This is a genomic window from Phenylobacterium sp., assembly GCF_036821595.1.
In the GTDB taxonomy this organism is placed as follows: domain Bacteria; phylum Pseudomonadota; class Alphaproteobacteria; order Caulobacterales; family Caulobacteraceae; genus Phenylobacterium.
The window spans coordinates 1-45,614 of the sequence record NZ_DAISJG010000022.1 but is presented as its reverse complement, the minus strand read 5'-3'; the positions used below and the strand labels follow the sequence as shown (position 1 = coordinate 45,614).

Annotated in this window: 49 protein-coding genes; 35 read left to right on the top strand and 14 right to left on the bottom strand. The window is 71.7% G+C overall.

Annotated elements, in window-relative coordinates; all coding sequences use genetic code 11:
* Positions 1-67 precede the first annotated feature (67 nt).
* A complete protein-coding gene (gene murG, locus V7Z97_RS11960; RefSeq protein WP_334163653.1) occupies positions 68-1,162 on the top strand; it encodes an undecaprenyldiphospho-muramoylpentapeptide beta-N-acetylglucosaminyltransferase in 1,095 nt (364 codons plus the stop codon).
* Between the two features lie 78 nt (positions 1,163-1,240).
* Positions 1,241-1,675 carry a response regulator gene (locus tag V7Z97_RS11955; protein WP_334163652.1) on the top strand — a complete coding sequence of 145 codons (435 nt, stop codon included), beginning with the start codon at positions 1,241-1,243 and terminating at the stop codon, positions 1,673-1,675.
* Between the two features lie 15 nt (positions 1,676-1,690).
* Here V7Z97_RS11955 and V7Z97_RS11950 read toward each other — a convergent pair whose 3' ends face one another.
* Both V7Z97_RS11950 and V7Z97_RS11945 read right to left on the bottom strand, forming a co-directional pair.
* Complete coding sequence (locus V7Z97_RS11950; RefSeq protein WP_334163651.1) at positions 1,691-2,014, bottom strand: cupredoxin domain-containing protein; 324 nt, start codon at positions 2,012-2,014, stop codon at positions 1,691-1,693.
* Entirely contained in the window at positions 2,011-2,529 is a 519-nt protein-coding gene (locus tag V7Z97_RS11945) for a DUF4142 domain-containing protein (protein ID WP_334163650.1), read from the bottom strand. Before V7Z97_RS11945 ends, V7Z97_RS11950 begins: the two co-directional genes overlap by 4 nt.
* 124 nt (positions 2,530-2,653) lie before the next feature.
* On the opposite strand from V7Z97_RS11945, the gene murC reads away from it, so the two are divergent.
* Both murC and murB read left to right on the top strand, forming a co-directional pair.
* The gene (murC, locus tag V7Z97_RS11940; protein ID WP_334163649.1) at positions 2,654-4,075 is read left to right on the top strand and encodes a UDP-N-acetylmuramate--L-alanine ligase; all 1,422 of its coding nucleotides are present in this window, start codon (positions 2,654-2,656) and stop codon (positions 4,073-4,075) included.
* Positions 4,072-4,974, top strand: coding sequence for a UDP-N-acetylmuramate dehydrogenase (gene murB / locus V7Z97_RS11935; RefSeq protein ID WP_334163648.1), 903 nt, complete (start codon positions 4,072-4,074; stop codon positions 4,972-4,974). Before murC ends, murB begins: the two co-directional genes overlap by 4 nt.
* Positions 4,975-5,009: 35 nt before the next feature.
* Here murB and V7Z97_RS11930 read toward each other — a convergent pair whose 3' ends face one another.
* Positions 5,010-5,453, bottom strand: a complete 444-nt coding sequence (locus V7Z97_RS11930; protein ID WP_334163647.1) for a PaaI family thioesterase — start codon at positions 5,451-5,453, stop codon at positions 5,010-5,012.
* A 102-nt stretch (positions 5,454-5,555) separates the two neighbouring features.
* Between V7Z97_RS11930 and V7Z97_RS11925 the strand changes: the two genes are divergently transcribed.
* The 11 genes from V7Z97_RS11925 to ligA all read left to right on the top strand — a co-directional run bounded on the left by V7Z97_RS11925 (position 5,556) and on the right by ligA (position 18,840).
* A complete protein-coding gene (locus tag V7Z97_RS11925) occupies positions 5,556-6,968 on the top strand; it encodes a M20/M25/M40 family metallo-hydrolase (RefSeq protein ID WP_334163646.1) in 1,413 nt (470 codons plus the stop codon).
* A complete protein-coding gene (locus V7Z97_RS11920; RefSeq protein ID WP_334163645.1) occupies positions 6,965-7,942 on the top strand; it encodes a D-alanine--D-alanine ligase in 978 nt (325 codons plus the stop codon). Before V7Z97_RS11925 ends, V7Z97_RS11920 begins: the two co-directional genes overlap by 4 nt.
* Positions 7,878-8,777, top strand: coding sequence for a cell division protein FtsQ/DivIB (locus V7Z97_RS11915; RefSeq protein WP_442958031.1), 900 nt, complete (start codon positions 7,878-7,880; stop codon positions 8,775-8,777). Before V7Z97_RS11920 ends, V7Z97_RS11915 begins: the two co-directional genes overlap by 65 nt.
* Before the next feature lie 7 nt (positions 8,778-8,784).
* Positions 8,785-10,125 carry a cell division protein FtsA gene (gene ftsA, locus V7Z97_RS11910; protein WP_334163643.1) on the top strand — a complete coding sequence of 447 codons (1,341 nt, stop codon included), beginning with the start codon at positions 8,785-8,787 and terminating at the stop codon, positions 10,123-10,125.
* 273 nt (positions 10,126-10,398) lie between these two features.
* Positions 10,399-11,868: a cell division protein FtsZ gene (gene ftsZ / locus V7Z97_RS11905; protein ID WP_334163642.1), complete on the top strand. Its 1,470-nt coding sequence runs from the start codon at positions 10,399-10,401 to the stop codon at positions 11,866-11,868.
* 82 nt (positions 11,869-11,950) lie between these two features.
* Positions 11,951-12,184, top strand: coding sequence for a hypothetical protein (locus V7Z97_RS11900; RefSeq protein WP_334163641.1), 234 nt, complete (start codon positions 11,951-11,953; stop codon positions 12,182-12,184).
* Between the two features lie 158 nt (positions 12,185-12,342).
* Positions 12,343-13,251: a UDP-3-O-acyl-N-acetylglucosamine deacetylase gene (lpxC, locus tag V7Z97_RS11895; protein ID WP_334163640.1), complete on the top strand. Its 909-nt coding sequence runs from the start codon at positions 12,343-12,345 to the stop codon at positions 13,249-13,251.
* 64 nt (positions 13,252-13,315) lie between these two features.
* The gene (locus V7Z97_RS11890) at positions 13,316-13,921 is read left to right on the top strand and encodes an MSMEG_1061 family FMN-dependent PPOX-type flavoprotein (RefSeq protein ID WP_334163639.1); all 606 of its coding nucleotides are present in this window, start codon (positions 13,316-13,318) and stop codon (positions 13,919-13,921) included.
* Positions 13,922-14,054: 133 nt separating this feature from the next.
* Complete coding sequence (locus V7Z97_RS11885) at positions 14,055-14,975, top strand: outer membrane protein assembly factor BamD (RefSeq protein WP_442958030.1); 921 nt, start codon at positions 14,055-14,057, stop codon at positions 14,973-14,975.
* Positions 14,976-15,015: 40 nt separating this feature from the next.
* Complete coding sequence (gene recN, locus V7Z97_RS11880; protein WP_334163637.1) at positions 15,016-16,713, top strand: DNA repair protein RecN; 1,698 nt, start codon at positions 15,016-15,018, stop codon at positions 16,711-16,713.
* A 33-nt stretch (positions 16,714-16,746) separates the two neighbouring features.
* A complete protein-coding gene (ligA, locus tag V7Z97_RS11875; RefSeq protein WP_334163636.1) occupies positions 16,747-18,840 on the top strand; it encodes an NAD-dependent DNA ligase LigA in 2,094 nt (697 codons plus the stop codon).
* Here ligA and V7Z97_RS11870 read toward each other — a convergent pair.
* Together V7Z97_RS11870 and V7Z97_RS11865 are read right to left on the bottom strand one after the other, a co-directional pair.
* Entirely contained in the window at positions 18,837-19,670 is an 834-nt protein-coding gene (locus V7Z97_RS11870; protein WP_334163635.1) for a class I SAM-dependent methyltransferase, read from the bottom strand. The genes ligA and V7Z97_RS11870 overlap by 4 nt on opposite strands.
* A gap of 4 nt (positions 19,671-19,674) precedes the next feature.
* On the bottom strand, positions 19,675-21,486 hold the full coding sequence (locus V7Z97_RS11865; protein ID WP_334163634.1) for an aminopeptidase P family protein: 1,812 nt from the start codon (positions 21,484-21,486) through the stop codon (positions 19,675-19,677).
* Between the two features lie 104 nt (positions 21,487-21,590).
* Here V7Z97_RS11865 and V7Z97_RS11860 point away from each other — a divergent pair, with 104 nt between their 5' ends.
* On the top strand, positions 21,591-21,941 hold the full coding sequence (locus tag V7Z97_RS11860; protein ID WP_334163633.1) for a GIY-YIG nuclease family protein: 351 nt from the start codon (positions 21,591-21,593) through the stop codon (positions 21,939-21,941).
* A 58-nt stretch (positions 21,942-21,999) separates the two neighbouring features.
* Here the strand turns inward: V7Z97_RS11860 and V7Z97_RS11855 are convergent, their stop codons facing one another.
* From V7Z97_RS11855 to V7Z97_RS11845, 3 genes are all read right to left on the bottom strand, one after another.
* Positions 22,000-22,401: a hypothetical protein gene (locus V7Z97_RS11855; protein WP_334163632.1), complete on the bottom strand. Its 402-nt coding sequence runs from the start codon at positions 22,399-22,401 to the stop codon at positions 22,000-22,002.
* Between the two features lie 75 nt (positions 22,402-22,476).
* The gene (locus V7Z97_RS11850) at positions 22,477-23,343 is read right to left on the bottom strand and encodes a 50S ribosomal protein L11 methyltransferase (protein ID WP_334163631.1); all 867 of its coding nucleotides are present in this window, start codon (positions 23,341-23,343) and stop codon (positions 22,477-22,479) included.
* A gap of 43 nt (positions 23,344-23,386) precedes the next feature.
* Positions 23,387-23,884 (bottom strand): hypothetical protein, encoded by a 498-nt coding sequence (locus tag V7Z97_RS11845; protein ID WP_334163630.1) that lies wholly within the window; start codon positions 23,882-23,884, stop codon positions 23,387-23,389.
* 119 nt (positions 23,885-24,003) lie between these two features.
* On the opposite strand from V7Z97_RS11845, the gene V7Z97_RS11840 reads away from it, so the two are divergent.
* Positions 24,004-24,465, top strand: a complete 462-nt coding sequence (locus V7Z97_RS11840; RefSeq protein WP_334163629.1) for a DUF7662 domain-containing protein — start codon at positions 24,004-24,006, stop codon at positions 24,463-24,465.
* Positions 24,466-24,468: 3 nt separating this feature from the next.
* Here V7Z97_RS11840 and V7Z97_RS11835 read toward each other — a convergent pair whose 3' ends face one another.
* On the bottom strand, positions 24,469-26,799 hold the full coding sequence (locus V7Z97_RS11835; RefSeq protein WP_334163628.1) for an ATP-dependent helicase: 2,331 nt from the start codon (positions 26,797-26,799) through the stop codon (positions 24,469-24,471).
* A gap of 97 nt (positions 26,800-26,896) precedes the next feature.
* On the opposite strand from V7Z97_RS11835, the gene V7Z97_RS11830 reads away from it, so the two are divergent.
* Together V7Z97_RS11830 and V7Z97_RS11825 are read left to right on the top strand one after the other, a co-directional pair.
* Entirely contained in the window at positions 26,897-27,118 is a 222-nt protein-coding gene (locus V7Z97_RS11830) for a hypothetical protein (RefSeq protein WP_334163627.1), read from the top strand.
* 14 nt (positions 27,119-27,132) lie between these two features.
* The gene (locus tag V7Z97_RS11825; RefSeq protein WP_334163626.1) at positions 27,133-27,429 is read left to right on the top strand and encodes a hypothetical protein; all 297 of its coding nucleotides are present in this window, start codon (positions 27,133-27,135) and stop codon (positions 27,427-27,429) included.
* 3 nt (positions 27,430-27,432) lie between these two features.
* Here the strand turns inward: V7Z97_RS11825 and V7Z97_RS11820 are convergent, their stop codons facing one another.
* Positions 27,433-27,645, bottom strand: a complete 213-nt coding sequence (locus V7Z97_RS11820) for a ribbon-helix-helix domain-containing protein (protein ID WP_334163625.1) — start codon at positions 27,643-27,645, stop codon at positions 27,433-27,435.
* 103 nt (positions 27,646-27,748) lie between these two features.
* On the opposite strand from V7Z97_RS11820, the gene V7Z97_RS11815 reads away from it, so the two are divergent.
* Complete coding sequence (locus V7Z97_RS11815) at positions 27,749-28,507, top strand: Coq4 family protein (RefSeq protein WP_334163624.1); 759 nt, start codon at positions 27,749-27,751, stop codon at positions 28,505-28,507.
* A 94-nt stretch (positions 28,508-28,601) separates the two neighbouring features.
* The gene (locus V7Z97_RS11810; protein ID WP_334163623.1) at positions 28,602-30,278 is read left to right on the top strand and encodes a CHASE domain-containing protein; all 1,677 of its coding nucleotides are present in this window, start codon (positions 28,602-28,604) and stop codon (positions 30,276-30,278) included.
* On the opposite strand, the gene V7Z97_RS11805 is transcribed toward V7Z97_RS11810, so the two are convergent.
* Both V7Z97_RS11805 and V7Z97_RS11800 read right to left on the bottom strand, forming a co-directional pair.
* A complete protein-coding gene (locus V7Z97_RS11805; RefSeq protein ID WP_334163622.1) occupies positions 30,275-30,451 on the bottom strand; it encodes a DUF4169 family protein in 177 nt (58 codons plus the stop codon). The two genes, V7Z97_RS11810 and V7Z97_RS11805, sit on opposite strands and share 4 nt — an antisense overlap.
* Positions 30,448-30,906: a DUF2214 family protein gene (locus V7Z97_RS11800; protein WP_334163621.1), complete on the bottom strand. Its 459-nt coding sequence runs from the start codon at positions 30,904-30,906 to the stop codon at positions 30,448-30,450. Before V7Z97_RS11800 ends, V7Z97_RS11805 begins: the two co-directional genes overlap by 4 nt.
* 88 nt (positions 30,907-30,994) lie before the next feature.
* Here V7Z97_RS11800 and V7Z97_RS11795 point away from each other — a divergent pair, with 88 nt between their 5' ends.
* Complete coding sequence (locus V7Z97_RS11795; protein ID WP_334163620.1) at positions 30,995-31,231, top strand: DUF2171 domain-containing protein; 237 nt, start codon at positions 30,995-30,997, stop codon at positions 31,229-31,231.
* A 3-nt stretch (positions 31,232-31,234) separates the two neighbouring features.
* Here V7Z97_RS11795 and V7Z97_RS11790 read toward each other — a convergent pair whose 3' ends face one another.
* Complete coding sequence (locus tag V7Z97_RS11790) at positions 31,235-32,437, bottom strand: pyridoxal phosphate-dependent aminotransferase (RefSeq protein ID WP_334163619.1); 1,203 nt, start codon at positions 32,435-32,437, stop codon at positions 31,235-31,237.
* A gap of 135 nt (positions 32,438-32,572) precedes the next feature.
* On the opposite strand from V7Z97_RS11790, the gene V7Z97_RS11785 reads away from it, so the two are divergent.
* Entirely contained in the window at positions 32,573-33,037 is a 465-nt protein-coding gene (locus tag V7Z97_RS11785; RefSeq protein WP_334163618.1) for a hypothetical protein, read from the top strand.
* Here the strand turns inward: V7Z97_RS11785 and V7Z97_RS11780 are convergent.
* Positions 33,015-34,184 carry a calcium-binding protein gene (locus V7Z97_RS11780; RefSeq protein ID WP_334163617.1) on the bottom strand — a complete coding sequence of 390 codons (1,170 nt, stop codon included), beginning with the start codon at positions 34,182-34,184 and terminating at the stop codon, positions 33,015-33,017. The genes V7Z97_RS11785 and V7Z97_RS11780 overlap by 23 nt on opposite strands.
* A 149-nt stretch (positions 34,185-34,333) precedes the next feature.
* Between V7Z97_RS11780 and V7Z97_RS11775 the strand changes: the two genes are divergently transcribed.
* The 12 genes from V7Z97_RS11775 to mreC form a co-directional block, all read left to right on the top strand.
* A complete protein-coding gene (locus V7Z97_RS11775; protein ID WP_334163616.1) occupies positions 34,334-35,053 on the top strand; it encodes a TVP38/TMEM64 family protein in 720 nt (239 codons plus the stop codon).
* Entirely contained in the window at positions 35,053-35,676 is a 624-nt protein-coding gene (locus V7Z97_RS11770; RefSeq protein ID WP_334163615.1) for a glutathione S-transferase family protein, read from the top strand. Before V7Z97_RS11775 ends, V7Z97_RS11770 begins: the two co-directional genes overlap by 1 nt.
* A gap of 253 nt (positions 35,677-35,929) precedes the next feature.
* Positions 35,930-37,525 carry a 2-isopropylmalate synthase gene (locus tag V7Z97_RS11765; protein WP_334163614.1) on the top strand — a complete coding sequence of 532 codons (1,596 nt, stop codon included), beginning with the start codon at positions 35,930-35,932 and terminating at the stop codon, positions 37,523-37,525.
* 36 nt (positions 37,526-37,561) lie between these two features.
* On the top strand, positions 37,562-38,443 hold the full coding sequence (locus V7Z97_RS11760; protein ID WP_334163613.1) for a DMT family transporter: 882 nt from the start codon (positions 37,562-37,564) through the stop codon (positions 38,441-38,443).
* Positions 38,444-38,460: 17 nt separating this feature from the next.
* Positions 38,461-39,450, top strand: coding sequence for a Kelch repeat-containing protein (locus V7Z97_RS11755; RefSeq protein WP_334163612.1), 990 nt, complete (start codon positions 38,461-38,463; stop codon positions 39,448-39,450).
* A 43-nt stretch (positions 39,451-39,493) separates the two neighbouring features.
* Positions 39,494-40,285 carry a molybdate ABC transporter substrate-binding protein gene (gene modA / locus V7Z97_RS11750; protein ID WP_334163611.1) on the top strand — a complete coding sequence of 264 codons (792 nt, stop codon included), beginning with the start codon at positions 39,494-39,496 and terminating at the stop codon, positions 40,283-40,285.
* 31 nt (positions 40,286-40,316) lie between these two features.
* Entirely contained in the window at positions 40,317-41,096 is a 780-nt protein-coding gene (locus tag V7Z97_RS11745) for a TOBE domain-containing protein (RefSeq protein WP_334163610.1), read from the top strand.
* Between the two features lie 3 nt (positions 41,097-41,099).
* Positions 41,100-41,873: a molybdate ABC transporter substrate-binding protein gene (gene modA / locus V7Z97_RS11740; protein WP_334163609.1), complete on the top strand. Its 774-nt coding sequence runs from the start codon at positions 41,100-41,102 to the stop codon at positions 41,871-41,873.
* Positions 41,874-41,876: 3 nt separating this feature from the next.
* Positions 41,877-42,545, top strand: coding sequence for a molybdate ABC transporter permease subunit (gene modB / locus V7Z97_RS11735; RefSeq protein ID WP_334163608.1), 669 nt, complete (start codon positions 41,877-41,879; stop codon positions 42,543-42,545).
* Positions 42,538-43,275, top strand: a complete 738-nt coding sequence (locus tag V7Z97_RS11730) for an ABC transporter ATP-binding protein (RefSeq protein WP_334163607.1) — start codon at positions 42,538-42,540, stop codon at positions 43,273-43,275. Before modB ends, V7Z97_RS11730 begins: the two co-directional genes overlap by 8 nt.
* A gap of 201 nt (positions 43,276-43,476) precedes the next feature.
* Positions 43,477-44,520, top strand: coding sequence for a rod shape-determining protein (locus tag V7Z97_RS11725; RefSeq protein WP_257818622.1), 1,044 nt, complete (start codon positions 43,477-43,479; stop codon positions 44,518-44,520).
* A 57-nt stretch (positions 44,521-44,577) separates the two neighbouring features.
* On the top strand, positions 44,578-45,614 hold a 1,037-nt coding region (gene mreC, locus V7Z97_RS11720; RefSeq protein ID WP_334163606.1), incomplete at its 3' end, for a rod shape-determining protein MreC.

The following is a 45,614-nucleotide window of genomic DNA, read 5'->3' as shown; positions in this document are numbered from 1 at the left end:
CCCGGCGCCTACCTGCCCTCGGAAGGGCTCGCCAAGGCCGGCGCGTTCGCTTAGTGGCGGGCCGGTCATGAACAAGATCGCGGTCGTCGCCGCCGGGGGCACCGGCGGACACCTGTTTCCCGCCCAGGCCCTGGCGGAGGCGCTGATCGCCCGCGGCTGGCGCATCGTGCTGGCCTCCGACGAGCGGGTGGCGGGCCTGGCCCAGGACTTCCCGGCCGAGCGCCGCATCGGTCTGTCGGCGGCGACCTACAGGCCCGGCGACCCGATCGGCATGGCCCGCGCCGGCTTCGCCGTGATGGCCGGGGCGATGAAGGCCCGCCGCGAGTTCCGCGACATCGGCCCCAACGTGGTGGTCGGCTTCGGCGGCTATCCGTCGGCGCCCGCCCTGGTCGCCGCCATCCTCGACCGCCGCCCGACCGTGATCCACGAGCAGAACGCGGTGATGGGCCGGACCAACCGGATGCTGGCCAGCCACGTGAAGACCGTCGCCTGCGCCTTCCCGACCCTGCAGAAGGCCCCGCCCAAGGTGGCCGGCCGGGCGGTCGTGGTCGGCAACCCGGTCCGCCCGGCGATCCGGGCGCTCGCCGAGCTCGCCTACACGCCGCCGGAGCCGGGCGGCCAGGTGCGCCTGCTGGTCACCGGCGGCAGCCAGGGCGCGCGCCTGCTGTCCGAACTGGTGCCCGAGGCGATCAAGGTCCTGCCCGAGGAGTTGCGCCAGCGCCTGGTGGTGCAGCAGCAGACCCGCGCGGAGTCCATGAACGTGGCACGGCGGGTCTACCGCGACGCCCTGGTGAACGCCGAGATCGCCCCCTTCTTCCGCGACCTGGCCGGCCGGCTGGCCGCCGCCCACCTGGTCGTCGGGCGCTCCGGCGCGGGCACGGTCTGCGAACTGGCGGTGGCCGGCAAGCCGTCGATCCTCGTGCCGCTGGCCATCGCCATCGACGACGACCAGGGCCAGAACGCCCGCCTGCTCGCCGAGGCCGGCGGGGCGGAGGTGGCGCGCGAGCACCAGCTCACCGTCGACAGCCTGGCGAGCGCGCTGGAGAAGCTGCTGAACAATCCCGCGAGGCTCGCGCGGATGGCCGCCGCCGCCCGCTCCGTCGCCATCCCCGACGCCGCCGAGCGCCTGGCCGACGTGGTCGAGAAGACCGCCCGCGGCTGAGCCACACGTGTCCGCGCGTTAGCGGCGCATTATCCATTCTATGCAACCTTGGGGCGCAGGGCGTTCAGGGTAACAGTGATGCGTAGAGTTCCGGCGGATCCGGGTCAGCCAGGGCGGCTGGAGGTCCTCCACGTCGACGACGACCCGATGAATCTCAGGGTGGTCGGCGAGATCCTCTCGGCCTTCGGCTTCGACGGCGTGCAGGCGCAGAGCGGAGCGGCGGCGCTCGACGAACTCAGCCGCCGCCGGTTCGACATCGTGCTGATGGACATCCACATGCCGCAGATGTCGGGGCTGGAGGTGGTCGCCCGCATCCGCGCCTCGCTGGGTCCAGAGCGGCACACCCCGGTCATCGCGCTCACCGCCGACAGCCTGTCCCGCACCCGGGCGCAGTACCTGGAGCTCGGCTTCGACGAGTTCGTGACCAAGCCGATCCTGGTCTCGCGCCTGCTCGAGGCGATCCTGCGGTGCGTTTCGCCGCCCGACGCGGCGGACGAGCGCAAGTCCGCCTGACGGCGCCGCCCGCATCTACTTCGCCACCGTCAGCCGGCCGGTCATCCCCGGATGGAAGCGGCAGTAGAAGGGGATGGCGCCCGCCTTCGTCAGCGTCATCCGCTTGCGGGCCTTCGGCGCCAGGTCGACGTCGAAGGAGCCGTCCCGCGCCGTCGCCGTGTGGCGGAAGATGTCGTCGTTGGCCCAGATCACCACGTCGCCGACCTTGAGGTCCGCCGGAACCGGCCCGAACACCATGTCCTTCATGGTGAGGGTCCGGACCCGCGGCGCCGGCGCGGCGGAAGCCGCCCCGCCGAACGCGGCGGCCGCCAGCGCGATGACGACCTCCCGCCGTCTCATCGCGCGGCCTGCGCCACCTGCTCGGCGTGCGCCTGGTGCTCGCTGAACAGCTTCAGCCCGGTCTGCAGCAGGCTCTTGAGCTCGCCGTTCTTGGCGTTCGGGATCAGGGTGGACTGGAGCGCCCCGTTCACCGTCCGGTGGAAGGCGACCTCGTTGGCCAGGTAGGCGCGGTCGAACGCGGTCCCGTCGAGCGCGGCCATGGACTTCAGCTTGGCGGCCGCGTCGGCCGACAGCGCCTGGCTGGTCGGATTGTCCTGCGGCGTGACGCCCAGCGTCTTCACCAGCGCCAGCGCCTGGTCGTTCACCGCCGTGTGGTCGCGCACCATCGACTGGGCGAACTCGCGCACCGCCCTGTCCTTCGACTTGGCCAGCGCCTGCTTCCCGGCGGCGATGTCGATCTGGCCGGCGGTGTAGGCGATGTGGGCGATCTGGGCGTCGTTCGGCGCCGCGGCCTGGGCGTGGACGGCGAACGGGGCGGCCGCGAGCGCCGCGGCGAGGAGGGTGGACTTGAACATGGATATCTCCGCAGGATTGGAGCGCGGCCTTGAGGGCTGCGCGCTGTCCGTTGGATGGCAGGGCGCCGCAAAGGTTCCCGCGGCCGCGGTTCCCCCCGGCGCGATGTTGGGCTAGCAGGACTCCATGACTCGCCGCCCCGTCCCCTTCGAAATCGGCCCCGTGCACTTCATCGGCATCGGGGGGATCGGCATGAGCGGCATCGCCGAGATCATGATGCGCACCGGCTACCAGGTGCAGGGCTCGGATGCGAAGGCCAGCGCCAACACCGAGCGGCTGGAGAAGCTGGGCGCGAAGATCTTCATCGGCCACGACGCGGCCAATGTCGAAGGCGCCTACGCCATCGTCTATTCCACCGCCGTGAAGCCCGACAATCCGGAGATGGTCGCCGGCCGCGAGCGGCGCCTGCCCCTGGTCCGCCGGGCCGAGATGCTGGCCGAGCTGATGCGCCTGCAGTTCTCGGTGGCGGTGGGTGGCACTCACGGCAAGACCACCACCACCTCCATGGTCGCAGCCCTGCTGGACGCCGGCGGCCTCGACCCCACCGTGGTCAACGGCGGCATCATCAACGCCTACGGCACCAATGCGAAGGTCGGGGCGGGCGACTGGATCGTCGTCGAGGCCGACGAGAGCGACGGCACCTTCCTGAAGCTGAAGACCACGGTCGCCGTGGTCACCAACATCGATCCCGAGCACCTGGACCACTACGGCGACTTCGAGGCCGTGAAGAAGGCGTTCCGCGACTTCGTGGAGAACATCCCCTTCTACGGCTTCGCCGCCGTCTGCATCGACCATCCGGAGGTCCAGGCCATGGCCAGCCGCGTGGAGAACCGCCGGCTCGTCACCTACGGCGTGAACCCCCAGGCGGAGGTGAGGGCGCACAACGTCAGCATGGGGCCGGACGGCGCGCGCTTCAGCGTGGTCATCCAGCCACGGGAGGGCGGCATGCTCTCCATCGACGACCTGCACCTGCCGATGGCCGGTCTGCACAACGTCCAGAATGCCCTGGCCGCCATCGCCGTGGCCCGCGAGCTGGGCGTTCCGCCCGACGCCATCCGCACGGGCCTGGCCGGCTTCGGCGGGGTGAAGCGGCGGTTCACCACCACCGGGGTCGCCAACGGCGTGCGCGTGGTCGACGACTACGGCCACCATCCGGTGGAGATCGCCTCGGTGCTCAAGGCCGCCCGCGCGGTCACCGAGGGCAAGGTGATCGCCGTCGTCCAGCCGCACCGCTACACCCGCCTGCGCGACCTGTTCGACGACTTCTGCCAGTGCTTCAACGACGCCGACACCGTGCTGGTGGCCGACGTCTACGCCGCCGGCGAGTCGCCGATCGAGGGCGTCGACCGCGACGCCCTGGTGGCCGGCCTCAAGCGCTTCGGGCACCGCCGCGCCCTGCCGCTGGAGAGCCCCGCCGCACTCGCCGCCCTGGTGCGCGAGGAGGCCAGGGCGGGCGACGTGGTCGTCCTCCTGGGCGCCGGCGACATCACCAGCTGGTCCTACGCCCTGCCGGGCGAGCTCACCGCGCTCGGCGAAGCCGCCGAATGAGCTGGGCCGACGATCTGCCCGCCGTCCGCGGCAAGCTGCTCCGCGACGAGCCGCTCGGCCCCTTCACCTGGTTCCGCGTCGGCGGCCCGGCCGAGGTGATCTTCCTGCCCGAGGACGAGGACGACCTGGCGGCCTTCCTGAAGAGCCTGCCGGCCGAGGTCCCGCTCACCGTGCTCGGCGTCGGCTCCAACACCCTGGTCCGCGACGGCGGCGTCGACGGCGTGGTGGTCCGCCTGGGCAAGGCTTTCGCCCGCGTCGAGCCGCGCGGCGACAGCCGCATCTTCGCCGGCGCGGCGGTGCTGGACGCGACGCTCGCCCGCGAGGCCGGCAAGGCGGGGATCGCGGGGCTGGAGTTCTATCGCGGCGTGCCGGGCTCCATCGGCGGTGCGCTGGTCATGAACGCCGGCTGCTACGGCGCCGAGACCAGGGACGTGCTGGTCGAGGCCTATGCGCTGACCCGCGCGGGCGAGCGGCTGACGCTCTCCAACGCCGACCTGGAGTACAGCTACCGCAAGTCCGCCCGCGCGGCGAAGGAGCCCTTGATCTTCACGGGCGCCCTGTTCGAGGGCCGGCCGGACGACCCGGCCGCCATCCAGCAGCGCATGGACGAGATCACCGAGCGGCGGGAGAAGACCCAGCCGATCCGCGAGAAGACCGGGGGCTCCACCTTCAAGAACCCGCCGGGCCACTCCTCCTGGAAGCTGGTCGACGAGGCCGGCTGGCGCGGCAGGCTGTTCGGCGGGGCGATGTTCTCGCCGCTGCATTCGAACTTCCTGATCAACACGGGCGAGGCCACAGCCGCCGACCTGGAAGGCCTCGGCGAAGCCGTTCGCGCCGACGTGAAGGCCAAGTTCGGGGTCGACATCGACTGGGAAATAAAGCGGATCGGCAAGCCCTGACCTTCTGGTGGAGGGGGCGGGCCTCCGCACCCGTCTCACCCCAGCGCCTTCGCCGCCTCCACCAGCCGGCAGCTTGCGCTCGCCCGCGCCACCACCTCGCCCTCCGGCGTCATCAGCTTCGCCTCGACGAAGCCGATCCTCCGCCCGAGCTGCACCACCTGGCCCTCGCCGTAGAGGCGGCCGGGCTTCGCGGGGCTGAGGAAGCTCACGTGCAGGTCGATGGTCGGGCAGTAGAGCCGGCCCTCGGTGTGGGCGAAGACCGCCGGGCCCATGGTGTCGTCCAGCATGGCGGCCAGGAAGCCGCCCTGGACGAAACCCGCGGGGTTGGTGAACTCGCGGCGCGCCTCGAAGGCGATGCGGATCCAGCCGTCGGCGGGGCGGGCGACCGCCACCTGCCAGCCGAGCAGTTCGGCGCACGGCGGGCGGGGCAGGGCGTCGAGGGCGGTGGCCGGGCGCGAGCGCGCCTGCACGAGCGTCATGGGCGGTTTCCTTCGATCCCCCACAGCCTATCCATCGGCTGCTGACAGCCTGCTGGCAGCAGTGCGCTTGACGGGAATCTTCCAGGGGCGCACCCGGAAAACATGCGCATTCCAGCCTTCCTCGCCGCGGCCGCCCTCGTGGTCGCCGCCGCCGCCCCTGCCGCTGCCCAAGACCTTGCTGGGCAGGATCTCGCCGCCAACGCCGCCGCAATCCGGGACAAGGCCCTGACCGATCCCACGGCCTGGGCGATCGCCGAGTCCCTGACCACGGAGGTCGGCCCGCGGATGACCGGCTCGCCCGCCATGGACCGCGGCCGCGACTGGGCGGTGGCGAAGTTCCGCGAGCTGGGCTTCGAGAACGTGCGGGTGGAGAGCTTCACCACGCCCACCTGGTCGCGCGGACCGGAGTCGGCGGAGGTGGTCGGACCCGTGCCGCACAAGCTGCACATCCTGGGTCTCGGCAACTCCAGCCCGACGCCGAAGGGCGGCCTCACCGCCGAGATTGTCCTCTTCCGCACCTACCAGGCGATGCTCGACCAGCCGGAGGGCGCCCTGAAGGGCAAGATCGCCGTCGTCACCCAAAAGATGCCTCGCACCCAGGACGGCTCCAGCTACGGCTTCGTCAACGCCCAGCGCAGCCGGGGCCCGGTCGAGGCGGCGAAACGCGGGGCGGTGGGCTACCTGATCCGCTCGCTCTCCACCGACGACACGCGCCTGCCGCACACCGGCGGCGCGGCGGCGGGCGGCATTCCTGCCGCGGCCCTGTCGCCTCCTGACGCCGAGCTGCTGGAGAACCTCGTGGCCCGGGGGAAGCCGGTGACGGTGAAGCTCGCCATGCAGTCCACCAGCAACCCGAAGTCGCCCGCCTACAACATCGTGGGCGAGATCCGTGGCCGGGAGCGGCCGGACGAGGTGCTGGTCGTCGGCGGCCATCTGGACTCCTGGGACCCGGGCACGGGGGCAGTGGACGACGCGGCGGGCATCGCCATCTCCACCGCCGCGGCGAAGCTGGCCGCCAGCTTCGGCCCGCCGAAGCGGACCGTCCGCGTGGTCATGTGGGGCTCGGAGGAACAGGGGGGGTCGTCGCGCGCCTACCTGGAGGCCAACCGGGCCGAGGTCCCGAAGATGGTCGTCGTCGGCGAGAGCGACGGCGGCGCGGGCCGCATCTGGAGCCTCAGCCTGCCCGCGGGCAGCCGCAGCCATCCGGCCATGAAGGCGTTCGAAGCGGCGATCGCGCCCCTGAAGGTGGTGGTGAGCCGCGAGCCGCCGCGCTTCGGCGGCGCCGACGTCTCGGGCCTGATCTCCGCCGGGACGCCCTTCGTGGACTTCAACCAGGACATGAGCCGCTACTTCGACCTGCACCACGCCGCCGACGACACCCTCGACAAGATCGATCCGGCGGAGCTGTCCCAGAACGTCGCCGTGTGGGCGGCCTTCCTCTACACGGTCGCCGACAGCGACATCGACTTCCGCCGGCTGGCCGCGGAAGCCCAAACCGCCAAGGAGACGAAGTGAGCCTTCCCCTGTCCGGACATCACGTCGCCGTCCTGCTGGGCGGTCCCTCCTCCGAGCGCGAGGTGAGCCTGGTCTCGGGCCGCGAATGCGCCGACGCTTTGGAGCGGCTGGGGGCCAAGGTGAGCCGCGTGGACGCCGGGCGCGACGTCGCCCAGGTGCTGGCGCAGCTCAAGCCGGACGTCTGCTTCAACGCCCTGCACGGGGAGTGGGGCGAGGACGGCTGCGTCCAGGGCGTGCTGGAGACCCTGCAGGTCCCCTACACCCACTGCGGCGTGCTCGCTTCGGCGCTCGCCATGGACAAGGCCAAGGCCAAGGCGGTCCTGGCGGCGGCCGGCGTCACCGTGCCCGGCGGCGGCCTGTTCAACCGCTTCGACGTGGCCGCCCGCCACGTGATCGAGCCGCCCTATGTGGTGAAGCCGAACGCCGAGGGCTCCTCGGTCGGCGTGTTCATCGTCCACGAGGGCGCCAACACCCCGCCGCAGGAGGTCGTCGCCCCGTCCTGGACCTTCGGCGAGGAGGTGATGGTGGAGCCCTACGTCCGCGGCCTGGAGCTGGCGGTGGGGGTGATGGACGGCAAGGCGATGACGGTTACCGAAATCGTGCCGAAAACCGCCTTCTACGACTACGAAGCCAAGTACGGGGCGGGGGGGTCCGAGCACGTGGTGCCGGCGAGGATTCCGCCGCAGGCCATTGAGAAGGCGAAGAAACTATCCGAGATGGCGCACGCCGCACTTGGTTGTCGGGGCGTTACCCGGTCGGACCTCCGTTATGACGACATTAACGACATCATGGTCCTTTTGGAGGTCAACACCCAGCCCGGCATGACGCCCACCTCGCTCGTCCCCGAGCAGGCGGCGGCGCAGGGCGTGGGATTCGACCAGTTGGTGCTGTGGATCACGGAGGACGCCTATGCCCGCAGCGGTGCGGGGAGGATCGCAAGCTCAGGCGAGGCCTCGGGGCAAGTCGCCCCCTAGTCCCAAACGCGCGCCGGCCCGCAGGCCGGCCGCGTCCGCGCAGCCGCGCCCGGCCGGCGCCGGCCTCTCTCCGAAGCACGCCCTGATCGCCGCCGCCGGCGTGCTCGCCCTGTCGCTGGTCGGCGTGCTCGCCACCGGCGGCCGCGGCGAGCGGATCGCCCAGACGATCACCGCCGGCGTGGACGAGCGGTTCGGCCAGGCCGGCTTCCGGCTTCGCGCCGTGCACGTCGAGGGAGCCTCGCCCATGGCCACGCCCGACATCGTCGCCGCCGCCGGCGTCTATCGGGACCAGCCGGTCCTGGGCCTCGACCTGGAGGCCGTGCGCCAGCAGGTGGAGAAGGTCGGCTGGGTGAAGGAGGCGCGCATCGTGCGGCTGCTGCCCGACACCCTTGTCATCGCCGTCGTCGAGCGACATCAGCTGGCCGTGTGGCAGCACGCCGGCAGGACGGTGGTCATCGACGAGCGCGGCCAGCCGATCCCCGAGGCCGACCCCGGCCGCTTCCCGACGCTCCCGCTGATCGTCGGCGCCGGCGGCGCTGAGATGGCCCCCGGTATCCTGCCGACGCTGGCCCAGCGCCCGCGCATGATGGAACGCATGGAGGCCCTCGTGCGCGTCGACAACCGCCGCTGGGACCTGCGGCTGAAGGATGGCTCGATCATCCAGCTCCCCGCCGTTGGCGAGGAGGAGGCCCTGATGCAGCTCGAGCAGCTCGACCAGCGCTCGCACATCCTCGAGCTGGGCTTCGAGCGCATCGACCTGCGCAACCCCGACGTGGTCGCCGTGCGGCCCCGCCAGACGGCTCCGGCCGGTCAGCTCGTCGCAGAAGGCGCGTGAGGACAGAATGTTGAAGTCGGCGACGCGCGAAGATCCCAGGAAGAAGGACGGCCGCGAGGGCCTCCGGGCGGCCATCCGGCCGCCGCAGGTCGTGGCCGCGGTGGACCTCGGCGCCTCGAAGGTCACCTGCTTCATCATGAAGCCGGAGGGCGTGCGGCGCGCCGACCGCACCCTCACCACGGCCGGCGTCGGCTATGTCCAGTCGCGCGGCATCCGCGGCGGCTCGATCGTCAACCTGGACGAGGCCTCGGAGGCCATCGCCCAGGCCGTGGAGCGGGCCGAGAACGTCGCCGGCGTCAGCGTGCAGGGGGTCACCGTCGCCACCGCCGGGGGCCAGCTGACCTCCGCCCGCGTGGCCGGCCGGGTCAGCCTGGGCGCCCGTCCGATCAGCGACAACGACCTGGTCCGCGCGATCAGTCACGCCCTCGCCCAGATCAAGCTCCCGGGCCGCCGCGCCGCTCACATCCTGCCCATCGCGTGGTCCGTCGACGGACAAAACGGGGTGCGCGACCCACGCGCCATGTTCGGTCGCACGCTCGGCGTCGAACTGCTGGTCGTCTCGGTCTCCGAAGCCGTCTTCCAGACCCTCGGCGCCTGCGTCGAGCGCGCCCACCTGCAGTTCGAGGGCGTCGTCGCCGCGCCGTTCGTCTCCGCCCTCGCCGCGCTGGAGGAGGACGAGATGGACCTCGGCGCCGTCTGCATCGACATGGGCGGCGGCTCCACCTCGGCGGCGGTGTTCAACGCGGGCTCCCTGGTCCACGTGGAGACCGTCCCGGTCGGCGGCCAGCACGTGACCCAGGACATCGCCCGCGGCCTCTCCACCTCCATCGCCGGCGCCGAGCGGATCAAGACCCTGCACGGCTCCGCCATCGCCTCGGCCAACGAGGACCGCGAGATGATCGAGGCCCCGCCCCGCGGCGACGACCCCGGCGCCGGCCCCGTCGTTGCGCCCCGGTCCCTGCTGAAGGGCATCATCGCCCCCCGCGTCGAGGAGACCCTCGAGCTCCTGCGCGACCGCCTGAAAGCCTCGGGCGCCCCGGTCGAGCCGGGGGCGGGTCTGGTGCTGACCGGCGGCGCGAGCCAGCTGGCCGGCGTGCGCGAGGTGGCCGTCCGCGTGTTCGACCGCCCGGTGCGCCTGGGCCGGCCCCGCCGGGTTCCGCACCTCGCCGACGCCGCGTCCGGCCCGGCGTTCACGGCGGCCGCCGGCATCCTGCACCGCGCCGCCTTCGGCCCCCGGGAGGCGGTCAGCGCCAAGGCGCTCGCCTCCGCCAAGCTCCGCCGCGAACCGCTCGACCCCCACGCCAACCCGGTCGCCAAGGCCGCCGCCTGGCTCCGCGAGAACCTCTAGGCGCAAGGCCGGCGGCCGGGCCCGGGACCGGCGCTTTACGGTGCCGCTTGATGCTGCGAGACAGGTGGTCGCAGCCACCCGCGCGATTCGCGCGACTCCTTGTGGAACAAGCGGTTTTTTAGCCTGCGGCGGGGTCGAACGGCGAACGACTCACGCTATGCCCTTAACCCTCGCTTAAGGATGAGGGGCGCAATTTTAAACCCATCCTTAAGAAGCGCCGGCTGGGGGGTCGGTCGGCGCTGAGACCGATTTTGGGAAGGACGCAGGGGTCCGATGGCAATTTCTCTCTCAGCTCCGCAGGCGACAGAACTGAAGCCGCGGATCGTCGTGTTCGGCGTGGGCGGCGCGGGCGGCAACGCCGTCAACAACATGATCGAGGCGGGGCTCGAGGGCGTCGAATTCGTCGTCGCCAACACCGACGCGCAGCAGTTGCAGTTCGCCAGGACGGACCGCCGCATCCAGCTCGGCGTGCAGGCGACGCAGGGCCTGGGCGCCGGGGCGCATCCGGAAGTGGGCATGCACGCCGCCGAGGAGTCGATCCCTGAGATCGGCGAGCACCTGGACGGCGCGCACATGGTGTTCATCACCGCCGGCATGGGCGGCGGCACCGGCACGGGCGCGGCCCCGATCATCGCCAAGTGCGCCCGCGAGCGAGGCATCCTGACGGTCGGCGTGGTCACCAAGCCCTTCCACTTCGAAGGCCGTCACCGCATGCGTCTGGCCGACGCCGGCATCGGTGAGCTGCAGCGCTACGTCGACACCCTGATCGTCATCCCCAACCAGAACCTGTTCCGCGTGGCCAACGAGCGGACAACCTTCGCCGAGGCCTTCGGCATGGCGGATCAGGTTCTGCACTCGGGCGTCCGCTCGATCACCGACCTGATGGTGCTGCCCGGCCTGATCAACCTCGACTTCGCCGACGTCCGCACCGTCATGACCGAAATGGGCAAGGCGATGATGGGCACGGGCGAGGCGACGGGCGACGACCGCGCCCTGATGGCCGCACAGAACGCCATCCAGAACCCGCTGCTGGACGAGGTCTCCCTGAAGGGCGCCAAGGCCGTGCTGGTGAACGTCACCGGCGGCCTCGACATGACCCTGCTCGAGGTCGACGAGGCGGCGAACGCCATCTCGGAACAGGTGGACCCCGAAGCCAACATCATCTTCGGCGCCGCCTTCGACCCGGCGCTGGACGGCATGATCCGCGTGTCGGTCGTGGCGACCGGCATGGACGGGGTCTCGATCGCCGCCATCGAGCCGCGCCTGGAGCGCCGGGCCAACACCACGGCCCAGCCGCTGCGCGTCGACACCACCCCGGCCGCGCTCGCGTCCGTCCCCGAACCGACGGTCTCGGCGGCGCCCGAGCCGGTGGCCTACGAGGCCGAGGCCGTGGAAGAAGAGCAGCCGGATCTCTATGCGGCCCCTGTGGCCGCCGCGCCCGAGCCCCAGGTCGTCGCCCCGCCGGTCACCCGGATCGTGGATCCGGCGGTGGAGGAGGTCTCCGATGACGAGCCGCTGTTCGCCGAGCCCTACGAGACCCGGCGCCCGCGCGGTGGCTTCCTGAGCCTGTTCGGCGGCCGGCCGCGCTACGACGCGCAGCAGGCCCAGCCCGCTCCGGCCCCGCGATCCGCAGCGAGCCGCGGCGCCGCCGCCGTGGCGGCCGAGGCGCCCGCGCCGGTGGAGCAGCCCGAGGCAGGCGAGGACCTGGAGATCCCGTCCTTCCTGCGCCGGCTGGCGAACTAGCGCGTCTCCAACAAACGTGAATGCCGGGCGACCGGTGTTGGGTCTAGGCTCCTCCCTGCGGCAAACCTGCGGGGAGGCGGTCATGCGGCGCGAGCACAGGATTTCGGTGGGCCCAGTGGACGGCGGCTGGACGGTGCGCTGCGAAGGCGAGACCCACCCCCTGCTGTTCCTGTCCGGACGCCGCGCCGAGGAGCACGCCCGCAGCCTCGCCCAGGCGCTCAGCCGCGCTGGTGACGAGGCCTTCGTCTCAATCCACGACCGCACCGACGCCTTGGTCGGCGGCGCCCGCTACACGGCGCGCCACCCCGCCGGTTGACGGCCGGACGACGTTTTCCACGCGGGCGTCGTCGGCTGTCCCGAACCGAAACAAAGCGAAACAGCAAGTGTTTTGCTGCGCTGCGGCAAACGCCTTAACCAGACCGTGGGACGTCGTGCGGCCGAATGGCCGCTCGCGCGAGTATCAGGAAGGTCCCCTTGTCCGCAGACGCATTTCAAGACCGGGCGTTCCAGCACACGCTCCGGGCCCCGGCGCTCTTCGCCGGCGTCGGCGTCCACACGGGCGCCTACACGCGCGTCGACGTGCGCCCGGCGCCGGTTGACCACGGGATCGTCTTCGTCCGCACGGATGTGACCGACCGCGACAACCGCGTGCCCGCCACGGGCGAGGCCGTCTGCAAGACCCAGCTGGGCACCGTGATCGGCAACGCCGCGGGCGTGACCGTCTCCACGATCGAGCACCTGATGGCCGCCATGGTCATGCTCGGTATCGACAATGCCGTGGTCGAGCTCGACGGGCCTGAGATGCCGATCATGGACGGCTCGTCGGAGCCCTTCGTCCGCATCCTCGATCGCGCCGGCCGGCGCGGGCAGGAGGCGGCCCGTCGCTACATCGAGATTCTGGACACGGTCGAGGTGGTGGACGGCGACAAGCGGGCCAGCCTGTCGCCCGCAGCCCGCTTCGAGGTGGCCTTCGAGATCCGCTTCCCGACCGCCGTCATCGGCACGCAGGCGATCGACATGGCCATGGACGGCCCGACCTTCCGCCGGGAACTCGCCGACTGCCGCACCTTCGGCTTCCTGCACGAGGTGGAGGCCCTGCGCGCCATGGGCCTCGCCCGCGGTGGCTCGATGGACAATGTGGTGGTGATCGAGGGCGACCGGGTGCTGAACCCGGAGGGCCTGCGCCGCCCGGACGAGTTCGTGCGCCACAAGGCCCTGGACGCCATCGGCGACCTCTACGTCCTCGGCATGCCGATCGTCGGCCGGTTTGAGGGCGAACTGGCTGGACATGCGATCAACAACCAGCTGGTGCGCGCGCTGCTGGCCCGGCCCGACGCCTGGCGCGTGAAGACCTTCGTAGAGGACCTCGCCGAGGCGGTCTGACGCCCGGCTTGTTGCGAGTAATTCGCAAGTCTGCTTGACTGGGCGCGACCGCGGGGAGGCGTCCATGTCCGAGACCATGCAGGATCAGCTGGCGAGGCTCTACAGGCCCCCGCATCAGTTCACCGTGGCCAAGGCGATAGACCACGTGGACGACCACGGCCGCCGGTTCATCGCGCTATCGCCGTTCCTGGTGATGGGATCGGTGGGGCAGGGCGGCGTCGACGTCTCGCCCCGCGGCGGTGGGCCGGGCTTCGTGAAGGTGGACGAGGCGGGGCGAACCCTCTTCATGCCCGACCGGCCCGGCAACAACCGCATCGATTCCCTGAAGAACCTCGCCGAGACCGGCGAGATCGGACTGATGTTCATGATCCCGGGGATCGACGACATCTACCGGGTGAACGGGCGGGCGGAACTGGCCGACGACCCCGCCCTGATCGAGACCTTCGTGGAGTTCGGCAAGCCGCCGCGCTCGGTGCTGCGGATCGCCGTGCGCGAGGCCTTCCTGCACTGTCCCAAGGCGCTGATGCGCGCCGAGCTGTGGGGCGACAGCCACCGGGTGGACCGCTCGACGCTGCCGTCGCTCGCGGAGATGGTGTCCGACCAGATCGGCCTGCCCAAGCCGACCGTGACCCACGAGGAGCAGGTCGCCCAGTTGCGCGAGACGCTCTGATCCGCCCCACCTTGGCCGCTTTCGCGCGCCATGGTCGCAGGCGCGGGCGCTTCCGTTTGCCAGGCGCCCGGCGTGGTGTAGAAGCGACTCCTCGCGTGGGGGCGCGCGTCTGTCCTTTGAGGTGAAGGTGTCCTTGCTTCGCAATTCGTGGGCTCGTCCGGCGCTCGTGGCCGGCGTCTGCGCCCTCGCCCTGACCGGGTGCGCCGGCCGCCAGAAGAAGCCCCGGCTGGTCTATGAGGAGCGGCCGGTCGAGCTGCTCTACGCCACGGGCGCGGACCGATTGGACCGCCGCCAGTGGGCCCAGGCCGTGAATTACTTCCAGGAAGTGGAGCGCCAGCACCCCTATTCGGAGTGGTCGCGCCGCGCGATCCTGATGCAGGCCTTCGCCCACTACCAGGGGAACGACTACCCCGAGGCGATCGCCGACGCGGAACGCTTCATCCAGCTCTATCCGGGCAATCCGGCGGCGGCCTACGCCCACTACATCAAGGCCATCTGCTACTTCGAGCAGATCGTCGACGTGGGCCGCGACCAGGCGGCGACCGGGCAGGCGCTGGCCGGCCTGCGCGAGGTGGTGCAACGCTATCCGCGCACCGAATACGCCGCCGACGCGCGGCTGAAGATCGACATGGTCAACGACCAGCTGGCCGGCAAGGAAATGACCGTCGGGCGCTGGTACCTGCGCAACGGCGACACGCTCGCCGCCATCGGCCGGTTCCGTACCGTGGTCGAGCGTTACCAGACCACCAGCCACACGCCGGAAGCCCTCTACCGCCTGGTCGAGGCCTATCTGACGCTGGGCCTGGCCGAGGAGGCCAGGCGTAACGGCGCCGTGCTGGGCCACAACTTCCCCGGCGACGCCTGGTACGGCGACGCCTACAAGCTGCTCACCTCGCGCGGCCTGCGGCCTGTGGTGGAGCCCGAGGGCGGCGGCCGGCGCGGCTTCCTGAAGATCCCGTTCCGCAAGGACAAGCGGGAGACCATCAAGCCGCCCGCCGCCGTTCCCGAGGCTGCCGCCACGGACGCCGCGGCGACGGAACCTAAGGCGAACTGAGCCCTTCCCGCCCGGCCCGATTCCGGGTGATCCTGCACCCATGCTGATCGGCCTCTGGATCCGCGACGTCGTGCTGATCGAGTCCCTGGACCTGTCCATCGGGCCGGGGCTGACCGCGCTTACCGGCGAGACCGGGGCGGGCAAGTCGATCATCCTGGACGCGCTCGGCCTCGCCACAGGGGCTCGCGCCGACGCGGGCCTGGTGCGCCGCGGCGCCCAGCAGGCCGCCGCCTCCGCGGTTTTCGCCCCTGCAGCCGACCATCCGGTCTGGGACCTGCTGGAGGAGAAGGGCCTCTCCTACGCCCGCGATGAAGACCTGGTGCTCCGCCGGACGCTCGGCGCCGACGGGCGCAGCCGTGCCTTCGTCAATGACCAGGCCACAGGCGTGGGCGTGCTGAAGGAGGTGGGCGAGCGGCTGCTCGAGGTCCACGGCCAGCACGAGACCGTGGGCCTGCTCGATGCGCGCACCCATCGGCCGATGCTCGACGCCTATGGCGATCTCGGCGAACTCCTGGCGGCGGTCGGCGAACGCTGGCGCGACTGGCGCGCGGCGCGCGAGCGGGTGGACGAGCTGCGCGAGGCGGTGAACCGTTCCGCCGCGGAGACGGAGGAGCTGCAGCTGCGGCTGTCCGAACTGGACCGCCTGGATCCCCGCGAAGGCGAGGAGACCCAGCTCGCCGAGGAGCGGGCGGTCCTGGGGGCCGCCGAGAAGGCCCTGACCGACATCGCTTCTGCGCGCGAGACGTTCGACGGCCTGGGGCCGAAGGTGGCCACTGCGATCCGGGCGCTGGAGCGGGCGCGCGAGCGGGCGGTGACGGCCGGCGCCGCGCAGGAGGGGGCGGCGGTCTCCCGGCTGAGCCAAGCGTCGGAGGCGCTGGACCGGGTGCTCATCGAGGCGGGCGAGGCGGAGGCGGCGATCGACGCGGCCGCCGAGGCCTTTGAGTTCGAGCCCGACCGGCTGGAGAAGACCGAGGAGCGGCTGTTCGACCTTCGGGGCCTCGCCCGCAAGCTCGGCGTCTCGGTGGAGGAGCTGCCGTTGCTGCGCGTGCGCTTCGCCGAGCGGCTCCGGGCCGTGGAGTCCTCGGAAGAGGACCTGAAGGCCGCCGAGGCCGCGTTGAAGTCCGCCCGCGAGGCCTATGTCGCCGCAGCGGGCGAGCTCACCGCCGCCCGCTGCGCGGCGGGCGAGCGGCTGGCCGAGGCCGTGATGGCGGAGCTCGCGCCGCTGAAGCTCGACAAGGCCCGTTTCCGCGTGGCGGTGGAGCCGCTCGCCGAGGAGCGCGCCGGCCCCGCGGGACTGGACCGCGTCGCCTTCGAGATCGCCACCAACCCGGGCGCGCCGTTCGGCGACCTCGGCGCCATCGCCTCGGGCGGCGAGCTGGCGCGCTTCGCGCTCGCGCTAAAGGCGTCGCTCGCCGGCCGCGGGACCGGGCCGCAGCCGCTGATGATCTTCGACGAGGTGGACCAGGGCGTCGGCGGCGCGGTGGCCGACGCCGTCGGCCTGCGCCTGAAGAAGCTCGCCGCCAAGGCGCAGGTGCTGGTGGTGACCCACTCGCCCCAGGTCGCTGCGCGCGCCGAGGCCCACTGGCGCATCGCCAAGGCCGGCGAGGGCGAGCGCATCCGCACGGCCGTCGAGGTGCTGTCCCCCGCCGATCGCGAGGAGGAGATCGCCCGCATGCTCGCCGGCGCCCAGATCACCGACGCCGCCCGCGCCGCCGCCCGGGCGCTGATCGGGGCGTGATCGACCGGGCGGGGTTGGGCTAGGGTCCGCGCCATGGATTCTGCCCGCGCCAAACCCGTCGACCAGCTCACCGAGGCCGAAGCCGTCGAGGCGCTGACCTTCCTCGCCGACGAGATCGCGGCGCACGACATCCGCTACTACCAGCACGACGAGCCCTCGATCTCGGACGCCGAGTACGACGCGCTGAAGCAGCGCAACGCCGAGATCGAGGCGAGCTTCCCGCACCTGATCCGCGAGAACTCACCGTCGCTGAGGGTTGGGGCGGCGCGTTCGGAGCAGTTCGCGCCCGTGGAGCACGGCGTGCCGATGCTCAGCCTCGACAACGCCTTCTCCGACGAGGATGCGGTCGAGTTCGACGCCCGCGTGCGGCGGTTCCTGAGGCTGGACGAGGAGGTGGCCTACACCGCCGAACCGAAGATCGACGGCCTGTCCTGCTCGATCCGCTACGAGAATGGGGTGCTGGTCCGCGCCGCCACGCGGGGCGACGGCCGGGTGGGCGAGGACGTCACCGCCAACGTCCGCACCGTGGGCGAGATCCCCAAGCGCCTGGCGGGGACAGGCTGGCCCGAGGTCATCGAGATCCGCGGCGAGGTCTACCTGGGCCACGAGGAGTTCGCGGCCCTGAACGCCGCGGCCGAGGCGGCGGGCCAGAAGACCTACGCCAACCCGCGCAACGCCGCGGCGGGGTCGCTGCGCCAGATTGACCCCAAGGTCACCGCCCAGCGGCCGCTGCGCTTCTTCGCCTACGCCTGGGGTTACGTCAGCGAGTCCTTCGCCACGAGCCAGTGGGAGGCGCTGCGGCTCCTGAAGAGCTGGGGCTTCCGGACGACGCCCGAGAGCCAGTGCGTGCAGGGCGTGGAGGGGCTCCTGGCCGCCTATCGAGACATGGAGGCGGCGCGGCCGAAGCTCGGCTACGACATCGACGGCGTGGTCTACAAGGTCGACCGCCTGGACTGGCAGCAGCGGCTGGGCTTCGTCTCCCGCGCTCCCCGCTGGGGGATCGCACGCAAGTTCCCGGCCCAGCAGGCCCGCACCGTGCTGGAGGCGATCGACATTCAGGTCGGCCGCACCGGCGCGCTCACCCCCGTGGCGCGGCTGACGCCGGTGACGGTGGGCGGCGTGGTGGTGACCAACGCCACCCTGCACAACGCCGACGAGATCGCCCGCCTGGACGTCCGTGTCGGCGACACGGTGATCCTGCAGCGGGCGGGGGACGTGATCCCGCAGATCCTGGGCGTCGTGCCCGAGGAGCGGCCGAAGGACGCCGCTCCTTACGAGTTCCCGCACGCCTGCCCGTGCCCGCTGCACACCGAGGTGGTGCGCGAAACCACGGCGTCGGGCGCCGAGACGGTGGTGCGCCGCTGCTCGGGCGAGTTCGCCTGTCCCTTCCAGAAGCTTGCGCACCTGCGCCACTTCGTCAGCCGCCGCGCCTTCGACATCGAGGGGCTCGGGGAGAAGCAGCTCACCCTGTTCAGCGAGCGGGGCTGGCTGAACTCGCCGGCCGACATCTTCCGCCTGCACGAGAAGCGCGAGGAGCTGCTGGCGCTGGAGCGGTTCGGCGAGACCAGCGTGAAGAACCTGCTGGACGGTATCGAGGCCCGCCGGACCATTCCCCTCGACCGCTTCATCTACGGCCTCGGCATCCGCCACATCGGCGAGACGACCGCGGTGGTCATGGCCCGCGGCTACGGCAGCGTGGACGCCTTCCTGGAGGCGATGGACAGGGTCGCGGCCCGCGATCCCGAGGCGGTCCAGGAGCTGGACGACATGGACCAGATCGGCGGGGCGGTGATCGAGGCGGCGGCCGCCTTCTTCGCCGAGGACCACAACCGGGCCATGGTCCAGGACCTGAAGGCCCAGCTCACCGTGCAGGACGCCGAGGCGCCGAAGACCGACACCGCCGTGGCCGGCAAGACCGTGGTCTTCACGGGCGCGCTGGAGAAGATGACCCGCGACGAGGCCAAGGCCCAGGCCGAGCGGCTCGGGGCCAAGGTCTCCGGCTCCGTGTCCAAGAAGACCGACTTGGTGGTGGCCGGCCCCGGCGCGGGGTCCAAGCTGAAGACCGCCGCCGAGCTCGGCATCCAGGTCCTCACCGAGGACGAGTGGCTGGAGCTGGTGGGCGGCTAGGGCGTCCGGGCGGTCACGATCCAGGTCGCGCTGTCGAGCTTCACGCCGTCAGGGCCCTCGTGCCGGGCGAGCTCGTCGCGGATGGCGGCCACCACGACGTCGCGCTTGTTGGGGTTCTCGCGCAGCAGCATGCCGAGCGGACCGACCCGCAGCGCCAGGCCGACCGCCGTGCGCAGGTCCCCGCCGCCGATCTTCTCGTCGTGGGGGGCAAGCTCGATCCCTTCGAATCCGGCCGTCCGCAGGATGCCTCGGACGCGGTCCGGATCGGCGAAGGCGAAGGGCCCGGGCGCCGTGGGATCGGGCGGCGACGGCGCGGGCAGGTGGGCCAGCGCCGCCGTCAGCGGGGCGGTCATGATCGGGTTCTCGCCCATGCCGCGCCAGCAGACGAAGGCCAGCCGGCCGCCCGGTTTCAGCGCCCGGCGGATGTTGGCGAAGGCGGCCGGCGGGTCGGCGAAGAACATCACGCCGAACCGGGAGAAGGCGCCGTCGAAGCTCGCCGGCTCGAACGGGTGGGTCTGGGCGTCGCCTTCGAGGAAGCTGACGGCGGCGGCGGCCGGACGGCCGCGCGAGACCTCCAGTAGCGGGCGGGAGATGTCGAGCCCGACGACCTCGCCGCCGGGCGCGACGGCGGCCGCCAGTTCGAGGGTCGTCTGGCCGGCGCCGCAGCCGACGTCGAGCAGGCGCTCGCCGGGCTTGGGCGCCAGCGCGGCCATGGCAGCGCGGCCGAGCGGGGCGAGCTGGCGGTCCAGCGCCTCCTGCATCTCGGCCCAGGTCTGGCCGGCGGCGTCGTTCCAGTAGGCGACCTGGGCGGCGTTGGGGGCTTCGCTCATGGGATCAGACCGGCGCGCAGGCGTGTTCGAGCCAGGCGCGGACCTCGGGCTCCACCTGCGGCCCGACCACCGCCAGCACGCGGGCGTGGTAGGCGTCGAGCTGGGCGCGCTCCTCGGCGGTGAGCAGGTCGGCCGCGATCAGGCGTCGGTCGATCGGCGCCAGCGTCAGGGTCTCGAAGCCGAGCATCGGGCGCTCGCCGCCGGGGATCGCCTCCGGCGGGGTGACCACCTGCAGGTTCTCGATGCGGATCCCGTAGGCGCCTTCCTTGTAGTAGCCCGGCTCATTGGACAGGATCATGCCGGGCCGGAGCGCGACGGTGTTCGGCGCCTTGGCGATCCGTTGCGGGCCTTCGTGGACGCCCAGGTAGCTGCCGACGCCGTGGCCGGTGCCGTGGTCGTAGTCGAGGCCATGGGCCCAGAGCGCCATGCGGGCGAGCGCGTCGAGGTGCGTGCCGGTCGTGCCGGCCGGGAAGCGGACGCGGGCCAGCGCGAGGTTGCCTTTCAGCACCAGGGTGAAGCGCTCGCGCATCTCCGCGCTCGGCTCGCCGATGGCCACCGTGCGGGTCACGTCGGTGGTGCCGTCCAGGTACTGGGCGCCGGAATCGATCAGCAGGAGCGAGCCCGGCTCGGCGCGCTTGTTGAGCCGCTGGGTGGGACGGTAGTGGACGATCGCCCCGTTCGAGGCCGCGCCGGCGATGGTGTCGAAGGAGAGGTCCCTCAGGGCGCCGGTGGCCTCGCGGAAGGCCTCGAGCTTTGACACGGCGGTGATCTCGTCGGGCGGACTGGTCTGCCCCTCAGTCGCCAGCCAGTGGAGGAAGCGGGTCAGCGCCGCGCCGTCGCGGGCATGGGCCTTGCGGGCGCCCTCGATCTCCACCGCGTTCTTGCAGGCGCGGGGCAGGGCGCAGGGGTCCTCGGCGCGGACCACCTCGGCGCCGGCGGCGGCCAGGGCCTCGAAGTACCAGGCGGAGGACTGGGCGGGGTCGACCACCACCTTCTTCCCGCGCAGCTCGGTTAGCGCAGCGGGCAGGTCGTCCGGCGTTTCCAGCCGGACCTGGTTGCCGAGCCAGGCGGGAAGGTCGGGCGTGACCTTCTGCGGGTCGAGAAACAGGCGGGCCGTGCCGTCGCGGTTGAGGATCGCCTGGGCCAGGGGGAGGGGGGAGCGGATGACGTCGCCGCCGCGGATGTTGAACAGCCAGGCGATGGAGGCCGGCGCGGTGAGCACCGCGGCGTCGGCGCCGCCCGCCAGGGCTCCGCCGACGCGCGCCCGCTTGGCCGGGGAGTCCTCTCCCGCATACGCCAGCGGGTGGGGGACGACCGGCGCGACGGGCTGCGGCGGGCGGGCGTCTCCCCAGGCCTTGTCCAGCGGGTTGGGCGTGACCGGCTGCAGTTCCGCGCCGGCCTTGGCGGCGGCGGCCTTCAGGTGGGCCAGGGCGTCAGGGCTATGAAGTCGCGGATCGTAGCCGATCTTCTGGCCCTTGCCGGCGGCGGCCTCCAGGTAGGCGGGGACGCCGCCTTCCACGAGGTCGCGGATCTCGAACACGCCGGTGTCCACCTGGTCGCGCACCTGCAGGGTATAGCGGCCGTCGACGAAGACGGCGGCCTTGTCCTTCAGGATCACCGCCGCCCCGGCCGAGCCGGTGAAGCCGGTGGCCCAGGCCAGGCGGTCGTTGGCGGCGGGGAGATATTCGTTCTGGTGCTCGTCCTCGTGCGGCACGAGCAGCCCGTCGAGGCCCTGCTCGGCCATGGCTTGGCGGATCAGGGGCACGTGCCGGGGGCCGAAAGAGCGGTCGGTGGTCTCGTCGAAGGTCTGGCGCATGCCACGGATTTAGTCGCTTCGGCCCTCGGGGCAAAGGCCGCTCACCCCAACTATTATGTCCGGGTAAAATTGACAGGCGATCCGACGCAGGCTAGCGAGCGTGCATGGACAAGCAGCGCCGCCGCGACCTGATCCGGCATTTCAAGGAGAAGAAGACCCAGATCGGCGTCTTCGCCGTCCGCTGCGCGGCGACCGGCGAGGCGTGGGTCGGCGCGTCCCGCAACCTCGGCCAGCAGCAGAACGCGATCTGGTTTTCGCTCCGGATGGGCCCGGGCGGGCGTCTGAATCGAGATCTGCATGCCGCCTGGACCGAGCACGGTCCCGACACGCTGACGTTCGAGGTCGTGGAGGCGATCGACGACAAGGACCTCGGGACCTACGTCGTCGACAGCCGGCTCAAGGACCGGCTCGCGCACTGGCAGGCGCAACTGGCCGCCAGGAAAATCTTCAGCTGAGGACGGCGCGGGCGTCGCCTGGACGCCCGCGCCCCCGCTCCGGCTCTCCAGGCGCCCCTTAGGGCTGCGACGGAGCGGTCTCGGCCGCGTCAGCGGAAGCCTCCGCCGCGGCGTCGGCGGTGTCGCGGGCGGCCTGCTGGGCGTCTTCGGCCATGGCCTCGGTGGCCTGGGCGGTGGTCTCCATCGCCGCCTGGGCAGAGCGGCTCGCGTCGGCGGCGGCCTGCTGGGCGGTGGCCGCGGCCGCGGCGACGGTGGCCTCCGACGCGCCGGCCTCGCGGGCCGCCTGCAGTTCGGCGTTCCGGTCACCCGTCATGCTGCTCATGAAGAAGATCACGCCCACGACCGCCACGACGGCGATGAGGGCGGCGACCCACCAGCCCGCGCTGCCGCCGCGCCTGTGCACGACCGTGGTGGTCGGGCTGGTGGTCGTGGTGGTGGTCCGTTCGATGTCGTCCGACATGATCTCGTCTCCGCCGGCCCAAGCTGGGCCGTCAGGCGGAGAAACGTCATTTGTTCAGCGCCGGTTCCGGTCCGATCAGGCGCGACGCAGCACCAGCGTGGCCCAGGCGTCACGGTGCAGCCGCCGCACCAGCCGGAAGCCCTTGGACGCATAGGCCGCGAAGACCCGTCGCTCCTGCGTGCGGAGGAGCCCCGACAGGATGGCGATCCCCCCGGGCTTCAGGGCGCCCTTGATGTCCTGGGACAGGGCCACGAGCGGCGGCGCGAGGATGTTGGCGAAGACGAGGTCGTAGGGCGCGTCGCCGCGTACCCGGGGGTCGTCCAGGCCGCTGGCGTGGACGAAGCGGGCCGTGGCGCGGTTCAGGGCGGCGTTCTCGTTGGCGATGCGCACGGAAGGGGCGTCGATGTCGGTGCCGATGGCCACGCGCGAGCCCGTGCGCGCCGCGGCGATGGCGAGGACCCCGGTGCCGCAGCCCACGTCCAGCACCTTCTCGAAGCGGCGGGCCTTCAAGAGGTCGTGGAAGGCCTGCAGACAGCCGACGGTCGTCCCGTGGTGGCCGGTGCCGAAGGCCGCGCCCGCCTCGATCCGCAGGTTCACCGTGCTCGCCGGCGCCAGTCCCCGGTCGTGGGCGCCGTAGACGAAGAACCGCCCCGCGCGGACCGGCGGCAGGCCGGACAGCGCCATGGCCAGCCAGTCGGCGTCGGCCAGCTTCTCGGTGGTCGTGCGCAAGGCGGGATGGGCGCCCAGAACCTCCACGAGGGCTGCGCGCTCCTCCTCGGAGGTCGGGAAGGCGTCGATGCGCCAGACGTCGTGGTCCTCGTCCTCCTCCAGGATGGAATAGGTGAGGGTCTCGGTGGCGGGCGTCTCGTCGATCCGGGCCGCGGCGGCCTCGGCCTCGGCGCGCGGTCCGCGAGCGGTGATCTGCAGGGCCTCGTCGGTCATCCCGCGCCGTCTAGCGGCCGGGGCGGCGAAAGGCGAGGGGAGATCAGCCGCGGATGACGACCGTGGTGTCGCCGGTGGCCTCGGGCATCGCCTCGGGATCGAGGTCGGCCGGGGGCGAAGGCGGTGGCGGCAGGTCGGCGCCGTAGGCCACGCCGCCGCTCATGGAGGGGTAGGTGGGCGGTTCCGCGGCCGGCTCCTGCCAGGACGCATCGGCGGCGTAGGCGCCGGCGTCGGGCGCGGGTTCCGGTTCGTCGAAGGCGGAGTAATCCGCCGCCGTCTCGGCGATCTCCGGCGTCTCCCGCCAGGCAATGGCCTGCTTCCAGTCGGTGCCGACCACATAGTCCGGAACCCGGCCCTGGAAGTAGGCGAGGGTAAGGCCGTCGTCGAAGGGGCCGGTGGAGCGCGTCCCGGACCAGCCGGCGAAGATCTGCGGGCCCTCCGGGCGCTCGTCGCCGCGGAGGTCCGGCTGCATGGCCCCGCCGAGCAGCAGGCCCGACACGGCCGCCACGCCAATCCCCGCGAACAAGGTCTTGAGATCCACGGCTGAAGCCTTTGATGATCGAGTTCCAGGCCGCTACAGCGCGCAAGCCGACGGTTGGTTCAGGGCCAAGGCTGGCGCCATATGGCGGACCGTGCGTTGAGGCCCGGGGAGACGTCGCCATGAGCAAATACAATCCGCTGTCCGACCGGCTGGCCGGGCATCCCGCCAACGAGTGGCAGGCTAGCTTCGCCGAGATCGAGGAGGTGCTGGGCTTCCCGCTGCCGAAGTCGGCGCGGACGGGGAAATCCTGGTGGTCCGGCATGGACAAGCCCCACGCCAGGGCCTGGAGCGCCCACGGCTTCGAAGCCGATGTGGACCACGCCCGCAGCCTCGTCACCTTCCGGCGCAGCGAGACCGCCCCGGCGGCGGTGGCGACGGTCCTGCCGCCCGTCGGCGAGATCCCGCCGGAGCGCGTGGAAGCCCCCGTCCCGGCGCCCGCGACGGTGGACGCCGCAACTCCCCGGGCGGCCGCCGGAAGCCGGCATCGGACGCTCGGCATGGCGGCGCTCGCGGCCGGCGGCGTGGCGGTGGTGGCGGGGCTGGGCGCCCTGCTGATGAAGGGCCTCAGGCGGCGGACCTAGGCCTCACCCCTTCTCCACGAAGCTGTCGAGGACCTTCTTCTCGCCCGCCTTGTCGAACTGGACGGTGAGCTTGTTGCCCTCGACGCCGGCGACCTTCCCGTAGCCGAACTTGATGTGGAAGACGCGGTCGCCGCGCTTGTAGGCGCTGGCGGCGGAGCTCTCGGCGATCAGCCGGCCCTCGCCCTCGATCACCTGCTGCCGGCCGGGATGGCTGCCGCGGTAGTTGGCCTGCTGGGCGCGCTTCCAGCCGGGGGAGGAGTAGCCGGCCCCGAAGGAGGGGCTCTCGTCCCAGCGGCTGCCGTGCTGCTGCATTCCCGGGCCGCCGCCGTAGTAGCCGGTCTCCGAGGAGGCCTCGACATTGGCGACCGGCAGCTCGTCCACGAAGCGCGACGGAAGCTGGCTGGTCCAGCGGCCATAGACCTGCCGGTTGGCGGCGAAGGAGATGCGGGCTTCCTCCCGGGCGCGGGTGATGCCGACGTAGGCCAGGCGTCGCTCCTCCTCGAGGCCCTTTTCGCCCTTCTCGTCCATGGAGCGCTGGGACGGGAAGACGCCTTCCTCCCAGCCGGGCAGGAAAACGAGTGGGAACTCCAGGCCCTTTGCGGAGTGCAGCGTCATCACCTGGACGGCGTCGGCGGCGGGGCCGCGGTCGAGGTCCATTACCAGGGAGACGTGCTCCAGATAGGCCTCGAGGGTGTCGAAGGCGCCCATCGACTGGACCAGCTCCTTGAGGTTCTCCAGCCGGGTCTGGGCGGTCGGGCTCTTGTCGAGGCGCAGCGCGTCCGTGTAGCCGCTCTCCTCCAGCACCTGCTCCATCAGGCGGGGGTGGGCGATGTGCTGGGCGTCGGCGCGCCAGCGGTCGAGGTCGCGCAGGAAGTTGGCCAGCGCGGTGCGGGTGCGGGCGGCGAGCTCGTCGGTCAGCACCACCTGCCGGGCGGCGTGGACCACCGGCGTGCCGTTCAGCCGGGCGATCTGCAGCAGCTTCTGGACGGTGGTGTCGCCGATCCCGCGCTTGGGCGTGTTGACGATCCGCTCGAAGGCGAGGTCGTCGTCCTCCGACTGGATCAGACGCAGGTAGGCGTGGGCGTCGCGGATCTCGGCGCGTTCGAAGAACCGGGGGCCGCCGACCACCGTGTAGGGGATCTGCAGCAGGACGAAGCGCTCTTCGAAGGCCCGCATCTGGAAGGAGGCGCGCACCAGGATGGCGATGTCGCGGTATCGGCGGCCATTGCGCCTCGCGCGCTCGATCTCGTCGGCGATCAGCCGGCTCTCGGCCTCGCCGTCCCAGACGCCGCGGACGATGACCTTCTCGCCGCCCTCGGCCTCGGTCCACAGCGTCTTGCCGAGCCGGCTCTTGTTGGCGGCGATCAGGCCGGAGGCGGCGGCCAGGATGTGACTGGTGGAGCGGTAGTTGCGCTCCAGCCGGATCACCTTGGCGCCCGGGAAGTCGCGTTCGAAGCGCAGGATGTTGTCCACCTCCGCGCCGCGCCAGCCGTAGATCGATTGGTCGTCGTCCCCGACGCAGCAGACGTTCTGGCGCTTCTGGGCCAGCAGCCGCAGCCACAGGTACTGGGCGACGTTGGTGTCCTGGTACTCGTCCACCAGCAGGTAGCGGAACCGGTCGTGGTACTCGGCCAGCACGTCCGGCTGGCTGGTGAAGATGGTGATGTTGTGCAGCAGCAGGTCGCCGAAGTCGCAGGCGTTCAGGATGCGCAGCCGCTCCTGATACAGGCGGTACAGCGCCTGGCCGCGGCCGTTGGCGAACTGGGCGTTCTCGGCCGCGGGAAGCTGGTCCGGGCGCCAGCCGCGGTTCTTCCAGTGGTCGATCAGGCCGGCCAGCATCTTCGCCGGCCAGCGCTTGGCGTCGACGTTCTCGGCCTCGAGGACCTGCTTGATCAGCCGCTCCTGATCGTCGTCGTCGAGGATGGTGTAGTTCGACTTCAGGCCCACCAGCTCGGCGTGGCGGCGCAGGATCTGGGCGGCCACGGAGTGGAAGGTGCCCAGCCAGCGAAGGCCCTCGGCTTGCGGGCCGATGATGTGGGTGATCCGCTCGCGCATCTCGCGCGCGGCCTTGTTGGTGAAGGTGACCGCCAGCAGCTCCCACGGCCGCGCCCGGCCGGTGGCCAGGATGTGGGCCAGGCGGGTGGTCAGGACCCGCGTCTTGCCGGTGCCCGCGCCGGCCAGCACCAGGACAGGCCCCTCGACGGTCTCGACGGCGTCCCGCTGCTCGGGATTCAGGCCGTCGAGGTAGTCGGCGGGACGTGAATCGACCCGCGCCAGGTCGCTGATGCGCGGGGCGGGGGGCTGGTGCTCGGACTGGGATTCGGGAGGGAACATCGGAACATATGTAGCACACGGCGCCCCCGGCTTAAGGCCTGTGAGGAACTTCGCCGCAGGGGCGTCGTTTGGCAGGGCGAAGGTATCGGAGTCCGCCATGGCCGAGACATCCGGACGACGCACGCCGACCTGGGTCGCGTTCCTCGCTGGCGCGGTCGTGGCCCTGTTGCTGGCGCTCGGGTGGACCGCCTGGTCCCGGTGGCGCGACGCAGGTCGGGAAATGGACATCCGGGTCGCGCCGGCCATGCCGGACCTGCCGTCGCCACGGCTGCCGGACGCTCCGCGCATCCCGGACGCGCCGCTGCCGATGCCGAAGTGAGAGAGGGAGACCCCATGAGCGACCAGAGCCCGCGCCATCCGACGACCGAGCGCGACAGCTTCGACAAGCCGGAGCCCCGCAAGGCCACCCGCAACATCCCGCCGCTCGTCTGGATCGTGCTCGCGCTCCTCGTGGGCTGGCTGGTGGTGGCGCTGATGCAGCGGGGCGGCTCCGACGTCACGCCGCAGGGCGGCACGACGCCCTCCGCCGCCGAGGGAACCTCGATCATGCCGCCGGCGCCCGCCAGCGGCGACGCGCCCGCCACGCCCGGCGGAGTGGTGAACGGGCCGGCGCAGCCCGCGCCGCAGTAGCGCTCAGGCGCCCTGGGCGAACCTCAGGGCCGCCACGCGGCAGGCGGAGGCGAGGGGGCGTTCGCCCCTCTGCGCGTCGATCCGGCCGATCAGGCCCGCGAGGCTGCCGCCGCGCGCGGAAGCCATCTCTTCCAGCACGGCCCAGAACTCGGGCTCCAGCGCGATCGAGGTCGCGTGGCCGGAGAGCAGGACCGAGCGTTTTCGCAGCGAGGCCATGAGCCTTTGTTCATGCATGGCCGCTATGCGTCAAACCCCTCTTGCGGGAAGGTGACGCCATCGTCATTTTCCGCACTGGGCACTGACGAGGGTTCTTACGACCATGGCGATGGCCGACACGATCCGCGGCGAGGCTCCCGGGGCCCGGGTGTCCGCGAAGCTGGACTGGCCGCACGCGATCCGCGCGCTGCGCCGCCTTCTGGCCGACAAGGAAGACACCACCCAGGTGTTCGAGATCATGCGCGCGCTGAACGGCAGCGCCACGGCCAGGGGCTATCACCGACTTCTGGAGACCCAGCAGGGCGGCCGCATCGCCTACGCCCGCGAGGAGTTCGCCCAGCGGCTGATGGACGACGCCTGGCTGGACAGCCTGCCGGCCGGCTCGGTGGGCGCGGCCTACCGCGACTTCGTCCGGTCCGAGCGCCTGTCGGCCGAGGGCCTGGCGGAGGTGAGCCGCAAGGGACTGGCCTCCATCGAGGAGCAGCACCCCTACGCCTGGTTCGGCCGCCGCACCCGCGACGTGCACGATGTCTGGCACATCCTGTCCGGCTATCATCGGGACGCCCTGGGCGAGGCCTGCCTGGTGGCCTTCTCCTACGCGCAGACCAAGGGCCTCGGCTGGGCGCTGATCGCGGTCGGCGCGGGCCTGCGCTCCCTGAAGGAGAAGCGTTACCCGTACCGGAAGGCGATCTGGCAGGGCTACCAGCGCGGCCGTCGCGCGGCCTGGCTCCTGGGCGAGGACTACGAGCGGCTGATGGCCGAGCCCCTCGACCAGGCCCGCCGCCGCCTCGGCATCACGCCGGCGACCATCTACGACTCCATTCCTCGTGACGCGCGCGACCTGGTGGTCGCCGCCCGCTGAACAGGCGCTTTCGCCCGCCGGGGAACCTCGACACCTGCCTGACATTGAGGCAGGGAAGTCCGCTTTCCAGGCAGGGGCTGCGGTGGCGAGCGGTGTGCTGAACAAGCTGAGGACGCGCGGGCGGGTTCCGCCGCACGTCCTGCCGCTTATCGTCCTGGCGATCGGAGTGCTGGCCAGCGCCATAGCGGGGCTGCAGGTCGAACGGCTGAGCCGCGCCAAGGAGCAGGAGCGGTTCGCGAACGCCGTCCAGCAGGCGCACGACGAGATCGGCAGCCGGATGCAGGCCTATCTCACGGTCCTGCGCGCCACCGCAGGCATGATCGCCGCCAGCGACGGTGAGGTGACCCGCGAGGAGTTCCGCATCTACGCCAAGCGTCTGCGTCTCCCCGAGATGTACCCGGGCGTCCAGGGGGTGGGATACAGCCTCGTCCTGCCGGGAGTCAGCGGCCAGGCGACCGATGCGTTGCTCGCCCGGCTGCACGCCGCCGACGTGTCGGTCCATCCGCAAACGCCACGCGCCGAGGTCCAGGCCATCGTCCACCTCGAGCCGATGGATCGCCGAAACCGGGCGGCGATCGGGTTCGACATGTCGACCGACCCCATCCGCCGGGCGGCCATGTCGGCGGCGCGCGACCAGGCCACCAGCACCATGTCGGGCAAGGTCGAGCTCGTGCAGGAGATCGACGAGGACAAGCAGGCCGGCTTCCTCATCTACACACCGGTCTACCGGGGTGGGACCGCGCCGGCGACCCTGGCGGAGCGGCGCGTGCAGCTGATCGGCTTCGCCTACAGTCCCTTCCGGGCGGACGACCTGCTGCGCGGCATTCTGGGCGAGGAAGGCCAGAGACGGGTGCACATCGCCGTCTACGACGACGCCAAGGGGCCCCAGGGGCTGCTGCACAAGTCCTTCGCCGGCACGCCGGAGGAGATGGGCCGCGCGGCGCGGCTGCAGGCGACGCGGGAACTGGCGGTGGCCGGCCGCACATGGCGCATCGGCTATTATTCCTCCCCGGGATTCGACCTGGATTCCACCCGCGGGCTCGGGGGAGTGTTCTTCGCCGGCGGGCTTCTGGCCACCCTGATGGTGGCGGCGGCTTCCTGGTGGCAGGCGCAGGCGCGGGTGGCGGCCGAGGTGGAGGTGGCGGCGCGGCGGGAGAGCGAGCAGCAGCGCGAACTGCTGGTGGGCGAGCTGAACCACCGGGTGAAGAACACCCTGGCCACCGTCCAGTCGATCGCGGCCCAGACCCTGCGGGAAGGCAAGAGCCTCGCGGCGACCCGGGAGAGCTTCGAATCCCGCCTGCTGGCGCTCAGTGAGACCCACAACCTGCTCACCCGCGACCACTGGCGCGGGGCGGGGCTACGGGAGCTGGTGGAGGTGGAACTCGCACCCTACGCCGGGGCCCGCAACCGGATCGACGTGACCGGCGAGGAGGTGTGGTTGGCCCCAGACACCGCCCTGGCGCTGGGCATGGCCCTGCACGAGCTGGCCACCAATGCGCTCAAGTACGGCGCGCTCTCCGGCGAAGAGGGGCGGGTGGAGATTGCCTGGACCCTCCGCCAGCAGGACGGCTCCGACTGGCTGAAACTCGTGTGGGAGGAGCGGGGCGGTCCGCCCGTGACGCCGCCCAGCCGCCGCGGTTTCGGCTCGCGGCTGATCGAAACGGGCCTGCGCCGGCAGCTGCGCGGCCACGTGGACCTGGCGTTCCGACCGCAGGGCGTGTGCTGCACCATCGACCTGCCCCTGGAAGCGGGCGAGCCGGCGAGCGCCTAGTCCTCGCGCCGGGCCTGGTCGTGCAGGCGGCGGGCCTTCTCGGCTTCCAGGCGCGACACCGTCTTCTCCGCCTTGGTGCGGCCGAAGCGGGCCCGGTTCTCGGCGGCGGCCTTCTTCGCCTCGGCCTGGGCGCGGGCTTTGCGCGCCTTGTTGAGATTGATGGGCCCGGTCATGCGGGCAGGCCGGGCCCGCGGGCCATGAACGCGGCGAACACCGGGATCAGGACGAACAGCGCGGCCTCGGCCAGCAGCCAGGCGCGCACCCGCTCCACCTCGTCCTGGTAGGGACTGAAGGCGGGCTCGAGCCTCACCTTGCGCCGCCAGCGAAGCATGCTCACGGTCGGCGGGACGGAGAGCAGGCCCACCGCCAGGAACGCCGCCATCTTGGCCCAGAACCACGGGTTGGGCAGGTAGGCGTCGGGGCCCTTGATCCCGTAGAACACCCGCAGCAGGCCCACGACGATCAGCAGGACGGCGAGCAGGCCGTAGTGGGCGTCCACCAGGCCCAGCCGCCTCAGGCCCGACGCGGTGAGTCCCGGCCGCAGCAGTGCGATCTCGGCGGTCAGGATGGCCGCGAGGCCGAAGGCCAGCAGGTGGTGGGCGATCGCCAGGATCAGGTCGAGGGTCATGCCGGCGACCATGCCACGCGCGGCGGCGAGCGCAACCGTGGCCGCCGCTTCCTCGTTTCGGGGCCTGCCCGCAGCACGAGGAAACGATATGGTCCAACCCTCCGACATCCACCCGCACATGGAAGTCGTCGGCTCCGACGGCGATCACGTCGGCAAGGTCGACCACCTGGTGGGCGACGAGATCGAGCTCAGCAAGCTCGACCTGACCGCCGGCCTCAAGCATCACATGGTGCCGCTGAGCTGGGTCGACCGGGTCGAGGACGACAAGGTCTGGCTCAACCGCACCAAGGACGCCGCGACCGCGGCCTGGAAGATGCGGATCTAGGGCTCAGCGCACGTTGGCGCAGAACCGCTGGATGCGGCCGCAGGCGTCCTCCAGCACCGCGTTGGACGTCGCGTAGCTGATCCGGAAGAACGGCGAGAGCCCGAAGGCCGCGCCGTGCACCACGGCCACCCCCTCGGCCTCCAGGAGTTCGGTAGCGAAGTCCTGGTCCGAACCGATCGTCCGGCCGCTGGGCGCGGTCTTGCCGATCAGCCCCTCGCAGGACGGATAGACGTAGAAGGCGCCCTCCGGCGTCGGGCATTTGATGCCGTTGGCCTGGTTCAGCATCGAAACCACCAGGTCGCGGCGCTGCTCGAACAGCTTCGCATTCGGCTTGATGAAGTCCTGCGGGCCGTTCAGGGCCTCCACAGCCGCCCACTGGGAGATCGAGGACGGGTTGGAGGTCGTCTGGCTCATGACCTTGGCCATGGCCTTGATCAGTTCCTCGGGGCCGCCGGCGTAGCCGATCCGCCAGCCGGTCATGGCGTAGGCCTTGGAGACCCCGTTCATGGTCAGGGTGCGATCGTAGAGGGCTGGCTCCACCTGGGCGATGGTGGTGAACTCGAAGTCGCCGAACACCAGGTGCTCGTACATGTCGTCGGTGAGGATCCAGACCTGCGGGTGGCGCATGAGGACGTCGGCCAGCGCCTTCAACTCGGCGCGCGTGTAGGCCGCGCCCGACGGGTTCGACGGCGAGTTCAGCAGGATCCACTTGGTCTTCGGCGTGATCACGCGCTCGAGGTCGTCCGGGCGGAGCTTGAAGCCGGTCTCGGCGCTGGTCGGCGCAGCCACCGGCGTACCGCCGGCCAGCAGCACGATGTCCCAGTAGCTCACCCAGTAAGGCGTCGGCACGATCACCTCGTCGCCCGGGTTCAGGGTGGCGATCATGGCGTTCCAGATCACCGGCTTGCCGCCCGGGGAGACGTTGATCTGGCTGGGCTTGTAGGTCAGGCCGTTCTCGCGGCTGAACTTGGCGCAGATGGCCTCCTTCAACTCGGGAATGCCGTCGACGTTGGTGTACTTCGTCTTGCCGTCGCGGATGGCCTTGATGGCCGCTTCCTTGATGTTGTCCGGCGTGTCGAAGTCGGGCTCGCCCGCCGCCAGGCCGATCACGTCACGCCCCTGCGCCTTCAGTTCGCGCGCTTTCTGGTCCGCCGCCAGGGTGGCGGACGGCTTGACGCGGGATAGGGCGGCGGACTGGAGCGACATGGCGGAGCGGGTCCCCTGTGGGTCGATGCTGCACTGCGGGCGCGGTTTAACCCAAGCCGGCCCTGCGGCAAACCTGCGGTTCCCCGGAACGGCCGCTTTCGCTGCGGCGTTTGCCCGGGAGCCACAGGAGGGAACATGCGACACGCGCTGTACGCCCTGGGCTTCGGCCTCGTCCTGGCCGGCTGCGGCCAGGAGGCGACCGCGCCACGGACGGCCGCGACCGCGCCCGAGCCGCCGCCGCCCGCGGCAGGACCCGCGCCCACCACCGCCGTCACCGCCGACGTGCCGCAGCCGGCGCCCTACGTCGGGCGGTGGGCGGCGACGCCGGAGCTGTGCGCCGACGGCGCCTGGATGTTCGAGCCGGGGAGGGTGGCGACGGCCGGGGAGGTGAGCTGCGACTTCGCCACCGTGACCCCGCAGCCCGGCGGGTACGCGGTCAGCGCCAAGTGCCTGTCCGAGGGCGCGGCCGAGCCGCAGAGCTTCCGGCTGGGGCTGGCCGGCCCCGCGCCCGCCCAGAGCATGACCGTGACCGGCGGCCCGTGGACGGGACCGATCACGCTCATGCGCTGCCCGGACGTCAGACGAAGTTCAGGAGGCTGATGTCGGCGAGAGTCCTGCCGACCAGCATGACCTCGACGTCGGCGCCGTCGCTGGAGTCGCCGTTGGTGTCGGCGAACACCCACACGTCGTCGCCCACCTGCGCGGCCACGTACTGGGCGCCGGCGGACATGATGTGCTCGTTGGCGGTCTGCAGGGCTTCCTCGTAGGTCTCCGCGGTGAACTCCGAATATTGCCGCGGCAGGATGGCGTAGATGCTGACCTGGGCGAACGACAGGCTGTCGCCCGCCTCCCAATCGGCGATCATGTCGGCCATGCCCTGGCCCGGCCGGACGTTGGAGACGAACTCGAACCGGTCGCGCCCCTCGCCGCCGTAGAGGACCGTCGCGTCGGCGGCGGCCGAGATGATGGTGTCGTTGCCGGCCTCGCCGTGGGCCAGCGCGTTGCCGGGCATGTACATGACCAGCAGGTCGTCGCCGTCGCCGCCCAGCAGCAGGTCGTCGCCGCCGTTGGAGTAGATCTGGTCGTTGCCGGCGCCGCCGAACACCGTGTCGTCGCCGCCGCCCGCGTGGATCTCGTCGTCGCCGAGGTCGCCGAACAGCAGGTCGTCGCCGTCCCTGCCGCCGATGAAGTCGTTGCCCTGCCCGCCGTAGAGGGTGTCGTCGCCCTCGCCGCCGACGATCTCGTCGTCGCCCTGGTTGCCGTGGGCGAAGGAGCCGCGGGTCTCCCGGAAGGTCGAGACGTTGATCATGTCGTCGCCCTTGCCGCCGTAGACGGTGTTGGCGCCCGCGCCGCCGGTCAGCACGTCGTTGCCGCCGTTGCCCTGCACGAGGTCGTCCCCCGCGCCGGCGTCCACGGTGTCGTCGCCCGGACCGCCGTAGAGGCCGTCGTGGCCGGCGCCGCCGATCACCTGCTCGTCGCTCGTGTCGCCGATGTAGAGCTTCGACCCATCGGCCATGACCGCGCGGCCGGCGCGGGCGAGCTGGGTCAACTCGACGGCGAACTTCACGGTGCGGCCGTCGGCGGTGACGAGGATGCTCGGAACCTCGGGCGTGAGGATCAGCGGGTCGTAGGACTGGTAGACGACGCTCACCCGGCTCGCCGGACCGCTCGCGAAGGTCAGGGTGTCGAGGGCGCCGATGTTGAGCGCCTGCTCGGGCGTGATGGTCTCGAAGGCGTAGGTGGCCACTGTGAAGTCTCTCTTGAAAACGTCCCTCTCGGCCAGAGCTTGGCCGTAACGCCGCTATCTGACGGGTGTTGCGTAAAAACGCAACATGGAAAAACGCAACAAGACCGCCACGCTTGACCCACTCTCCCCGATCGGCGACCTCAGCGGCGATGCGCCGCCTCCTGCAGTTCCTCACGAACATGGACGCCAAGGCCTGGCGGGCGCTGCTGGTGTCGTTCGTCCTGTTCGGCGGGGTCGGCGTCGTCTTCCTGTTCGGGGCCCAGGTCCTGGGCTTCGACGGCGAGGCGGCGGTCGAGACCTGGCTGGGGGCGGCCAGCGGGGCCTGGGCCCTGCCGGTGGCGGTGGCCGCCTTCGCGATCCTGGCCTTCGTCGGCGTGCCGCAATTCATGCTGATCGCCGCCGCCGTCGTCGCCTTCGGGCCGGAGACCGGCTTCGCCTACTCCTGGATCGGCACCATGGTCTCGGCGACGGTCGGCTTCTTCATCGGCCGGGTGGCCGGCGCCCGTGTGCTGGAAACCTTCTCGGGGGAGGGGCTGCGCCGGTTCATGAAGCTGGTGGGCCGCAACGGCTTCTACGCCAGCCTGATCGTGCGCCTGGTGCCGTCGGCGCCGTTCATCGTGGTCAACATGGCCGCCGGGGTGACGCCGATGAAGCTCTGGCACTTCCTGGCGGGCACCGCGATCGGAATCGTGCCGAAGATCGTGCTCACCGCCTTCGCCGGCGCCTCCATCGTCGACGTGATGAAGGGCGAGGACGGCCACAACGTCCTGTGGCTGGCGCTGATCGTGGCGGTCTGGCTGGTGATCGGCTGGTACGCGCGCAAATGGCTGCGCAGCCGCGAGGACCGGGTCGAGCAGGAGGAAGGGTGATGCTGAGGCTGTTCCATTCGCCGGGCTCGTGCTCGCTGGCGTCGCTGATCGCGCTGGAGGAGACCGGCGTGTCCTACGAGGTGGTGCGGACCAGCACCCGCGACGGCGACCAGCGCCGGCCGGAGTACCTGGCCATCAACCCCAAGGGCCGCGTGCCGGCTCTGGTGACGGACCGGGGCGTGCTGACCGAGAACGTCGCCATCCTCAGCTATGTGGCCCAGGCCTGGCCCGAGGCGCGGCTGGCCCCGGCCGACCCGTGGGGGTTCGCCCAGGCGGTGTCGTTCAACAGCTACCTGGCGTCCACCGTACACGTGGCCCACGCCCACAAGCACCGCGGCTATCGCTGGGCCGACACCGAAGCCGCCTTCGAGGACATGCGCCGCAAGGTCCCGCAGACGATCGCGGAGTGCTTCCGGCTTATCGACGCCGAACTCCTCAAGGGGCCGTGGGTGCTGGGCGAGGCCTATTCGGTCTGCGACGGCTATCTCTTCACCCTGGCCGACTGGCTGGAGGAGGACGGCGTCGACCCCGCGCAGTTCCCCCGCGTGCTCGACCACCGGGAGCGGGTGCGGGCGAGGCCGTCGGTCCAGCGGATCCTGGCCGCCGGGCACATGAGCCACTAAGCGAGCAGGGCCCGGGGCAAAATCTGCTCCCGAGGCGACCTAAGGCCGCGCTTTGGGGAACAGTCTTGCGGCCAGGGGTCGGATTCGGCTAGAAGCCTCGCATGCGCACGCGGCTCGACAGCCTGCTTCTCCTTTCGCTGGGGCTTAGCCGCCCCTGGGCGCCTCTCTAGGCACGCGAGACTTCGCGGCCGGGCGCTCAGGGGTTTCGAACCCTCGCCCGTCAAACCGAAACACCCCGCGAAGAGACCTCCACATGACCGCCCCCGCTTCGGAAGCCGTATCCGAGACCGCCGCCCGTTCCGACCAGGACCGGGTCATCATCTTCGACACCACCATGCGCGACGGCGAGCAGTCGCCCGGCGCGTCCATGTCGCTGGAAGAGAAGATCGAGCTCGCCAAGATCCTGGAGGAGATGCGCGTCGACGTGATCGAGGCGGGCTTTCCGATCGCCTCCAACGGCGACTTCGAGGCGGTCCGCGCCATCGCCGAGATCGTCACCGAGAGCACCGTCTGCGGCCTGGCCCGCGCCGGCATGGCCGACATCGACCGCTGCGCCGAGGCGATCCGCAAGGCGAAGCGCGGCCGCATCCACACCTTCATCTCCACCAGCCCCGTCCACATGAAGTGGAAGCTGCAGATGGAGCCGGAGCAGGTGCTGGAGATGGTGACCCGCTCGGTCGGCCACGCCCGCAACCTGTGCGACGACGTGGAGTGGTCGGCGGAGGACGCCACCCGCACCGAGCGCGACTTCCTGCTGCGCTGCGTGGAGGCGGCGATCAGGGCCGGGGCCTCGACGATCAACCTGCCGGACACGGTGGGCTACACCTATCCCAGCGAGTACGCCGAGCTGTTCCGGGACGTGATCGAGAACGTGCCGGGCGCGGACAAGGTGATCTTCTCCACCCACTGCCACAACGACCTGGGCCTGGCGGTCGCCAACTCCATCGCCGGCGTTCAGGGCGGCGCGCGCCAGATCGAGTGCGCGGTCAACGGCATCGGCGAGCGGGCCGGCAACGCGGCTCTGGAAGAGATCGTCATGGCGCTGAAGGTGCGCGGCGACCGGCTGCCCTACTTCACCGGCGTCGAGACCCAGCACATCACCCGGGCCAGCCGCTACGTCTCGGCCATCACCGGCTTCCCGGTGCAGTTCAACAAGGCGATCGTCGGCAAGAACGCCTTCGCCCACGAGAGCGGCATCCACCAGGACGGGATGCTGAAGAACGCCGAAACCTACGAGATCATGAAGCCCGAGGACGTGGGCCAGATCGAATCCAACCTGGTCATGGGCAAGCACTCTGGCCGCCACGCCTTCCGCGAGAAGCTGAAGGACCTGGGCTACGAGCTGGGCCAGAACGCCCTGAACGAGGCCTTCCAGCGCTTCAAGGACCTGGCCGACAAGAAGAAGCACGTCTTCGACGACGACATCGTGGCCCTGGTGGACGACGCCCTGGCCAGCGCAGCCGACCGGGTGCAGGTCAAGCACCTGCGTGTCATCGCAGGCACCGAGGGGCCGCAGGAGGCCTTCCTGACCGTCACCATCGACGGCGAGGAGAAGAGCGCCAACGCCACCGGCGACGGACCGGTGGACGCGGTGTTCAACGCCATCCACGCCGTGGTGCCGCACGACGCCATCCTGCGGCTGTTCCAGGTGCACGCGGTCACCGAGGGCACCGACGCCCAGGCGCAGGTCTCGGTCCGGCTTGAGGAGGAGGGCCGCATCGCCACGGGGCAGGCGGCGGACACCGACACCCTGACCGCCTCGGCCAAGGCCTATGTCAACGCGCTGAACAACCTCATGGCGCGCAAGGAGAAGAGCGCGCCCGACGCCCGGGTGGCGAGCGGGTTCTGACGCCTTCCCTCCCGCCGGGGAGGGAAGGAGGCGCACATGCTCTGGATATTGCTGACCGCGGCGGCCGCACCGCTGCAGGTGGCGCGCAATGCGCTGCAGCGTGGGCTGGTGGGCGACGCGGGGCCGTGGGGCGCGACCCTGGTCCGCTTCCTGTTCGGCCTGCCGTTCTCGATCGCCCTGCTGGCGGTGGTGTGGGCGCTGACCGATGGGCCGCAGCCCGATCCGTCGGCCCGCTTCTGGATCGGCGCGGCGCTGGGCGCCCTGGCGCAGGTGGGCGCGACGGCGGCCCTGCTGATGGCCATGCGCCGCTCGGGCTTCGCCGTGGCGACCATGATGCAGCAGGCCTCGCTGCCGTTCGCCGCCCTGCTGGGCTGGCTTGCCCTGGGCGACCGCCTTGCGCCCGGCGCCTGGGCCGGGGTGGCGCTGACCACGGTCGGGCTGGTCGTGCTCTCCTGGCCGAAGCGCGGGGCGGGGCGGGGCGCGCTGGCCGGCGCCGGCCTCGGCCTCACATCCGGGCTGTGCTTCGCCGTGGCGCTGAACGGCTACCGTCAGGCCGGACTGGCGCTGGAGCCGCACCATCCGATCTTCTCGGCCTCCGCCGCCCTGGTCGCCGCCCAGCTCATGCAGTCGCTCGTCCTCACCGGCTTCCTGGCCGCGACGCGGCCGGCGGCGCTGAAGGCGGTGGCGGCCTCCTGGCGCTCGTCCCTGGGCGCCGGGTTCTTCGGCTCGGCGGCGTCGGCCTGCTGGTTCGGGGCGCTGGCCCTGGCCCCCGCGGGGCCGGTGCGGGCCGTGGGCGTGATCGAAGCGCCCATCGCCGCGGCCGCCGGCCACCGGCTGTTCAAGGAGCGGCTGTCGCTGCGCCAGTGGGCCGGGGGGGCGCTCACCGCCGTCGGGGTGGTGATGACGGCGCTGGGCTGAGGCGCCACCATGGCGGGATGATCGACCGCCGCACGCTCACCGCCGCGCTCGCCGCCGGCTTGGTCCCCGCCGCCGCCCGGGCCGCCCCGCGCTGGCAGGCCTGCGCGGACATCCCGTGGCCCGTGCAGGAGGTCTATGGCGCGGCCTTCCGGGGGCAGGTGGTGATCGCCGGCGGCATGGCGCCCGGCGTCCAGGGCCTGCGCGGCGGGATCAACCCGCAGGACCGCACCGGCGTCTACGACCCCCGGGCCGACCGCTGGCGCGAGGGGCCGAGGCTGCCGTTCCCGCGCCACCACCCGGTGCTGGCCGCGGCCCGGGACCGGCTCTACGCCTTCGGCGGGTTCCAGGTGACGGAGCAGGGCGGCTGGGTGGCGATCCGCGACGCCGTCGTCTTCGACGGGACGACCTGGGCGCCCGCGCCGGAGGTGCCGCACGTCCAGTGCGAGACGGTGGCCGTGACGCTGGGCGAGCGCATCCACATCGCCAGCGGCCGCGCGCCGAAGGCCGAAGCCAACCGGCAGTGGACCGACCACGGTGACGTCGCCACCCACCAGGTGTTCGACGCCCGGGCGCAGCGCTGGGACACGGCGGCGCCCTGTCCGCTGGCCCGCAACAGCGCGACGGGCGCGGCCATCGACGGCCTGTTCTACCTGGCCGGCGGGCGGCGGGTGGGCGGCGGTAACTCGGCTCAGCTCGACTGCTACGATCCGAAGACCGACCGGTGGGAGACGCTCCGCCCCATGCCCCGGCCTGCCGGCGGCCTGGCCGGCGCCGCGGCCGGCGGGAAGCTCTATGTCTTCGGCGGCGAGGGCGGGCCGGGGGTGATCCCCGACGCGTGGGGCTACGACCCGAAGGCCGACGCATGGACGGCGCTGCCGTCCATGCGCACGCCGCGGCACGGCTTGGCCGGCGTGACGGTTGACGGGCGTATCTATGCGGTGGGCGGCGGAGCGAAGGAATCCGGCGGCCAGGTGAGCGCCGTCTGCGAAGCCCTGATCCGGGCCTGAACCGCCTTGGCGACGGCCAATTCCGCGCGGTAGTAGGAAACGCATGAAGTCCCGGCGCGCCGCCTTGCAGTTGGCCATCGCCGCCACCCTGGCGCCGCGAACGTCGCACGCCGAGCCCATCAGCTCCGTCCCTTCCGTCGCCGCCGCGGGGGACCTGTCCGAGGCCCTGCCGGCGATCGCCACCGCCTTCCAGAAGCGGACCGGGAAGTCGGTGCGGCTGGTGTTCGGGCCGACCGCCGCGCTGGCCACTCAGATCGAGAAGGGCGGCGGCGCCTACGAGCTGCTGCTGGCTTCGGACGAGACCTATGTCCAGCAGCTCGAGCGCGCGGGCCGCACGGCGAATTCCGGCGCGCTCTACGGGGTCGGCCGCATCGGACTGTTCCTGCCGAAGGGCTCGAAGGTCCGCGCGGACGGGCGGCTGCGGGACCTTGGCGCGGCGGCGAAGGACGGGCGCCTGCAGCGGCTGGCCATCCTCAATCCCACCGGCGGCCCGTACGGCCTGGCCGCCAAGGAGGCGCTGACCCGCGCGCGCGTCTGGACCCAGGTGCGCGGCAAGCTCAGCCTGGGCGAGACCCTCGGCCAGACGGCGCAGCACATCACCTCCGGCGCCGTGCAGGCGGCCATCATTCCCATGACCCTCGCGCGCACGCCGAAGATCGAGGCGGCGGGCGACTTCACCCTGCTGCCTGCCGACTGGCACCATCCGCTGCGCCAGCGCGCGGTGCTCCTGAAGGACGGCGGCCAGACGGCGGAGGCGTTCTACAGGTTCCTGCGCGATCCCGAGGCGCGCGCCGTCTTCCGCCGCTACGGTTTCGTGCTGCCCGGGGGCAGGTGACGCCGTTATGTAGTTCGGCTACATAACGGCCATGGCCGCGCTCAATGCCGCCCTTTCGCTGGCCCGCGACGGATCGCGGGTGGGGACCGAGCGCATCGCGCTCCTTGAGGCGGTGGGCGAACTGGGCTCGATCCGCGCCGCCGCCCAGCGCGCCGGGCTCAGCTACAAGGCCGCCTGGGACGCCGTGCAGGCGCTCAACAACCTCTTCGACGCGCCGCTGGTGGCCGCCCGCGCCGGCGGCCGGGCCGGTGGTGCGGCGCAGCTGACCGCCCGCGGCCGCGCCGTGGTGGCGGCCTTCCGCCGGGTGGAGGCCGAGCTGGCGGGCGTGGCGGAGCGCCTGGAGCGCGGTCTGGCCGAGGACGCCGGCGCACTGTTCTGGAGCCTGGGCATGAAGACGAGCGCGCGCAACGCCCTACGCGGCGTGGTGACCCGTATCAATGCCGCGACGGTCAACGCCGAGGTCACGCTCGAGGTGGCGCCGGGAGTCGACATCACCGCCGTGGTCACCCGCGAAAGCCTGGATGAACTTGGCCTCGCGCCGGGCCGCCCGGCGGTGGCGCTGGTGAAGTCTAGCTTCGTCATTCTGGCCAAGGGGGAGGGGCTGATGACGTCCGCCCGCAACCAGGTTGGCGGCCGGATCGTGCGGCGCGAGGACGGGGCGGTTTCGAGCGAGATCGTCCTGGAGATCGCCGAGGGCAAGACCCTGACCGCCGCGATCACCCGCGAGAGCGCCGAGGCCATGGACCTCGGGGTCGGCGATCCGGTCACGGCTCTGGTCAAGGCGCCGCACGTCATCCTGGCGGTGGAATAGCCGATGCGCGGCGGAGGCCTCCTCGTCGTCCTGGCGGCCCTGCTGTTCGGCCCGGCGGCGGGCTGTGCGCGGTCCGCCCCCACGGTGGCGGCGGCGTCGGATCTGCAGGCGGCCCTGCCGGAGGTGGCCGAAGCGTTCCAGCGGAAGACCGGCCGCTCCGTGCGCCTGGTGTTCGGCTCGTCGGGAAGCCTCACCCAGCAGATCCAGAACGGCGCGCCCTATGAGGCCTTCCTGTCGGCGGACGAAGCCTATGTCCGGACCCTGCAGGCGGCCGGCCGGACCGAAGGCCGCGGCGAACTCTATGCCGTGGGGCGGATCGGCCTCTTCACGCCGCGCGGCTCGCCGGTCCGGGCGGACGCCGGGCTTCGCGACCTGCGCGCCGCGCTCCGGGACGGACGGCTGAGGAAGCTGGCCATCGCCAATCCGTCCCACGCGCCCTATGGCCGCGCGGCGCGCGAGGCGCTCCAGCGGGCAGGCCTCTGGGACGCCGCGGAACGCCGGCTGGTGCTGGGCGAGAACGTCTCCCAGGCGACCCAGTTCGCGACCTCGGGCGCCGCCCAGGCGGGGATCATCCCCCTGTCGCTGGCGACGACGCCGCAGGTGAAGGCGGCGGGAACCTTCGAGCTGCTGCCGGCCGGATGGCATGCGCCGCTGCGCCAGCGCGCGGTGGTGCTGAAGGGCGCGGGGCCGACGGGCCGGGCCTTCCACACCTTCCTGCAGGGGCCGGAGGCGCGGGCGATCCTCGTCCGCCACGGCTTCTTCCTTCCGGAGCGCTGAGCCGTGGACTGGGAAGCCTTCCGGGTCTCGCTGAAGCTGGCCGGCTGGACGGCGGCGATCCTGCTGCCGCTGGGCCTCGTGCTGGCGCGGACGCTCGCCTTCCGGCGCGTGCCGGCCAAGGGGCTCTGGGAGGCGCTGGTCGCCGCCCCCCTGGTGCTGCCGCCGACCGTGCTCGGCTTCTACCTGCTCACCGCCTTCGGCGCGAACTCCGGACTGGGTCAGGCGTGGACGGAGATGTTCGGCCGCCCGCTGGCGTTCAGCTTCGCGGGGCTGCTCGCCGCCTCCGTGGTCTTCAACCTACCGTTCGCCGTCCAGCCCATGCAGCGCGCATTCGAGGCGCTGCCCACGGACGTGCGGCAGGCCGCCTGGGTGAGCGGGCTTTCGCCGTGGCGCACCTTCTGGCGGATCGAGCTGCCACTGGCCTGGCCGGGCGTGCTGTCGGGGCTGGCGCTGACCTTCGCCCACACGCTGGGCGAGTTCGGCGTGGTGCTGATGGTGGGAGGCTCGATCCCCGGGGAGACGCGCACGCTCTCGCTGTCGATCTACGACCGGGTGCAGGCCTTCGACCACGCGGCCGCGGGGACGATGAGCGCGGCGCTGCTGGCCTTCTCGGTGGTGACCATCGCAATCGTCTACGGGCTCGGCGGGCGGGTGGGGCGGCGGCATGGCTGAGGGGCTGGAGGTGACGCTGGGCCAGGCCGGGCCGATCCCGCTTGACCTGACCCTGGCCTGCGCGCCGGGCGAGACGCTGGGCGTCGTGGGGCCTTCCGGCGCGGGCAAGACGACCCTGCTGCGCGCCGTGGCGGGGCTCTATCGCGCCAGGACCGGACGGATCGCCTGCGGCGGACAGGTATGGTTCGACAGCGCCGCCGGGATCGACCTGCCGGCCCACCGTCGGCGGGTGGGCCTGGTGTTCCAGGAACACGCGCTGTTCCCGCACCTCAGCGCGCTCGGCAATGTCGCCGCGGCGCTGGGTCACGTTCCGCGGGGCGAGCGGCGGGCGAGAGCCATGGAGCTGCTTCGCCGGATGCACCTGGACGGGCTGGAGAACCGCAAGCCGCACGCCCTGTCGGGCGGCCAGCGGCAGCGGGTGGCGATCGCCCGCGCCCTGGCCCGCGATCCAATGGTCCTGCTGCTCGACGAGCCGTTCTCAGCAGTGGACCGGCGCACGCGCACGCGGCTGCACGCCGAAATCGCTGGGCTCCGCCGCGGGCTGTCGATTCCCATGCTGCTGGTCAGCCACGATCTCGACGAGGTGGCCCGGCTGTCGGACCGGGTGGCGGTGCTGGACGAGGGGCAGGTCAGGCTCGTCGGGCGTCCGACGGAAGCGCTCCAGGACCCCATCGCGCGGGAGCTCGTCTGGGGCGCGACGCCCGAGGCGCCGGAAGGTGGCGATTCCTAGGCGAACCGCCGAGCTGAAACTCGCGCGCGACGCGAAAGCGCACACCGCTCTTTCGCCCTTGAATTCGCCCAGACCACAGGGCAGAGGGGGTACGAACCTGCCAGCCAAGCGGTGCGACTCAGCGCAATCTCCTGCGCAATTCAGGTCGCTCGCTTCAGCCGGCGGACCGCACGTTTCAGCCCCCATGCCCCAGGGCCCTGCATGATCCAATCCCTCTTCGGCGCCATCTCCAACGACATCGCCATCGATCTCGGGACGGCCAACACCCTGATCTACATGAAGGGCAAGGGCATCGTGCTCAACGAGCCCTCCGTCGTGGCGCTGCGCAACGTGGGCGGCCGCAAGGTCGTGCACGCGGTGGGCATCGAGGCCAAGCAGATGCTGGGCCGCACGCCCGGGCACATGGAAGCCATCCGCCCGATGCGGGACGGGGTCATCGCCGACTTCGAAGTCGCCGAGGAGATGATCAAGTACTTCATCCGCAAGGTTCACAACCGCAAGGGCTTCGTGAACCCGAAGGTGATCGTGTGCGTGCCGTCGGGCGCCACCGCCGTGGAGCGCCGGGCGATCAACGACAGCTGCCTGAACGCCGGCGGCCGCCGCGTGGGCCTGATCGACGAGCCCATGGCCGCCGCCATAGGGGCCGGCCTGCCGATCCACGAGCCCACCGGCTCCATGGTGGTCGACATCGGCGGCGGCACCACCGAGGTGGCCGTGCTCTCGCTCTCCGGCATCGTCTATTCGCGCTCGGTCCGCGTCGGCGGCGACAAGATGGACGAGGCGATCATCAGCTACATGCGCCGCAACCATAACCTCCTGATCGGCGAGACCACCGCCGAGCGGATCAAGAAGGAGATCGGCACGGCGCGGGCTCCGGCCGACGGCGAGGGCCTGTCCATCGAGGTGAAGGGCCGCGACCTGATGCAGGGCGTCCCCCGGGAAGTGCGCATCTCCGAGAAGCAGGCGTCGGACGCCCTGTCGGAGCCGGTCGGCCAGATCGTCGACGCGGTGAAGATGGCCCTGGAAGCCACGCCGCCAGAGCTCGCCTCCGACATCGCCGACAAGGGCATCATGCTCACCGGCGGCGGCGCCCTGCTGCGCGGCCTGGACGCCGAGATCCGCGACCACACCGGCCTGCCGGTGACCGTCGCCGACGACCCGCTGAGCTGCGTGGCCCTGGGGTGCGGCAAGGTGCTCGAGCATCCGAAATGGATGAAGGGCGTGCTGGAATCCACGCTAGCCTAGCAACCTGACGACTCGGCGCGATGGGGCGGCCGGGGGGCGCTCGCAGACGAGGCTTAGGTGTCCTTACGGGACAGTCCGCTTGGTGAACTGAAGGTCCCGCTGACCTGGACGGCGGCCGTGGCGCTGATCGTCGCCGGGGTCGCCGCGACGGCCGTGCTGCTGTCGGACCGGCGGGAGACCTTCCAGGGCGAGGCCTACGGCGCGAGCCGCAGCGTCTCCGACCGAGTCCTGACGCCGGTGGGGGAGGTGCTGTCCGCGCCCGGCCGATGGACCGGCGCCGGCGTCGAGAGCGTGCGCGGCTACTTCTTCGCCGTCTCCGAGAACCGCCGGCTGAAGGCCGAACTGCGCGAGATGCGCCAGTGGCGCGACGTGGCCATCGCTCTGCGCGACACCAACGAACGCTACCGCACCCTGCTGGGGCTGAGGACGGATCCGCCGATCCCCATGGTGGCGGCGCGGATCGTCACCGACAGCCGCGGCCCTTACGCCAACACCCGCCTGGCCAACTCCGGCCGGGAGAAGGGCGTGAAGCCGGGCAATCCGGTGATGAGCGAGCACGGCCTGGTGGGCCGGGTGATCGGCGTCACCGACGGCGCCAGCCGCGTGCTGCTGCTCACCGACATCGCCTCGCGCACGCCGGTGATGATCGACCGGACCAATGCCCGCGCCATCCTGACCGGCGACGGCGGGCCCAACCCCAAGCTCGAGTACCTGCGCGGGCTCGATCCGGTGAAGCAGGGCGACCGGGTGCTGACCTCCGGCGACGGCGGCGTGCTGCCGCGCGGCCTGCCGGTGGGCACGGCGGTGAAGGGCCTCGACGGCCGCTGGCGGGTGGTGCTGGCGTCGGACCGGTCCGCCATCGACTTCGTGCGCATCCTGCTGTTCCAGGACTTCACCCAACTCGTGAACCAGCAGGAGCTGATGCGGACCGAGGCGCCGCCGCCCACCGCCGGCGCGACGACCCTGCCGCCCGCGCCCGCCGCCACGCCGGCGCCCAAGACCGCACCGGCGCCTGCCGCCGGCCCCGCCGCGGCCGCGGCCGCGGCGGCCGGCGCCACGACGCCGCGTCCCGCGACGCCGGCCCCCAAGGCTGC

Bases quoted from the DNA above. Each gene is read 5' to 3' on its own strand.
- murG (WP_334163653.1), top strand. From the start codon at position 68: ATGAACAAGATCGCGGTCGTCGCCGCCGGGGGCACCGGCGGACACCTG.
- V7Z97_RS11955 (WP_334163652.1), top strand. From the start codon at position 1,241: ATGCGTAGAGTTCCGGCGGATCCGGGTCAGCCAGGGCGGCTGGAGGTC.
- V7Z97_RS11950 (WP_334163651.1), bottom strand. From the start codon at position 2,014: ATGAGACGGCGGGAGGTCGTCATCGCGCTGGCGGCCGCCGCGTTCGGC.
- V7Z97_RS11945 (WP_334163650.1), bottom strand. From the start codon at position 2,529: ATGTTCAAGTCCACCCTCCTCGCCGCGGCGCTCGCGGCCGCCCCGTTC.
- murC (WP_334163649.1), top strand. From the start codon at position 2,654: ATGACTCGCCGCCCCGTCCCCTTCGAAATCGGCCCCGTGCACTTCATC.
- murB (WP_334163648.1), top strand. From the start codon at position 4,072: ATGAGCTGGGCCGACGATCTGCCCGCCGTCCGCGGCAAGCTGCTCCGC.
- V7Z97_RS11930 (WP_334163647.1), bottom strand. From the start codon at position 5,453: ATGACGCTCGTGCAGGCGCGCTCGCGCCCGGCCACCGCCCTCGACGCC.
- V7Z97_RS11925 (WP_334163646.1), top strand. From the start codon at position 5,556: ATGCGCATTCCAGCCTTCCTCGCCGCGGCCGCCCTCGTGGTCGCCGCC.
- V7Z97_RS11915 (WP_442958031.1), top strand. From the start codon at position 7,878: ATGCCCGCAGCGGTGCGGGGAGGATCGCAAGCTCAGGCGAGGCCTCGG.
- ftsA (WP_334163643.1), top strand. From the start codon at position 8,785: ATGTTGAAGTCGGCGACGCGCGAAGATCCCAGGAAGAAGGACGGCCGC.
- ftsZ (WP_334163642.1), top strand. From the start codon at position 10,399: ATGGCAATTTCTCTCTCAGCTCCGCAGGCGACAGAACTGAAGCCGCGG.
- V7Z97_RS11900 (WP_334163641.1), top strand. From the start codon at position 11,951: ATGCGGCGCGAGCACAGGATTTCGGTGGGCCCAGTGGACGGCGGCTGG.
- V7Z97_RS11890 (WP_334163639.1), top strand. From the start codon at position 13,316: ATGTCCGAGACCATGCAGGATCAGCTGGCGAGGCTCTACAGGCCCCCG.
- recN (WP_334163637.1), top strand. From the start codon at position 15,016: ATGCTGATCGGCCTCTGGATCCGCGACGTCGTGCTGATCGAGTCCCTG.
- ligA (WP_334163636.1), top strand. From the start codon at position 16,747: ATGGATTCTGCCCGCGCCAAACCCGTCGACCAGCTCACCGAGGCCGAA.
- V7Z97_RS11870 (WP_334163635.1), bottom strand. From the start codon at position 19,670: ATGAGCGAAGCCCCCAACGCCGCCCAGGTCGCCTACTGGAACGACGCC.
- V7Z97_RS11865 (WP_334163634.1), bottom strand. From the start codon at position 21,486: ATGCGCCAGACCTTCGACGAGACCACCGACCGCTCTTTCGGCCCCCGG.
- V7Z97_RS11860 (WP_334163633.1), top strand. From the start codon at position 21,591: ATGGACAAGCAGCGCCGCCGCGACCTGATCCGGCATTTCAAGGAGAAG.
- V7Z97_RS11855 (WP_334163632.1), bottom strand. From the start codon at position 22,401: ATGTCGGACGACATCGAACGGACCACCACCACGACCACCAGCCCGACC.
- V7Z97_RS11850 (WP_334163631.1), bottom strand. From the start codon at position 23,343: ATGACCGACGAGGCCCTGCAGATCACCGCTCGCGGACCGCGCGCCGAG.
- V7Z97_RS11840 (WP_334163629.1), top strand. From the start codon at position 24,004: ATGAGCAAATACAATCCGCTGTCCGACCGGCTGGCCGGGCATCCCGCC.
- V7Z97_RS11835 (WP_334163628.1), bottom strand. From the start codon at position 26,799: ATGTTCCCTCCCGAATCCCAGTCCGAGCACCAGCCCCCCGCCCCGCGC.
- V7Z97_RS11830 (WP_334163627.1), top strand. From the start codon at position 26,897: ATGGCCGAGACATCCGGACGACGCACGCCGACCTGGGTCGCGTTCCTC.
- V7Z97_RS11825 (WP_334163626.1), top strand. From the start codon at position 27,133: ATGAGCGACCAGAGCCCGCGCCATCCGACGACCGAGCGCGACAGCTTC.
- V7Z97_RS11820 (WP_334163625.1), bottom strand. From the start codon at position 27,645: ATGGCCTCGCTGCGAAAACGCTCGGTCCTGCTCTCCGGCCACGCGACC.
- V7Z97_RS11815 (WP_334163624.1), top strand. From the start codon at position 27,749: ATGGCGATGGCCGACACGATCCGCGGCGAGGCTCCCGGGGCCCGGGTG.
- V7Z97_RS11805 (WP_334163622.1), bottom strand. From the start codon at position 30,451: ATGACCGGGCCCATCAATCTCAACAAGGCGCGCAAAGCCCGCGCCCAG.
- V7Z97_RS11800 (WP_334163621.1), bottom strand. From the start codon at position 30,906: ATGACCCTCGACCTGATCCTGGCGATCGCCCACCACCTGCTGGCCTTC.
- V7Z97_RS11795 (WP_334163620.1), top strand. From the start codon at position 30,995: ATGGTCCAACCCTCCGACATCCACCCGCACATGGAAGTCGTCGGCTCC.
- V7Z97_RS11790 (WP_334163619.1), bottom strand. From the start codon at position 32,437: ATGTCGCTCCAGTCCGCCGCCCTATCCCGCGTCAAGCCGTCCGCCACC.
- V7Z97_RS11785 (WP_334163618.1), top strand. From the start codon at position 32,573: ATGCGACACGCGCTGTACGCCCTGGGCTTCGGCCTCGTCCTGGCCGGC.
- V7Z97_RS11775 (WP_334163616.1), top strand. From the start codon at position 34,334: ATGCGCCGCCTCCTGCAGTTCCTCACGAACATGGACGCCAAGGCCTGG.
- V7Z97_RS11770 (WP_334163615.1), top strand. From the start codon at position 35,053: ATGCTGAGGCTGTTCCATTCGCCGGGCTCGTGCTCGCTGGCGTCGCTG.
- V7Z97_RS11765 (WP_334163614.1), top strand. From the start codon at position 35,930: ATGACCGCCCCCGCTTCGGAAGCCGTATCCGAGACCGCCGCCCGTTCC.
- V7Z97_RS11760 (WP_334163613.1), top strand. From the start codon at position 37,562: ATGCTCTGGATATTGCTGACCGCGGCGGCCGCACCGCTGCAGGTGGCG.
- V7Z97_RS11755 (WP_334163612.1), top strand. From the start codon at position 38,461: ATGATCGACCGCCGCACGCTCACCGCCGCGCTCGCCGCCGGCTTGGTC.
- modA (WP_334163611.1), top strand. From the start codon at position 39,494: ATGAAGTCCCGGCGCGCCGCCTTGCAGTTGGCCATCGCCGCCACCCTG.
- V7Z97_RS11745 (WP_334163610.1), top strand. From the start codon at position 40,317: ATGGCCGCGCTCAATGCCGCCCTTTCGCTGGCCCGCGACGGATCGCGG.
- modA (WP_334163609.1), top strand. From the start codon at position 41,100: ATGCGCGGCGGAGGCCTCCTCGTCGTCCTGGCGGCCCTGCTGTTCGGC.
- V7Z97_RS11730 (WP_334163607.1), top strand. From the start codon at position 42,538: ATGGCTGAGGGGCTGGAGGTGACGCTGGGCCAGGCCGGGCCGATCCCG.
- V7Z97_RS11725 (WP_257818622.1), top strand. From the start codon at position 43,477: ATGATCCAATCCCTCTTCGGCGCCATCTCCAACGACATCGCCATCGAT.